The organism is Xenorhabdus hominickii, assembly GCF_002632725.1.
Lineage (GTDB): Bacteria > Pseudomonadota > Gammaproteobacteria > Enterobacterales > Enterobacteriaceae > Xenorhabdus > Xenorhabdus hominickii.
Genome location: NZ_NJAI01000010.1, coordinates 1 through 56,335 on the forward strand (window position 1 = coordinate 1; position 56,335 = coordinate 56,335).

64 protein-coding genes and 1 pseudogene (1 of these 65 cut by a window edge) are annotated in these 56,335 nt (G+C 46.1%); 16 read left to right on the forward strand and 49 right to left on the reverse strand.

The window, feature by feature from the left end; all coding sequences use genetic code 11:
• Positions 1-464 precede the first annotated feature (464 nt).
• Both Xhom_RS22395 and Xhom_RS22400 read right to left on the reverse strand, forming a co-directional pair.
• Positions 465-770, reverse strand: coding sequence for a type II toxin-antitoxin system RelE/ParE family toxin (locus Xhom_RS22395; RefSeq protein ID WP_069318309.1), 306 nt, complete (start codon positions 768-770; stop codon positions 465-467).
• Positions 770-1,024 carry an antitoxin gene (locus Xhom_RS22400; RefSeq protein ID WP_069318308.1) on the reverse strand — a complete coding sequence of 85 codons (255 nt, stop codon included), beginning with the start codon at positions 1,022-1,024 and terminating at the stop codon, positions 770-772. The genes Xhom_RS22395 and Xhom_RS22400 overlap by 1 nt, the downstream gene beginning before the upstream one ends.
• 815 nt (positions 1,025-1,839) lie before the next feature.
• Here Xhom_RS22400 and Xhom_RS22405 point away from each other — a divergent pair.
• The 10 genes from Xhom_RS22405 to comJ all read left to right on the forward strand — a co-directional run bounded on the left by Xhom_RS22405 (position 1,840) and on the right by comJ (position 12,849).
• On the forward strand, positions 1,840-4,008 hold the full coding sequence (locus tag Xhom_RS22405) for a type VI secretion system Vgr family protein (protein WP_069318307.1): 2,169 nt from the start codon (positions 1,840-1,842) through the stop codon (positions 4,006-4,008).
• Between the two features lie 15 nt (positions 4,009-4,023).
• The gene (locus Xhom_RS22410; protein WP_069318306.1) at positions 4,024-5,241 is read left to right on the forward strand and encodes a DUF2169 family type VI secretion system accessory protein; all 1,218 of its coding nucleotides are present in this window, start codon (positions 4,024-4,026) and stop codon (positions 5,239-5,241) included.
• Positions 5,234-5,590 carry a DUF4150 domain-containing protein gene (locus Xhom_RS22415; RefSeq protein ID WP_069318305.1) on the forward strand — a complete coding sequence of 119 codons (357 nt, stop codon included), beginning with the start codon at positions 5,234-5,236 and terminating at the stop codon, positions 5,588-5,590. Before Xhom_RS22410 ends, Xhom_RS22415 begins: the two co-directional genes overlap by 8 nt.
• 10 nt (positions 5,591-5,600) lie before the next feature.
• Positions 5,601-9,995, forward strand: a complete 4,395-nt coding sequence (locus Xhom_RS22420; protein ID WP_232326201.1) for a toxin C-terminal domain-containing protein — start codon at positions 5,601-5,603, stop codon at positions 9,993-9,995.
• Positions 9,995-10,447, forward strand: a complete 453-nt coding sequence (locus tag Xhom_RS22425; RefSeq protein WP_069318304.1) for a hypothetical protein — start codon at positions 9,995-9,997, stop codon at positions 10,445-10,447. Before Xhom_RS22420 ends, Xhom_RS22425 begins: the two co-directional genes overlap by 1 nt.
• Positions 10,448-10,519: 72 nt before the next feature.
• The gene (locus tag Xhom_RS31545; protein WP_157104635.1) at positions 10,520-10,663 is read left to right on the forward strand and encodes a hypothetical protein; all 144 of its coding nucleotides are present in this window, start codon (positions 10,520-10,522) and stop codon (positions 10,661-10,663) included.
• A 28-nt stretch (positions 10,664-10,691) separates the two neighbouring features.
• The gene (locus Xhom_RS22430; protein ID WP_069318303.1) at positions 10,692-11,072 is read left to right on the forward strand and encodes a type II toxin-antitoxin system RelE family toxin; all 381 of its coding nucleotides are present in this window, start codon (positions 10,692-10,694) and stop codon (positions 11,070-11,072) included.
• Positions 11,073-11,289: 217 nt separating this feature from the next.
• On the forward strand, positions 11,290-11,601 hold the full coding sequence (locus Xhom_RS22440; RefSeq protein WP_069318301.1) for a hypothetical protein: 312 nt from the start codon (positions 11,290-11,292) through the stop codon (positions 11,599-11,601).
• A gap of 230 nt (positions 11,602-11,831) precedes the next feature.
• Positions 11,832-12,248 carry a hypothetical protein gene (locus Xhom_RS38070; protein ID WP_069318300.1) on the forward strand — a complete coding sequence of 139 codons (417 nt, stop codon included), beginning with the start codon at positions 11,832-11,834 and terminating at the stop codon, positions 12,246-12,248.
• 121 nt (positions 12,249-12,369) lie between these two features.
• On the forward strand, positions 12,370-12,849 hold the full coding sequence (comJ, locus tag Xhom_RS22450) for a competence protein ComJ (RefSeq protein ID WP_069318299.1): 480 nt from the start codon (positions 12,370-12,372) through the stop codon (positions 12,847-12,849).
• Between the two features lie 228 nt (positions 12,850-13,077).
• On the opposite strand, the gene Xhom_RS22455 is transcribed toward comJ, so the two are convergent.
• The 4 genes from Xhom_RS22455 to Xhom_RS22470 form a co-directional block, all read right to left on the reverse strand.
• A complete protein-coding gene (locus Xhom_RS22455) occupies positions 13,078-13,362 on the reverse strand; it encodes an addiction module antidote protein (RefSeq protein WP_069318298.1) in 285 nt (94 codons plus the stop codon).
• Between the two features lies 1 nt (position 13,363).
• A complete protein-coding gene (locus Xhom_RS22460; protein ID WP_069318297.1) occupies positions 13,364-13,660 on the reverse strand; it encodes a type II toxin-antitoxin system RelE/ParE family toxin in 297 nt (98 codons plus the stop codon).
• An 84-nt stretch (positions 13,661-13,744) separates the two neighbouring features.
• Entirely contained in the window at positions 13,745-14,101 is a 357-nt protein-coding gene (locus tag Xhom_RS22465) for a SymE family type I addiction module toxin (RefSeq protein WP_069318296.1), read from the reverse strand.
• A 139-nt stretch (positions 14,102-14,240) separates the two neighbouring features.
• Positions 14,241-14,570 (reverse strand): SymE family type I addiction module toxin, encoded by a 330-nt coding sequence (locus Xhom_RS22470; RefSeq protein ID WP_069318295.1) that lies wholly within the window; start codon positions 14,568-14,570, stop codon positions 14,241-14,243.
• A 334-nt stretch (positions 14,571-14,904) separates the two neighbouring features.
• Here Xhom_RS22470 and Xhom_RS22475 point away from each other — a divergent pair, with 334 nt between their 5' ends.
• Positions 14,905-15,159: a type II toxin-antitoxin system Phd/YefM family antitoxin gene (locus Xhom_RS22475; protein ID WP_069318294.1), complete on the forward strand. Its 255-nt coding sequence runs from the start codon at positions 14,905-14,907 to the stop codon at positions 15,157-15,159.
• The gene (locus Xhom_RS22480; protein ID WP_069318594.1) at positions 15,159-15,584 is read left to right on the forward strand and encodes a type II toxin-antitoxin system VapC family toxin; all 426 of its coding nucleotides are present in this window, start codon (positions 15,159-15,161) and stop codon (positions 15,582-15,584) included. The genes Xhom_RS22475 and Xhom_RS22480 overlap by 1 nt, the downstream gene beginning before the upstream one ends.
• Positions 15,585-15,611: 27 nt before the next feature.
• Here the strand turns inward: Xhom_RS22480 and Xhom_RS22485 are convergent, their stop codons facing one another.
• The 15 genes from Xhom_RS22485 to Xhom_RS22560 form a co-directional block, all read right to left on the reverse strand.
• On the reverse strand, positions 15,612-18,245 hold the full coding sequence (locus Xhom_RS22485) for a TipJ family phage tail tip protein (RefSeq protein WP_099139839.1): 2,634 nt from the start codon (positions 18,243-18,245) through the stop codon (positions 15,612-15,614).
• Positions 18,246-18,262: 17 nt separating this feature from the next.
• Complete coding sequence (locus Xhom_RS22490) at positions 18,263-18,838, reverse strand: tail assembly protein (RefSeq protein ID WP_069318292.1); 576 nt, start codon at positions 18,836-18,838, stop codon at positions 18,263-18,265.
• A complete protein-coding gene (locus Xhom_RS22495; RefSeq protein ID WP_099139840.1) occupies positions 18,835-19,581 on the reverse strand; it encodes a C40 family peptidase in 747 nt (248 codons plus the stop codon). The genes Xhom_RS22490 and Xhom_RS22495 overlap by 4 nt, the downstream gene beginning before the upstream one ends.
• 2 nt (positions 19,582-19,583) lie before the next feature.
• Positions 19,584-20,321 carry a phage minor tail protein L gene (locus Xhom_RS22500; protein WP_069318291.1) on the reverse strand — a complete coding sequence of 246 codons (738 nt, stop codon included), beginning with the start codon at positions 20,319-20,321 and terminating at the stop codon, positions 19,584-19,586.
• Between the two features lie 11 nt (positions 20,322-20,332).
• Complete coding sequence (locus Xhom_RS22505) at positions 20,333-20,665, reverse strand: phage tail protein (RefSeq protein WP_069318290.1); 333 nt, start codon at positions 20,663-20,665, stop codon at positions 20,333-20,335.
• Positions 20,665-24,000 carry a phage tail tape measure protein gene (locus tag Xhom_RS22510; protein ID WP_069318289.1) on the reverse strand — a complete coding sequence of 1,112 codons (3,336 nt, stop codon included), beginning with the start codon at positions 23,998-24,000 and terminating at the stop codon, positions 20,665-20,667. Before Xhom_RS22510 ends, Xhom_RS22505 begins: the two co-directional genes overlap by 1 nt.
• Positions 24,001-24,203: 203 nt before the next feature.
• On the reverse strand, positions 24,204-24,551 hold the full coding sequence (locus tag Xhom_RS22520) for a phage tail protein (RefSeq protein WP_069318288.1): 348 nt from the start codon (positions 24,549-24,551) through the stop codon (positions 24,204-24,206).
• The gene (locus Xhom_RS22525; protein WP_069318287.1) at positions 24,548-25,009 is read right to left on the reverse strand and encodes a phage tail protein; all 462 of its coding nucleotides are present in this window, start codon (positions 25,007-25,009) and stop codon (positions 24,548-24,550) included. Before Xhom_RS22525 ends, Xhom_RS22520 begins: the two co-directional genes overlap by 4 nt.
• Positions 25,010-25,028: 19 nt before the next feature.
• The gene (locus Xhom_RS22530) at positions 25,029-25,433 is read right to left on the reverse strand and encodes an HK97-gp10 family putative phage morphogenesis protein (protein WP_069318286.1); all 405 of its coding nucleotides are present in this window, start codon (positions 25,431-25,433) and stop codon (positions 25,029-25,031) included.
• Positions 25,426-25,818, reverse strand: a complete 393-nt coding sequence (locus tag Xhom_RS22535) for a hypothetical protein (protein WP_069318285.1) — start codon at positions 25,816-25,818, stop codon at positions 25,426-25,428. Before Xhom_RS22535 ends, Xhom_RS22530 begins: the two co-directional genes overlap by 8 nt.
• Positions 25,811-26,218, reverse strand: coding sequence for a phage head closure protein (locus Xhom_RS22540; RefSeq protein ID WP_232326199.1), 408 nt, complete (start codon positions 26,216-26,218; stop codon positions 25,811-25,813). Before Xhom_RS22540 ends, Xhom_RS22535 begins: the two co-directional genes overlap by 8 nt.
• Complete coding sequence (locus Xhom_RS22545; RefSeq protein WP_069318283.1) at positions 26,142-26,444, reverse strand: head-tail connector protein; 303 nt, start codon at positions 26,442-26,444, stop codon at positions 26,142-26,144. The genes Xhom_RS22540 and Xhom_RS22545 overlap by 77 nt, the downstream gene beginning before the upstream one ends.
• 15 nt (positions 26,445-26,459) lie before the next feature.
• Complete coding sequence (locus tag Xhom_RS22550; RefSeq protein WP_069318282.1) at positions 26,460-27,671, reverse strand: phage major capsid protein; 1,212 nt, start codon at positions 27,669-27,671, stop codon at positions 26,460-26,462.
• A gap of 12 nt (positions 27,672-27,683) precedes the next feature.
• On the reverse strand, positions 27,684-28,334 hold the full coding sequence (locus tag Xhom_RS22555; protein ID WP_069318592.1) for an HK97 family phage prohead protease: 651 nt from the start codon (positions 28,332-28,334) through the stop codon (positions 27,684-27,686).
• Positions 28,312-29,544 carry a phage portal protein gene (locus Xhom_RS22560; protein ID WP_069318281.1) on the reverse strand — a complete coding sequence of 411 codons (1,233 nt, stop codon included), beginning with the start codon at positions 29,542-29,544 and terminating at the stop codon, positions 28,312-28,314. Before Xhom_RS22560 ends, Xhom_RS22555 begins: the two co-directional genes overlap by 23 nt.
• Between Xhom_RS22560 and Xhom_RS47140 the strand changes: the two genes are divergently transcribed.
• Positions 29,504-29,722, forward strand: coding sequence for a hypothetical protein (locus tag Xhom_RS47140; RefSeq protein ID WP_169928497.1), 219 nt, complete (start codon positions 29,504-29,506; stop codon positions 29,720-29,722). The two genes, Xhom_RS22560 and Xhom_RS47140, sit on opposite strands and share 41 nt — an antisense overlap.
• A gap of 7 nt (positions 29,723-29,729) precedes the next feature.
• Here Xhom_RS47140 and Xhom_RS22565 read toward each other — a convergent pair whose 3' ends face one another.
• From Xhom_RS22565 to Xhom_RS22635, 14 genes and pseudogenes are all read right to left on the reverse strand, one after another.
• Positions 29,730-31,460: a terminase large subunit gene (locus Xhom_RS22565; RefSeq protein WP_069318280.1), complete on the reverse strand. Its 1,731-nt coding sequence runs from the start codon at positions 31,458-31,460 to the stop codon at positions 29,730-29,732.
• Positions 31,457-31,951 (reverse strand): annotated as a pseudogene (locus tag Xhom_RS22570) (phage terminase small subunit P27 family). The gene Xhom_RS22565 and the pseudogene Xhom_RS22570 overlap by 4 nt, the downstream one beginning before the upstream one ends.
• 168 nt (positions 31,952-32,119) lie before the next feature.
• Positions 32,120-32,476, reverse strand: a complete 357-nt coding sequence (locus tag Xhom_RS22575) for an HNH endonuclease (protein WP_069318279.1) — start codon at positions 32,474-32,476, stop codon at positions 32,120-32,122.
• Positions 32,477-33,057: 581 nt separating this feature from the next.
• Positions 33,058-33,507 (reverse strand): lysis protein, encoded by a 450-nt coding sequence (locus tag Xhom_RS22585; RefSeq protein ID WP_069318277.1) that lies wholly within the window; start codon positions 33,505-33,507, stop codon positions 33,058-33,060.
• Between the two features lie 11 nt (positions 33,508-33,518).
• Complete coding sequence (locus Xhom_RS22590) at positions 33,519-33,938, reverse strand: lysozyme (RefSeq protein WP_046335925.1); 420 nt, start codon at positions 33,936-33,938, stop codon at positions 33,519-33,521.
• Positions 33,922-34,254 carry a phage holin, lambda family gene (locus Xhom_RS22595; RefSeq protein ID WP_099139842.1) on the reverse strand — a complete coding sequence of 111 codons (333 nt, stop codon included), beginning with the start codon at positions 34,252-34,254 and terminating at the stop codon, positions 33,922-33,924. The genes Xhom_RS22590 and Xhom_RS22595 overlap by 17 nt, the downstream gene beginning before the upstream one ends.
• A gap of 225 nt (positions 34,255-34,479) precedes the next feature.
• Positions 34,480-35,313, reverse strand: a complete 834-nt coding sequence (locus tag Xhom_RS22600) for a DUF2829 domain-containing protein (RefSeq protein WP_069318276.1) — start codon at positions 35,311-35,313, stop codon at positions 34,480-34,482.
• Between the two features lie 151 nt (positions 35,314-35,464).
• On the reverse strand, positions 35,465-36,502 hold the full coding sequence (locus tag Xhom_RS22605) for a DNA-methyltransferase (protein WP_069318275.1): 1,038 nt from the start codon (positions 36,500-36,502) through the stop codon (positions 35,465-35,467).
• 99 nt (positions 36,503-36,601) lie between these two features.
• Positions 36,602-36,802, reverse strand: coding sequence for a hypothetical protein (locus Xhom_RS22610; RefSeq protein ID WP_069318274.1), 201 nt, complete (start codon positions 36,800-36,802; stop codon positions 36,602-36,604).
• A gap of 220 nt (positions 36,803-37,022) precedes the next feature.
• Positions 37,023-37,412, reverse strand: a complete 390-nt coding sequence (locus tag Xhom_RS22615) for an antiterminator Q family protein (protein WP_069318273.1) — start codon at positions 37,410-37,412, stop codon at positions 37,023-37,025.
• Between the two features lie 18 nt (positions 37,413-37,430).
• Positions 37,431-38,792: a replicative DNA helicase gene (locus Xhom_RS22620; protein WP_069318272.1), complete on the reverse strand. Its 1,362-nt coding sequence runs from the start codon at positions 38,790-38,792 to the stop codon at positions 37,431-37,433.
• A complete protein-coding gene (locus Xhom_RS22625; protein ID WP_244590803.1) occupies positions 38,789-39,214 on the reverse strand; it encodes an ATP-binding protein in 426 nt (141 codons plus the stop codon). The genes Xhom_RS22620 and Xhom_RS22625 overlap by 4 nt, the downstream gene beginning before the upstream one ends.
• 174 nt (positions 39,215-39,388) lie before the next feature.
• On the reverse strand, positions 39,389-40,171 hold the full coding sequence (locus tag Xhom_RS22630) for a helix-turn-helix domain-containing protein (RefSeq protein ID WP_069318270.1): 783 nt from the start codon (positions 40,169-40,171) through the stop codon (positions 39,389-39,391).
• A 78-nt stretch (positions 40,172-40,249) separates the two neighbouring features.
• On the reverse strand, positions 40,250-40,486 hold the full coding sequence (locus tag Xhom_RS22635) for a transcriptional regulator (protein ID WP_069318269.1): 237 nt from the start codon (positions 40,484-40,486) through the stop codon (positions 40,250-40,252).
• 153 nt (positions 40,487-40,639) lie between these two features.
• Here Xhom_RS22635 and Xhom_RS22640 point away from each other — a divergent pair, with 153 nt between their 5' ends.
• From Xhom_RS22640 to Xhom_RS22650, 3 genes are all read left to right on the forward strand, one after another.
• The gene (locus Xhom_RS22640) at positions 40,640-41,251 is read left to right on the forward strand and encodes a helix-turn-helix domain-containing protein (protein ID WP_069318268.1); all 612 of its coding nucleotides are present in this window, start codon (positions 40,640-40,642) and stop codon (positions 41,249-41,251) included.
• A 276-nt stretch (positions 41,252-41,527) separates the two neighbouring features.
• Positions 41,528-41,923, forward strand: coding sequence for a hypothetical protein (locus Xhom_RS22645; protein WP_069318267.1), 396 nt, complete (start codon positions 41,528-41,530; stop codon positions 41,921-41,923).
• A gap of 394 nt (positions 41,924-42,317) precedes the next feature.
• On the forward strand, positions 42,318-43,475 hold the full coding sequence (locus Xhom_RS22650) for a tyrosine-type recombinase/integrase (protein ID WP_069318266.1): 1,158 nt from the start codon (positions 42,318-42,320) through the stop codon (positions 43,473-43,475).
• Positions 43,476-43,976: 501 nt separating this feature from the next.
• Here Xhom_RS22650 and Xhom_RS38080 read toward each other — a convergent pair.
• From Xhom_RS38080 to Xhom_RS22705, 14 genes are all read right to left on the reverse strand, one after another.
• Positions 43,977-44,456 (reverse strand): DUF2326 domain-containing protein, encoded by a 480-nt coding sequence (locus Xhom_RS38080; protein WP_232326195.1) that lies wholly within the window; start codon positions 44,454-44,456, stop codon positions 43,977-43,979.
• On the reverse strand, positions 44,389-44,856 hold the full coding sequence (locus Xhom_RS38085) for a hypothetical protein (RefSeq protein WP_232326193.1): 468 nt from the start codon (positions 44,854-44,856) through the stop codon (positions 44,389-44,391). Before Xhom_RS38085 ends, Xhom_RS38080 begins: the two co-directional genes overlap by 68 nt.
• Before the next feature lie 175 nt (positions 44,857-45,031).
• On the reverse strand, positions 45,032-45,520 hold the full coding sequence (locus Xhom_RS38090) for a hypothetical protein (RefSeq protein WP_232326191.1): 489 nt from the start codon (positions 45,518-45,520) through the stop codon (positions 45,032-45,034).
• A 52-nt stretch (positions 45,521-45,572) separates the two neighbouring features.
• Entirely contained in the window at positions 45,573-45,794 is a 222-nt protein-coding gene (locus Xhom_RS34675) for an ABC-three component system middle component 7 (RefSeq protein WP_069318265.1), read from the reverse strand.
• Entirely contained in the window at positions 45,791-46,549 is a 759-nt protein-coding gene (locus Xhom_RS22665) for an ABC-three component system protein (protein ID WP_069318264.1), read from the reverse strand. Before Xhom_RS22665 ends, Xhom_RS34675 begins: the two co-directional genes overlap by 4 nt.
• A 498-nt stretch (positions 46,550-47,047) precedes the next feature.
• Positions 47,048-47,308, reverse strand: coding sequence for a helix-turn-helix domain-containing protein (locus Xhom_RS22670; protein WP_069318263.1), 261 nt, complete (start codon positions 47,306-47,308; stop codon positions 47,048-47,050).
• A 21-nt stretch (positions 47,309-47,329) separates the two neighbouring features.
• A complete protein-coding gene (locus tag Xhom_RS28360) occupies positions 47,330-47,572 on the reverse strand; it encodes a hypothetical protein (RefSeq protein WP_145957489.1) in 243 nt (80 codons plus the stop codon).
• On the reverse strand, positions 47,566-48,435 hold the full coding sequence (locus Xhom_RS22675; protein ID WP_069318262.1) for an integrase domain-containing protein: 870 nt from the start codon (positions 48,433-48,435) through the stop codon (positions 47,566-47,568). The genes Xhom_RS28360 and Xhom_RS22675 overlap by 7 nt, the downstream gene beginning before the upstream one ends.
• Before the next feature lie 1,384 nt (positions 48,436-49,819).
• On the reverse strand, positions 49,820-50,665 hold the full coding sequence (locus tag Xhom_RS22680; RefSeq protein WP_069318261.1) for a hypothetical protein: 846 nt from the start codon (positions 50,663-50,665) through the stop codon (positions 49,820-49,822).
• 55 nt (positions 50,666-50,720) lie between these two features.
• Positions 50,721-52,343 carry a hypothetical protein gene (locus tag Xhom_RS38095; RefSeq protein WP_232326189.1) on the reverse strand — a complete coding sequence of 541 codons (1,623 nt, stop codon included), beginning with the start codon at positions 52,341-52,343 and terminating at the stop codon, positions 50,721-50,723.
• Positions 52,344-52,354: 11 nt separating this feature from the next.
• Positions 52,355-52,624, reverse strand: a complete 270-nt coding sequence (locus Xhom_RS22690; protein ID WP_069318260.1) for a type VI secretion system PAAR protein — start codon at positions 52,622-52,624, stop codon at positions 52,355-52,357.
• A 20-nt stretch (positions 52,625-52,644) separates the two neighbouring features.
• Positions 52,645-53,475 (reverse strand): DUF4123 domain-containing protein, encoded by an 831-nt coding sequence (locus Xhom_RS22695; RefSeq protein WP_069318259.1) that lies wholly within the window; start codon positions 53,473-53,475, stop codon positions 52,645-52,647.
• The gene (locus Xhom_RS22700; protein WP_069318258.1) at positions 53,472-55,484 is read right to left on the reverse strand and encodes a type VI secretion system Vgr family protein; all 2,013 of its coding nucleotides are present in this window, start codon (positions 55,482-55,484) and stop codon (positions 53,472-53,474) included. The genes Xhom_RS22695 and Xhom_RS22700 overlap by 4 nt, the downstream gene beginning before the upstream one ends.
• Positions 55,485-56,128: 644 nt before the next feature.
• Positions 56,129-56,335: the final stretch of a DUF5906 domain-containing protein gene (locus tag Xhom_RS22705; RefSeq protein WP_084023376.1), read on the reverse strand. The gene runs 2,232 nt beyond the window's last position; only the last 207 of its 2,439 coding nucleotides appear in the window; its start codon lies off the right edge, out of view — the gene reads right to left on this strand; its stop codon occupies positions 56,129-56,131.

Consider the following 56,335-nt stretch of genomic DNA (forward strand, 5'->3'; position numbering starts at 1 on the left):
GATTTGTGACAATAACGGCAATAGACGTCAGCTTTGGCCATGCTTTACCCTTAAAAGGCGGGAAGCATATCACAACAACTAACTATTTAATACATGACCGCCTGAAGAGGTCTATGAGGCTTGGGTGAGAGAGAAGAAGTAGAGATAACTTGACCCGTTACCTGACCCGTTGTTATGGCGGGCTTTCAATTTTTTATTGTAAGATATTGATTTTGGCCATACAGGATTCGAACCTGTGACCTACGGCTTAGAAGAGAGTAAGCCCATCTTTTAAATCAACGAATTACCGCATTTATCAGTGCTCACACGTCCCACCTTACCGAAAGTTACCCGTAGTTACGTGCGGTTGCCTTTCGATACCTGTCCCAAATCCGTCCCACTTAATTTGATAACGGTGTCTAGCCCTGATATACGTTGACACTGATTAACGCCTGATAATGATCGTAGCTTAAAAAACAACAAAATTACAAAAGCCTATCAGCAAGGCGTGTCAATAAATCCATCTTTTCATGAAAAATTGCCACGATTAATGCCGGAGCACTTTCTCGTGGCAAACAAAACACATAATGATATTCACAACGTGCCATGCGCAATGCCGGGTAAAGTTCGCTCATGTCCTTGAAAGATCCTTTTCCGCAAGCGAGACGCTCAATACCTTGCTTAAGGGTAGTGATGTAGCGGTGCGTCTGTGCATTACCCCATTGTTTACGTGTGTAACGAATAATTGCGCGTAAATCAGCTTCTGCAGCTTCCGTCAGTATATAATCCATTAATCGCGTCCGTTCTCAGCAAGTTCTTCATTAAGGATTTCATCAATGCTTTTCCCAGATAACTTGCCTTCTGTCCCCTCATTGATCCGTGTCTTCAACAAGGCTTTTAACTCTTGCCATGCTTGATCTTCATTAGTCATGTCAGGGAACAAACGTTCAAGCGTATATTGCTTGATTGTCTTGCCTTGCAACGCTGCCAATGCTTTCAAACTCTTGTGTTGCTGATCGGTTATATCAATAGTTAAGCGACTCATAGGTCATTCCTCATTGGTTTCCCACAAACCCACATTAGCACATATGATGTCTTATGGCTATTTATTAGACACTTGATCAATACCGTCTTGTCCGACAGCTTAAGTTTTCAGGTGCCAATATAACGAGCAGGGGCGGGGAATTCCCACAAAGAGATGCCGCTATCCATGCTAAATTAACATCGTGTTAAATGTAGAAAATATTAATCAGTTTATTTTCGTTTAGATATTATTTCACTTTCTGTTTATTTGAATGACTGGTATTTATATATTTAATGTCAATCCTTTTTGATTGCTGCCTTTTAAAAAAACAGCAAATAAAAACTCATTTATCAAGGAGTTTTTTTGATCTATTTCACGAAATAGAAATGATCATGGCCTTGTCAAATATATTATTAATTTTTTTATTTTTATTTCATAATATTAAGAAAATCCTTTCTTTTACGGATAAATAACCAATAGCCTGATGCGCTAACTATATACGTTAATTGAGAATGTTATTCTAAAACGGCAATTATTTTAACTTTTTACACTGTCATTGCTGGATGCCGTTTTTTATTTCACTTGATTTGATTTGGACTTTACCCATTCGTTATTTATTATTGTTCCTATTTTATTTATCACGGTTCAACCGATATATTCGGACAACAACGTCTCTTCAAATTATCGTAAAACCGCATATTGCGTCCTTAATTAACCCATTTGCGGAGACAATCTGAGTTAAATTTAACTCTTGTGCCCGAATGTTATGGCCTGCGTTGTTATCAGGCGGGATAGCCTATTGCATAACATTCCATCATCTCAGGGAGACAGAATAGATGTCAGTGAAAAAACACGCCACAACATTGAAGAAAGGAAAATCGCTGTTAGGACAAGGACAGCAAACTGCACAGATGGCAAAGCAGGCCAAAAACCTGTTGACGGGTGCAGGCGGGAGTCCTGCTGTCGGTGCCGGTAGCCTCATCAGTGGTGGCGGCTTTGCCGGTGGTGCGGGACAAAAAGCCGGAATGACAGCTCAGGCTGCCGCGGGTAACTCATCGGCCGGCAAGCTGTTACAGCAAGCCGGTCAGGTATTGGGATTACTGGGTGGTGCTGACCCCAGCGGATTGCTATTCACCCTGACCGCAGGCGGATTGCCGGCACAGACCTTTGTCGTCACCGACTTTAGCCTGAACGAACATTTCTCGCATCCCTTTGCACTGGAAGTGGGGCTGGCAAGCGCCATTCCCGCCATTAGTTTCCCGCTGGTGCTTGACCGCACTGCAACACTGACTATTCTGCAAAACGGCATCGAACAGCGCAGCATCACCGGCATCGTCACCCGCTTTGAGCAGGGCAATACCGGCCTGCACCAGACCACCTACCGGATGAGCATCCGCCCTGACCTGTGGCGCACCACCTTACGGCAGAACTCGCGCATCTTCCAACAGCTCAACATTGCCAACATCATCACCACTATCCTCAAAGAGCACAGCATCCGCGATGTCGTGTTCAACCTGCGCCACCCGCACCCGGAGCGCGAATTCTGCGTGCAGTATCAGGAAAGTGACTTCGATTTCCTGCAACGGCTGACGGCGGAAGAAGGTATTTTCTACTTCTTCGAATGCAGTAACGGACGCAACACGCTGGTGTTTGCCGACGACTGCGGCTCTGTACCACCGGGCATCCGCCTGCCCTATCAGCCGGGTGAAGTCAGTACACTGGGTGAACCCGCGGTCAGCAGCCTGACCAGCAGCGCTCAGGTCCGCCCAGCTCAGGTACAGCTTAAGGATTACACCTTCAAGAACCCGGCATGGCCAGCGGAATTTCAGCAACAGATGCGGGATGAAAACCTGCAGCAACTGTATTACGAGCACTACGACTATCCGGGTCGCTTCAAAGATGAGGCCCATGGCAAGGATTTCACCCGCTACCGACTGGAAGCTCTGCGCAGCGACGCGGAGACCGGGCAAGGCAGCGGCAATGCCATTGCCCTGCAACCGGGCAAACTATTCATTCTTGATAACCATCCCCGGTTAGACCTGAATCAATCATGGCAGACCGTTTCCGCCAGCCACAACGGCAGCCAGCCGCAGGCACTGGAAAGCGCCAGCTCAGGCTCCGGCACAACACTGAACAGTCACTTCACCTTCATCCGCCAGAACCAGAACTGGCGTCCGGCACCGCGCCCCAAACCGGTGATTGATGGCCCACAAATCGCCAAAGTGGTCGGTCCGGCAGGAGAAGAAATTTTCTGTGACCAGTACGGGCGTGTGCGTCTGCAATTCCCGTGGGACCGTTACGGCAAGAGCGATGACCAAAGCTCTTGCTGGATACGGGTCAGCCAGCCGTGGGCGGGTCAGGGCTGGGGTATGCTGGCTATTCCACGTATCGGACAGGAAGTCGTGGTGGATTTCCTGCACGGCGACCCGGACCAGCCTATCGTCACCGGGCGTACTTACCATGCCAGCAATATCCCGCCGGGCAGCTTACCGGGCAGCAAAACTCAGATGGCATTCCGCTCCAAAACCCACAAAGGGCAAGGCTATAACGAGCTGCTGTTTGAAGATGCCAAGGGCAGTGAACGGCTGGATTTGCACGCACAAAAAGACATGAACACCAAAGTGCTCAATAACCGCGATACCCATGTGCTGGCCAACCACAGCGAAACCGTGGAGAAAAACCAGACCATCAAGGTGAATGAGCACAAAAACGAAATGGTGAAAATGACCAGCACGGAAACCATCGGCATGGTCTACGCATTGACTGTCGGCACCAGCATGAATACCACCGTCGGCGCCAGCCAGACTGAGCAGGTCGGCAGCCATAAATCCATTGCAGTTGGTAATACCCTGTCCATCAATGCCGGTGATGTGATTGAACTGAAATGCGGTGCCAGCGTCCTGCGGATGGACAGCTCAGGCAAAATCACCATACAGGGCAGTGAATTCAAATTTGAGGCCAGTGGCCCGGTACAAATCACCGGTAAAGACATCGACCTGAACTAACAAGGACAGACTGAGATGGAATTTCGTAACCTCACCCCTTTTGCGGTGATGAACTATTCAATGCTCGATGTCGACGATACCGAACATCATGTGGCGGTCATGAAAATTGGCTACCAGCTGATGCCTGCCGGACAGGGGGAATGCGTCGCTGAACTGCTACCCGCGCCGCCTTTGTGTTTACAGGATGAATATCGCGGGCAAATGAATGCCTCGCAGGTATTGCAGGAGAGTGATATTGCTCCCTTCAAGCCGCGCTGCGATGTGATTGTTAATGGCACCGCCTACGCACCGGATAACCGTCCCTGTACCGAATTTCCCGTACGGTTGCAGGTCAACACCCAACAGGGACAGCCCCTGCTCGACAAAACCCTGACCATCACCGGCGAGCGGGAATTTATCCGTGATGCCAGCGGCCACTGGCAACTGACGGAGCCAAAACCCTTTACCACTCTGCCGTTGGATTATCGCTACGCTTTCGGGGGCGAATGCAAAATTCAGGCTGACGATAAAGCAAGCAAACACCTCAAAGAGCGTGACCGCCTGACTCCGGAACAGCGCCAACAACATCCGGACGGGGAAAATGCCCCAGTGGCCCATGCGGTTTGTGAAACCAACCCGCTGGGAACGGGATTTATCACCCCGTGGTACGCCAACGCCAAACAACTCACTCGCTACCCTGCCCCGCGCATCATCCGGTCAGAGGCACCTTTTACTGCCGAGCATTTTACAGCGCAACTGGCGGGAGCGTTGCCACCCGATACGCCCGCCTGCCAGCCACAAGGCATGGGATTTATCGGTCGCCCGTGGTTGCCCCGCCGCCAATTGGCCGGTACTTACGATGCCGACTGGTTAGAGCATCGCCACCCTTACCTGCCGAAAGATTTTGACTTCGGTTACTGGAACGGCGCACCGGCTGACCAGCAGATTGACTGGCCAGACACGGATATCGCCATTACGCTAAGTGGCCTGACACCCCACAGTGACCTGCATGTCAAACTGCCCGGACATCGTCCGTTCATTTTGTTGCGCATGCAAAACGGCATTCTGTTACCTGTGCCGATGCGCCTCGATACGCTCATTGTCGACAGCGAGGCCAGAACACTGCATCTGACCTGCCGCCTGAATTTCAAAGCCGCCCTGCCCGTGCGGGTCGCCGAAGCCCGGTTTGAAATTAACCCAGATGCGCCGTTACTCAAACTAGCACCACTGGAAGAGGAGAAAACGCATGGCTGATAACTACATCGCCCGTACCGCCGGCACATGGATGATTATCGGTATGTTGCCGGACGTGTGCAAAACCCCGATAGGGCCTGCCACACCGCCCATCCCCTATCCGGTGGTCGCGAAACTGGCAGACAGTTCGGCACCGGAAAAAACCGTGCGGGCTAATGGTCAACCCGTGGTGGTGTTTGCCCGCAGTTTTGTACCCACGACACTGGGTGACCAACCGGGTGTGGCAAATGGTGTCAAAAGCGGGACTGTGGGGGGTAAATGCCATCCAAAAGCACATACCCAAACTGTCCGAGCAGGTAACAAGCTGGTACTGCGCCATGGAGATGAATTCTGGATGAATGGAGCATAAGGAAAACGCAATGACAGTCAGAATTGAAATTACAGGATATGGTGCCAAACAATTTTGTGAAAACTTTACCATCCACACGCAAGAAAGAGCCGAAATGGCTCTCAAATATGCGGAAGACCTGTTCCCTCACAGCGAAGTCGGAGGGGAAAATTCAGTATGGACCCCTGATGGATTCAAGCAGGTTGTGCAGGATGCTGTTGATAAATTCAAAAGTGGTGAATTTCCGTTGGAAGAATGGAAGTTACCTCCTCCTGAACCTAACGAATCTTTGCCAACCAAAGTCCGCGATGACAGCCCGAGCGGTACGGGTAACACGGTAGGTAAAATCGTCGGGCAGGCACCACAGGGGGCAAATCCGCCACATGAAGCGAATCCGGCCGTCACACCGGAAACTGAGCAAGAAAAAGGATTTTTTGACAAGGTGGGAGAATGGTGGGATGAGACCAAGGAAGACGTGCAAAAGTGGGGAGAGGAAGCCAAAGAAGAGTTGAATGCCGCCTGGGATAATCCGGGAGCAGCCGCTATCGGGGCAGGAAAAGCGCTCTGGAATACCGTTCCTGAAATTGGCGAATTGTTCGGGAAAGGTGCGATTATAGTCGCAACGACTCCCGCCGTTGCAGTCGAACAAGCATTAGGATATATGGGCGTCGCTCCCGTCGGAATTTCTGACCTTCAGCAAAAGGCCGTTGATATGGTCAATGCTGATGCGATTAAGATGGAAATGAAAAGTGATGCCGAGAAAGGTGGGGCCTTAATCTTCACTGGAGCTTCTTCTGCTACAGGCATTGGTGGACTCCTCAGAGGAGCGGCTAAAATAGGAGCCAAGGTGGGGCCAAAACTCAAAAAAGCACAACAAAAAGGTGCTAGTCCGAAAAAGGAAACTCAGCAACATAATGATGACGCGACCTCATCAACCAACAAAGAGGGAAGTTGTAACGGAACCTGCATAAAAAAAGGAGAACCCGTTGATGTTGCGACTGGTGATTTTCTACAAATCTGGCCGGTTATTGCTATTCCCGGATTATTGCCGATTACCCTGACTCGCACTTATCGCTCCACCGCTAATTTCAACGGCCTGTTTGGCCCTAAATGGGCGGATGACTGGTCACGTCAGTTGGAACTGGTCAATGGTAAGGTAAATTTCACCGATGCCGACGGCGTGATCTACGATTTCAGCACACCGGGTAACACGGTGCTCGCCCGTAACCAGCATATCCCCCATTACCTGCTGACCGGCGAATTGAACAATGAATTGAAGCTGATTGATCGTCAATCCCAGCTTACCTACCACTTCAATCATGCCGTTGGATCTATCCGTAAATTATCCGCGATCACCGATCGACGTCAGAACGCGATTCGGTTTATCTACGATAAACACTCACAATTGATCGAAGTCACTCGCACCGACGGTTTCCGGCTGATCCTGGGTTATCAGGATCAGCAACTCCAAACACTAGATTATCTTGAACAGAAAAAACAGCAGCGATTAGTCACTTGTCACTATGACTCACAAGACTATCTAAGCGAATGCGAAGCGTTCCAGCATAACCACCTGTGGCATGAATATGATGCACAGGGGCAGATGATCCGCTGGCACGATACCGATCAGACCGATGTTACCCTTACTTACGATGATCGTGGACGAGTACTCACAACCTCCACCACCAGTGGCTACTGGTTCGATAGTTTCCACTATGACGATAATGCTCGTATCACCACGTATATTGATGCGGAAGGCGGTGAAACCCAGTATCACTACGATAACAACTGTCTGGTGATCCGCGAAGTTGACCCGCTGGGGCGCATCACCCGCCGCCAGTGGCACCACAGCCAAATTGTCTGGGAAGCTGATGCAGAGGGTGGAATAACCTCATTCGATTACAATCCTGACGGTGCATTGACCGAAGTAAAACTACCGACTGGCGACACCTTTTATTACGGTTATGACGAACACGGGCAACTGATTGAAAGTGTCCTGCCAACGGGCGATCGCTGGCAATTTCACTATGATGAGCAGGGCAACCTGACCGCACTGACTAATCCGTTGGGGCACAAAGAAGAATACCAATACGGTCTCCACGGTGAATTACGCCAACGCCTGCTGCCAGATGGTCGCCAATGGCATTACGCCTACGACGAGCAGCAACGGCTGGCTGCAGTGATGACACCGGACGGTCAGACCACTGGGCTGCAACTGGATGAACTGGGTCGTTTGCGCCAACTCACCGATGCCCTCAAACAACGAACCTACTATCGCTATAGCGATGACCATGCCAGCCTTAACGGCAGCCTGACCGATGTTGAACTACCGGATGGCACTACGCAGCAACTGGCCTATGACAGTGAACGGCGTGTGGTGGCAGTAACTGACGGCGAAGGCCGTACCACACGCTACACTTACGGCGCATTTGACTTGCTAACCCAAGTCACACGACCCGACGGTACTATTTTGTGCTTTGGTTATGACCGTCTGACCCGATTGAATTCGGTTACCGCCTCCACGGGTGAAACCTATCGCTATGAGCGGGATGCCGCCGGGCAAATTATCCGAGAAACTGATTTTACCGGGCGTACCATTACTTATCAGTACGATAAGCTGGGCCGCCGTATTCAGTCACAATATCCGGATGGTCAACAATTACGTTGGCACTACTCTGCTGCCGGTTCACTGATAAAACAGGAAAACTGGCAACCGGAAGAGGGCAAGTTAGAGCTTAAAGCCACCACCTCTTACGAATACAATAAACGGTATCAATTGGTGAAAGCCACTAACGCCGATGCTACCGTCGAGTATGAGTATGATAAAACCACCGGTTTGCCAATCTGCGAGCGCACCAACGGAAGGGAAATTACCCGTGAGTGGGATAGCCTGACCGGGCATCCGGTCAGCGAAAGCGTAGATGGCAATACCCTGCACTTCGGCTATAACCTGTCGGGAAGTCTGAATCACTTTCAGCTTAACCAGCATGCACCACTGACCTTCCAACATGATGCACTGGGGCGGGAAACGGTGCGCGAAAGTGCCAACGGTTTTATCCTTGCCAGCCGCTACACAGCTACCGGTCTGCTGGCACATCAATCGGCGGGACAAGCCACGCAATTTTTCAGGGAAACACTGGCTCAAAACGACCCGCACTTCCCGCCACAAGCCACCGCCGTCAACCGGAACTGGCAATATGACCGTGCCCATAATGTGCGGGTAATTGACGACAGTCGCTGGGGGCAAACCCGCTACCGTTACAATACCAACGACCAGATACTGCATACGCTGTTCGAGGGCGCACGTCCGCATGAAGAGCAGTTCAGTTATGACACCAACGGCAACCTGAGCCAACATCTCCCGACCGATGCGCAGGGAGCGGTGGCACAAATCAACCAACGTCAGCAAGCCGGGCGCGTCGTGCAGCACGGAAATAATCGTTATCGCTATGATGACAATGGGCGTTTGATCGAAAAAACCGAACACCATGATGGCTTCCGCCCGCAAATCTGGCGCTATCGCTGGGATACCCAAAACCAGCTCACCCACTGTGAAACCCCGGATGGCTCGCGTTGGCAGTATAAATATGATCCTTTTGGCAGACGTCTCCAAAAACTCAAAATTCACGATGGAAAACTGGCCGCAACTAATTTACAGTTGTGGTTGGCTGGTAGACCAGATGTAGAGCCGAGAAGCGATGCAATTATGGGGCAGGATTACCTGTGGAGCGGCGATCAACTTATCGAGGAAACGCCAATTTACGCTGACGGCACGCCGGCGGAAGGTCAACGTATCCGTTGGTTATATGAACCCTACTCATTAACGCCGTCAGCCCGTTTTGAGAAATACAAGCTACACTATATCGTGAGCGACCATCAGGGCACACCGCGCGAGATGCTAGACGAACAAGGAGTACTAGTCTGGGCACAGCGGCTAAAAACGTGGGGACAGGCAGATAGTTTTCAGGTGGTTAGCTCCGGTCATGCCGATTATCATGTTAACTGCAATTTCCGATTCTTAGGGCAATTTGAGGACGACGAAAGCGGGCTTTACTACAATCGCTATCGGTATTACTTACCGGAAACCGCGCAGTACATATCGCCTGACCCCATTGGGTTATTGGGTGGGCTGAATCCGTATGGGTATGTCGATAATCCGGTTAATTTTGTTGATCCATTTGGATTAGCAAAATGTAACTTTGCCGAAATGGCTAAAAAGCTCGGATATACAAAAATTAACGAGCGTTCTCATGGACAACCTATTTATATGAATAAGAAAGCATCGAACAAAATGAAATATATTACTCCTGATGTTGATCAACATAATGGAGGTGTATGGAAGGCTGCTGATAGTGTGAAAAATTTAGGTAGCAAGAAAACAAGATCGGGAACATATGATGCTGATCTGAATAGGATAGGTGACTAATGAAATATTCATATAGAATAACAAAATATACTAATATCAATGAAAATGGCGATATTTATTCTGATCCTGATGAATGGACTAGCTTTTTTGATATTGGTCAAAAAGTAAAAAAAGATGAATACGAACGGATTGAAAATCAATATATAGATTATATTATTAATTTATGTAACTGTTTAGGTATCAAGTCTCTTAAAATCCAAGCACTAGAAGTAAGTGTTGATGAAATTTCATATATTGAAGGTGAGTCTATAGATATCAATCAATTAAAAAACGGAATTAAATCAATTTTGAGAGAAGATATGTGGTGTAAACTCATATCAGATACATGCGAATTTCATTTTGGATATGATTTTTATATGTATTTTGTATCAAAAATAGATCCAAAAGAATGTATAGATAAAATAAATACTTTACTTACAGTACAAAAATATAGATCACCATATTTAGATTAATAATATCTAACATAATGAATTAGCCGGAAAGATCACTGTGATCTTCCGGCTTTGTTCTTTTAAGAGTCTATCATGGTGACCAAAATCATTGAACTACATCAATTTGAGCTGGCTAAAAACCTCAAAATCCCGGAAGATCTTAGCCAGCTATTCCATGATTTGAACAGCCCAGTATGGGTACTCAATATAAATTTTCTGGTAAAATTGAACAATTAGTAACAGATGGCGCTCTTAAGAGGTTGTCATGAGCTTAAAAATGAAAAATTTGAAGAAAAAAGAGATGATTTATGATGGGTTCGAAGACGAATTTTATAAACTAAATCATACCATTAAGTCCTCATGCTGTGATGAAAAAATAACTATCAGCGTTTCAAGTCTAAAGAACTTAAATAAATTAGATGAACATTTGCGAGTAGCAATAAAAGATAGAATTAAAGGTATCAAAGAGTTTCCGTTATCAACAATCATGACTCACAACTATGATGATTTATCAGTCATGTATGACATATATGACTGCAAGATGAAAAACGTAAAATTATTAGCCATTCTTGCAGTTGGCGAACGGCAACCAGCAAGATATCAGGTAATTTTATTAGGCATTTTTAAATATTCTGAAATGAATTGAAATTAACACTATAAAACTGGGAAGATTCCATGATATTCCAAGTTGTTCAAATCCATGTACCAGACCACGTAGCAAATTCTGCCTATTCACGTGAAAACCTGTATAATGCAGGTAATGCTCGATATATTGAAGAGTCTGTTCTGAATAAAACCAAAATCAAACCCAAATGGAATAAATTTATATCTCTCTCATCATGTAAAAATTTGAAAATACTTTTATGGAAAGATTAATCATTAATGTCCAAATTAATTGGATTTCTGAAAACCAAGGTGGTAAAAATAATTTACCAATCAATACATTATATTATGTCATTACTGAGCCAATAAAAAGTAAGATTGGTGAAACAACATATTGGAGCTTAGTATTAGACATAAAAAGCAACTCTTATGATGAAGAAAGAAATGAGAGAATAGGTTTAGGAAAAGCTTATTTTCTAGCTGATAATGCTCCTGATTTTTTACTTACTCAAGGATTTAATTTAAATGTATATGAAGGCCCTAAATTTGTTGCCGTAGTTGAAGTTCTTTGAACTTGTTAATAAATAGTAACTGGCTAATTTTTATTTAAACTCAAACTGCACTGGTACTTTTTTTGATAATTGAAGAAAGAGTAACATCTCTAATAGAAGTGGATCTAATAATATTTAGATTGACTCTGGTATGCTTGGGGAGTAAATCTAAAAAGATTAAGTGCAATACCAGTTAGCGCCAGTGATAATATGGGTAACTATAATAGTTTAGATCTGAAAAGGTATGAAAAATGATATGCGTCAATGAAAGAAAAATAAAAATAATAATAAATGGTGAAATGGAAGAAGCTAAATTGCATTTGATTGATTCTCCTGATAGGCATTGTTGCTTAAGAATATTTCATAATAACAATCAGTTGGCAGAATCAAACGGCATTGATTATTTTTCATGCTTTATAGATTTAAGAAACCAATTAAAAGATATCGTTTTTCTTTGCAAAGGAGCAAAAATAAATGTATTCCCATCGGCAATGCAGAGGGATATGGGTTTAGGTATAACAGCTTATGAAACTAAATTAGGTCAGTATGGCTTACCTGAAAATCAGGTTCATATATTTGATTTTGAGGATAAAGATGTTGATGTCACCCCAGAAGAGCAAGCAAAATTTCATTATCAATGGTTTGAATCATTAGGGAAAAGTAACTGATTTATTAGCTTAGATTAAGCCAGAAAAATCCCGTAATTTTCCGGCTTTGTTCATTCTTACCTTGATGAATACTCAATGATTGATAACATGGTTTATATTATAATTAAAAATAGGTAACAGAATGAAAAGTAATGAACAAGTAGTAGATTTATTGATATCACATAGCCAAATTCAGGTTCGCTCAAGACCATTTGATGAAATACTATGTCAATGGGGAAATGAGAATATCAAACAAGGAGCTATTCTTCACAAAGATTATGTTGTATTCGATCCTTTACCAGATGACGCTTTTGGCGCGAATATACACTTAACTTTTGAAGTAAATTTTAATATGGACCCTCTAGTTCAGCGGTGTATGGTTGTTCCTTTTTATGTCACAGATAAAAATAAACTGGAGATAGCGTCAGCGACTGAAAAATTTAAGATTGATTTAGACCTTAAAGAAACGCTTTATAGCTTATACTATGAAATATGTGAAGGTGATGAAGTTTTTTATAAATTAACTTTTGTCCCATCTGAAATTAAGGTTGATGCTAAATATATGTTAGATGACCCGTGGGGAGGAGAAAAAAACAAACCTCTTCAAGAAGGAAAAGTCTAAGTAATATCACGTTAATTTTAAAATTGATAAGCTTATTTAGCATAGGTTACAAGTCGTGTTAAAAGTAGTTTCTGTTTTTTTACTTTATCACGACTTGGTTTATTATTAGACAATTGATTACTCTAAACAATCTTAAACATAACACTCCGTATTTATATATTTAATTTTAACAAATTATATAATGTTACATGGATAATTCACAGTTTTTAGTGTGAAAAAGAGAATTGATTAAGTCCCAGTGAAATGCAGTTTCAAACCCAATGCTTTTGATATTTTATATACGGTATTAAACGACGGGTTGCCTTCACCGGATAACGCCTTATATATCCCCTCTCGGCTTATTCCTGATTCTTTAGAAAGTTGGCTGATATTTTTTATTCTGGCAATGTTGCCTAACGCTTTAAATAAATATTTTGTGTCGTTCTCTTCGATAGCGGCATTTAAGTATGCCTGAATATCTTCTTCGGTTTCTAAAAACTCCACAACATCGAATTTTTTTGGTTCTGTTTTCATTTTAAAATCCCCATTCTTTCGCAAGTTGTTTGGCTTTCTTTATATCTGCCTGCTGGCTGCTTTTATCTCCACCACAGAGCAATAATATGATTTTATTATTTTTATTAGCAAAGTAGACACGATAGCCTTGCCCGTAATGTATTCTGAGTTCCGAAACTCCACCTCCCACAGGTTCAACATCACCAAAATTGCCCTCTTCCATTCTTTCAACTCTGATTAAGATCTTGGCTTTGGCTATCCTGTCTTTTAAGGATTTTAACCATTTTTCAAAATCTTGAGTCCTTTCAATGGTTATCATGCTCACCTCTAAAGCGAATATCATTATTGTATATAAACAATACGATGTGTCAACCATAGTTAACACATCAATACAATCAGCAAATTAAAATGTCTTACACGATTCAGGCAGGTCAGACTCTGTCATCAACATAATTTTGCCGTAACCGAAAGCAACTTGAACAGGTTTATCCAACAAACCGGTTTCCGTTAACCAATCGCCCGCCAGATACAGTTCGCCATTATCACGTACCCAATCGATGCCCTGCTTCGGATCATTTTCCACAGCGCGGAACAGGGCTGCTGGATCATCGTCAGGCTTCGCCAATGTCAACATCAGCCCGTTGTGATATTGTTGGATATGAAACAGGCTATTGGGCGTAAATCCCATCTGCTGCATATCATCACCACGTAATACACATTCCGGTTTTTCAGCGTTTTCAGTAGAAAATCTAAGCTCCATAGATTCCTTCTTTGTTGATTCATAAAATAAAATGCGAGCGGCTTCGCAAAAGAAAAATTTTGCCATTTAAGTGCAAAGCACAGCTTACGCAATCGCGTTCAATATTATGTTTTAATTGATAAAACATAGCATTATGCGTTTATTTCGGCAGCTTTTTATTTAATTTTCCGGGAAATTGCCGCAGCCACTGTGCCACGGCGATATCATCCCATTCACCTTCATTCAGGCTTTTTAAGCAGTGCCACAATTCATGAAAATTTTGGGCTGTGATGATCAGGCAACCGGGCATCACTCTGATTTTTAACGGATCATTGATGGAAAACCCGGCTTCCAGTAGCCATTTTCCACTTAAATTGATGGCAGGAGTCGTGCGGTTCACCCCATTGGGGCGATAAACCACTTTCTGATAACGTTCCGGTTGGGAAATTTTGTAAATGCGAGTGCCTGCAGTAGAATGCGTGTCAGCCATAATAACTAATCCTGTAGTTATTGTGGTTAGCGGTTTTAGCGTGTTTCCAGCACGTTAAAGCCGCGTTTAAATTTTCACCGCCACTCTATCCCCCGCCCAAATAACATGCCACTGACAAAAATGACCTTTGCAAAGCGGCTCGCAAAATAACGACAGCGAATGTATTCCATTTCTATTGACTATCGCTGCCTTATACCGGACACCAAAGAGTGGTAAAACTAACAGCCGTATTACCCGCCGCCATTTGGGAAAATGGCAAAGTGAACAAACTTTGCACTATTATTCATAATGTAGTAATGTACCTATATAGCTAATTTAAGCAGGAGGTACAACCATGACTATCACCACTCTCTCCAGCCGGGAGCTGAACCAGGATGTGACCCGCGCGAAGAAAGCAACCAAAAACGGCCCGGTATTCATCACTGATCGTGGCAAGCCTGCACATGTGCTGTTGAGCATTGAGGAGTACCGGCTGCTGACAAAGCAGCATCGCAACATTGCCGATTCGCTGGCGATGCCGGGCGTTGCAGACATTGAGTTTGAACCCCAGTCCGTGACTATCGACACTCGTCCGGCTGATTTCTCATGATGTATGTACTCGATACCAATGTCGTGTCCGAGCTACGAAAAATTCGCGCTGGGAAGGCTGATCCTAACGTGGCGGCATGGGCTGAAAATGTTGATGCCGCTGCTCTCTTTGTGTCCGCCATCACCATCATGGAATTAGAACTTGGCATTTTATTGATTGAGCGTAAGGACGCCACACAGGGGGCTATACTGCGGGCGTGGCTGGAGCAACATGTCTTACCGGAGTTCTCTGAACGAACATTGCCTGTTGATACAGCCGTAGCACAACGCTGCGCTCGGTTGCACGTACCAGACAGATGCAGCGAGCGTGATGCGCTGATTGCGGCGACAGCGCTCGTGCATGGTATGACGGTAGTCACGCGTAACGTAGCCGATTTTCAGTCCTCAGGGGTGACGATCCTCAACCCGTGGGAATCGAATCTATAATGATGGCCGGAAACTCTTGTTAGCGGATTATCGTGTGCGTTGCTGAAGATCTTTCAGCATGTCATGCAGTTTCTCAATGGCCTGCGCATTTTCCGCAGCGGATTGCTTGTAACGCGCATCGTCTCTGGCCTGTTCAGCAAGTTGTTCCTGCAAGCGCCGCCCGGTTTCGGCATCCAGAAAATGATCCCGACTGGCTTCCACTATCCAGCCGGTATCATTGGATGCGTGGCCACTGACCAGCGACGTCCACGCTGAAGCATGACCTGATTTGTCCACCAGCCGTGCCCGAAAGTAGAGTTTCTCCTTCGCGGCCAATCCCTGCAACGTGTGGGTGCGTTGTGGATAGGCAATATCAGCGAACTTCAGCGTGCCATCATCTTCTCCGCTTTTGTTGTAGCCAATTTCCGTTTTCAGCAGAATATTCGTCGGATTAGCAAAATCCCAGTCCAGTCGGATGCCAAAAAGTAGCGGCGTGGTTTGGAAGGACTGCGGTTCTGATGGCGGCCTTGTGTATCTTTCCAGCAGGGTATCCCGTGTGATCGTCCAAATACTGGAGATTGCCGCGGCATTCATCGCCCTGACTCGCGCCTGATAGCGTCCTTCATCGACGTTCGGTACCTCAAGACGCCGGGCGGTTGTCTGGGGTGCCGTTATCCAGTTGCCATTGTCTTTACGCCATTCAACGTCATAGGCCACGGCACTGCTGGCGGCATCCCATGTGATCTGCAACGTGGTGGTGATAATGCCCTGATTGATTGCCGTATCACTGTCGATACGGACATGCTTCGGTGCCGGCTGAACACTGGGTGGGAGGGTGGCCACGGGGCGTTCATCAATACGAATATCCGTGTCAATAAGGGCATATTTGTCAGGATTGTGTTCAACTGCCGTGATGTCAAACAAGATACCGTCTTCCCCTGCTTTGATACCCATCACCCGGAAAGGGTGTTCCACGCTATAGCTGGATTCAATGGACCAGACGGCCCCCGCCTCCGGGAGATCTGAATAAGCATAGCCACCGCTACTCACGGAAACGTCCTGTCCGTTGATCGCGGTAATGAGATCCTTTCCTGTTTTACCGGAAGGCAGGTTGACGACCAACCAGTCCCCCGATTTTGCTGATGGCACCCGATCCAACGTGAGCATATATCGCCTCGGCACAGCCTGAATACGCCCACTTCTGCCGGCTCCTGACAGCAGATTATCCGATATGCCGATAAGGTAACCCGGCAGAGGAATACGCCCCTCCAGTCCAACAGTGAAGGTGACGGTCCGGTCGTGTTCATTGGTATACAGTACCCATTTTCCACGCCGGATAGCTTCACTCTGGCGGGTACAACCAATAGCGGTAATATCGGCCTGCCGGATACCATAGCGACGTATCAGGCGATGCTCAAACACCGGTTCGATCGCATCCTGATAGCCGTTCTGCGGATCAGACCAACTCACCATCGCCGTAGAATAATGGGTTTTCTCACTGGCACTGGCATAGGTGAATTTACCGTCACGTACATTGGCCCCCGTAAAGAGATAATCCCTGTCACGGGGCATATCCGCCAGCACGTTCATGTTGTTATTGGCCCAGAACGTCATCCCCCGGAAAATCCCCGCAATATCACGCAACACCGCCCAGGCATCTTCCTGTGACTGAATATACACATTGCAGGTAAAACGGGGCTCTTCGCCCCCTTCACCATCCGACACCATCTGATCACAATATTGCGCGATGGTGTACAGATCCCATTTTGCCAGAGTCAGGTTTTCCGTTTTCACCCGGGTACCGATGCTGAACCGGTCATTGATCATCAGGTCATACAGCACCCAAGCCGGATTGTCGCTCCATGCCCATTTGAAGGTGCCTGACCACACCCCCGAATAGGTGCGACTGTCCGGATCATAATTATCGGGCACTCGGATAATGCGCATCTTCGGTTCACAGGTGATTTGCGGGATATTGCGGAACTGTTTGGCATCAAACTGAACAAATAACAGGGCTGTTTCCGGGTAGCTTAATTTGGCATCGATCACCTCAGTAATGGCTTCCACTACCATGGCATCCGCGATCCGGTTGCTGTTTTCTTTTGGCGTCAACCGCCGAAGGCGCACCTGCCAACCCGAATGGGCGGTGGGTAAATCCAGACGATGGGAGCGTTCATATTGGGTGGTGGTTTTGCCATCAACAGCGGTTTTCAGGATTTCCTTGAAAGCGCCGCCATCAGTGGCAAGGTCAATGGCATAGTCAATGCGATAACCCACCGTGTCTCCGTTCTCTTTTTGCTGCTGCAACTGGGGCCACGATAACCGCAGGCGAACCGCTGACAGTTGGGTATTGGTGACCGTCGTGACCCACGAGCTGACCAGTTCAGCACTCACCGTTCGGGCATTTTCAATCGCCGGCATACCGGGGATATACGCCTGATGGGGCGTACCGGGACGAAATTCCCATTTGACGCCTTCAAAATTAGGCGAGCCATCGGCACCGATAAGCGGCGTGTTATCCAGAAAGATACGCCGACCATCCAGCTCGCCGGCAAATTCACCTTCACCGAGGGCAAGGAGGATCTTGGTATAGGCAGTCGATTGCAGCGAGTCCGGCGCTTCCACCGGCGTGCGCGGCTGCTGTCTGCCGCCTTTATTACCCAAAATGGGTTGCTTTTCCATACTTCATCCTCAGCGCGTTATTGTTGGTCTTCCGCATAGATACCCGCTGAAATGATAGCGCCACCAATGCGGCGTCTGCCGTAACCAATGGGCACAGGATTGCCCTGCGCAACGGTGTTCACCGGTCCCCCGAACGCATAGGAGGGCTTGTTATCGGGATCTTCGCACCGGGCCAGACCGCCCGGCATCGGTGAGAGCATCTGTGCCACGCCACCCAACATCATGCCCACCCCGGACATGACCATCGGCGCACCAAACGGGGTTGCCCACAAGAACGCGCCGGCCACCACCATGACCGCGCCCAGAATAGTCTGAAAGACACCGGCATTTTTGCTGCCGATAATCATTGGCGCAATGCGGATATCGTCCTGCCCGGAAAACACCAGCTCTTCCCGGCTGATATTGCGTTTTCCGTTAAACACGGCAAAGGTCAGCCCCTGCTCTTTGGCAGTCAGCAGGAAGCGTTCAAACCCTTTCATCCGCACGGATAATGCCCGGATTGCTTCCTGCGGGGTAGAGACAGCCAGTGTATGCACTCGGCCGAACTGAGTCCCCAGTACACCGTAAAGCCGCACGGTGCGTAATGTGTTCATGATGTCATTCTCCTAAACAAAAAATCCGCCGAAGCGGATGCATGACGCAAGGTGATGGTGGTGCGTTCCTGCCAATAGCCATGATAGGGCTCTCGCTTACTGAGCTGCCCGTACAGGTGGTGCAACATCAGGCCATCACCCAGATAAACACCGGCGTGGTTGGGTTCATTCGCCTGTACCTGCATAATGATCACATCCCCTGCCTGCAATTCACCGCGACAGGCGACAAATCCAGCGGCGGCATACTGTTTCATATACAGATTTTCGCCCCGAGTCCACCAGCCATCAGTACGGTCAAAATCAGGGAGTTCAAGTGTGCGTTCCAGTTTGTACCAATCACGCACGATGGCATAACAATCCCAAATACCGTGCACGAACGGACGCCCTATCAATGGCTTAATGCCGGCCAGAGGCATCAGGGTACGGATATCCCCTTCCGGCCACGAAACAATCACCCATGGCGTTTGTGACAGATCACACTGGGCGATATCCAACGGGCTCGGCTGTGTCGTCGCATCGGGGTGACTGTGAACAATGGCAATAATCTCGCCCTGATCTTCGGCAGCCGCGTAATCCGCCGGGTGAATACAGAACTGTTCAGTGGGTGACGATGCGGTATTGCGACAAGGAAGATAATGCTGTCGGCGGTGCTGTTGAATAATTACCCCGCAGCACTCATCCGGGTAGGCCGTTTGGGCATGTGCCATCATGGCACGGGTGGTCGATTTTCTCAGTATCGTCATGCTTATCGCCTCAGCAATGCCGAGCCGGGAAATCCCCCAAAGGGCAATTGCGCTGTGTCACCAAAACGTTTTTTACAGTCGCGCATTAACCCTCCACAGGCATCCAAGGCCGGATCATTGGTCGGTTTGCCTCTTTCCGTAAAATAACGGGTGCCGGTATAGCCACACGGTGACTGGCGATACAGTCCACGGATGCACCATGTACACAGGCTGTGAATTTGCCGGGTCGGAATTTTAATCCCCTGCAAATCGGCGGGAGAAGAGAGCGAAAACTGGATGCTTTCGTTATCTTCCTGAGTTTTGCTGTCAATGTAGAAAACATCGATTTTTTCCTGCGTCGGATCGGCTTGCGGGTTGCCATCGGGAAAATTACGCGCATCCAGATAATGGGCAAAGGTCATGCGGATCGTGACACGCGCCTGCACCATGTTTTGATACGCCAGACACAACGCACTCAGTGTGCCGTCCAGATTGGTCACATTGAGAGTAGGCGTTACCGCCCTTCCATCACTGGTCACTTCCAGCCCTTCAATGCTGACGGGCCACGGTTTGTATTCTACACCCTGCCACCAGAGCGATTTCACCGGTAAGTTCCCGCTATTTTCCAGCTCAGCCTCGGTATACGGGATAGGATGATTGTGAAAGTACAAGACAGGCCCGCCAAATACCGAGCCATCGACAGCCAATAAGACAATTTTACTTCCCGGCTCAAGCCGCTGAAGTGTTGCATTCATGGTCATGATGAGATCTCTTACGGATGATAGATACGGGTGAAGGTCACGGAGAGCGTGAAATAAACGCCATGGGCCTGAACAGTGAATTTTCCTGCCTGATACAATCCCGGTTCAGAGAGCGGATTACGCCATTTAAATGCGCGCCAGCCCTGATGCTCACGTAGAAAAGCGATAATCGGCTGGATATCAGACAGCGTCCCGACAAAAGACACCGGCCAATTTTCGCGCTGCGCGTTGATCCCACTGCCGGAGGTCTGCTTATAACCATCACCGAACTGGACAGTACGTACCATCGGCTCAAACTCGCCACTCGCGCCTACCCTGACAGGAAAATCAAAGGTTTTTATCATTATCGGCCTCCTTTAATCGCCGCACTGAGTTCACCACCCTGACTCAGACTTTTATGCAGTAAAAATTTGAAGCGCTGATCGACAAATTTCGCGATGTCCTGCCCCGCAGACTCGGCACCCCGGGATGTTTTCGTGTCATGCGTCCCCTCGGCATGGATCACAATATGAACGGAATTAAAGGTCTGGTGGCCCGTACTGCCAGTGGCCTGAACCCCCAGCTTGCCGTCAGCACCGCGTTTTAAGGGTAAGATCGCTTCCGGGCCAGCTTCCCCCATCACCCCGCCCCCTTTGGCAAACGCAAAAAGCGTCGGTTGACTGACCATCTGCCCGCTGTACTGACTTAAATCCGTCGATTGATAAACGCCGCCTTTCGCATTCATGATGGGACTCTTCCAGACATCCGGCGTTATTGTGGTGCCAGAGCCCACCGAAGACAGGCTACCTCCCGCCGAAGACAATGCGCTGGCACCCATGCTACCCATCCCACCCCCAAAGAAACCGGAGAGGGCTTTGGTGATCAATGCCTGCACTGCAATACGGATCAAATCCTGAATAATGGATTGCGCCAGTGAGGCCGACAGCTCCCGCATGGATGCTGAAAAGGATTTTGTGCCCGTCAACATGCCGGTTAACGCACTCCCTGTACGTTGCTCGACCACATCCAGCAGATCCATCTGCATTTTCTGGAAATCACCCTGCGAGGCATATAAATCCTTAGCAGCAGCCAATTGCACGCCGTTGGAACGATGAGCCGCGGCGGTCATTAACTGTTCATGACGTTCCTTGCTGATAAGTCCGTTCCGGTAGTAAGTGTCGTAAAGCGCAGTTTGTTCTGTGAGCTGATTTTGCAATTGCACAACGGGATCGACCTCCCCCTCCCTATCCAGATGCGGGGCGGCAATTTGCTTTGCCTGTTCCGCTAATTTGTCTTTCACCGACGTTTGATACAGCGTTTTACTGGCGGACAGGTATTCCTGTTCGGTTAATAACCGTTCGTTATACAGCGCTTTCAGTTCTTCGCTGGCGTCTTTTTCCTGCCGGATCAATGCGGCTACCGGGGAATATTTTTCTGCCAGTTCGAGGCGTTGTTTTTGGTGATTTTCGGCATTGAGGAGGTTTAAGCGTTGCAGCTCACTGTCCGAAGCGATACCCGATTTGCCAACTTCATGGATTTTACCCCGCATTTCTTTCTCGCTGAATCGGATGCGATCCAGGCTGGTGGCATGGGTCTGCTCAATGTCCTTGCGTAACTGCTGATAAAGGTGAAGTGATTGTCTGCCTTGTTTCTCTGCTTTGATGAGATCCTGACCTGTCCACGGATTACCCGTGCCGTTCTCTTCGGGTTTTGGCGGCTCAGGCAATGGCTGGTCAAAAATCCCCGCGACCGAGGTTGTCTGTAGGTTTTTCTTTCTGGCGGTTTTCTTTTCTATCCCTTTGAGGATATCTTCTCGCCGACTGAGTAAGACCCGGCCTTGCTTTTCAACTGCTTTCGGATCTTCATAAAAAAAACTTAAGACCCCTTTTTGACGATTTTCTAAGTGCTTGATTCGGGTTTGAGAATACCGTTCCAGTTGGCTATCAATCTGCCTGAGTTCTGCTTTCAGATTGTTAAGATCATCGTCAGTCTTATCCAGCTCGACCGCCACCTTAATTTTGGAAAGCCGTTGCAGTTCAGCCACCGTTTCAACGGTTTCCTCCTTTAAGTGCCGCAACCCCTCTTTGGCTTGGACGCTAGAGTTATATAACCCGTACAGAGCAGAACCTGCCAACATTGCGGCACCAAATGGTCCCCCCATCAGGGAAAGTGCGCCACGGGCAGCGCCCCCCGCGACAGATAATGCCCGATAGGCATAAGACAGCCGGCGGTTAGCCGCTTCAAGTTGTCCGGTGGCCTGTGTTTGTAGTTTGAGGGCTTCCGTTTCCTGTCGGATCAGGGTGCTTTTTTCTTTCGCATAATTGACGGAGAGTCTATGCAAACGGTTGGTTCTTTCCAGATACTGAATGTGCCTGCCCTGCGCTTCCGTTGAACGTAGCGTGGCATTGGCCTGTTCAAGAGTACGTTTTGCCGTTTCTGCCTGCTGTTTGGCCATATCACGAGCCGCTTTTTCGGTGGCCCGCCATGCCGTCATATTTTCACGTAATCCCGCGGTCAGCTTTGTTGCTATCACGGGGATTAGCGTATGCAATGCCACGCTGGCCACCAGATTAACATTCTCGGACAGCGCATTAATCGCATGGGTTGCCCCCTGTACTCCGGTACGCAATGGGCCATCGGTACTCTGCCCGATTTTCAACGCCATGCCTTCAAAAGCACTCGTCAGCACCTCCAGATCAGCACTCAGGTTATTCGCACGCGCACTGGCCTGTTCATAGGCGACCTGTGTTCCGGTCAGGGCTTGGGTCAATACTTCCAGTTTTTCCCGCCCGGTGACCAAGTTCGACGCGGCACTGACATTGGCCCGTCCGAATAACTTTACCGCTTGCGCTGTAGAGAGGTTCTTGCCCGTTAAAGATTCCAGTGCCGACGACAAACCCACCACGGAAGGTTTCAGTTTCTTGTCGGTGGAACGCTCCAGCGCCAGTATCACGTTACGAATCGCCGTGCCTGCCTCGCCGCCTTTGATACCCCGCTCTGCCAGTATCTGAATAGCCGCCCCCAGTTCTTCAATACTGATCCCAGCCTGAGCGGCTAGGGTGCCACCCTGTTTAATGGCCTGCGCGGTTTCGTTGATTTCAGAAGAGCCATATTTCGCCCCGGCTGCCAGTACGTTAATAAAACGGTCAGCCTGGGCGGCACTGGCACCAAACTGATTCAGCGATAACGCCAGTGCTCGAGTCGCATCCGGGAGATCAATCCCGGACGCCTGTGCCAGTATCACCGCTTTCTCAGTGGCTAGCGTCAGCGCCCCGGTGCTTTTCAGCAGTTCTGGCTTGGCAGAAGCCATCAGTTTAAACGCCTCAGCAATGCGGGTAGCACCGAATTCCGTGGTACGCCCGATCCGTTGGGCGTTTTCATCCAGTTTCTTTAACTGTTCACCCGTTGTACCGGTAATGGCAGACAAGTCAGACAATGTCTGCCCGTATTGACGAGTATGGGAAATCATCGTGTTCAGTGAAAAGCCCGTACCCGCCAGTAACGCCAGTTGCCCGGACACCGATTTGATGTGCGATGCCAGTGAACGGTAGGTCTTTTTCAGTTTGTGAGCATCCGAACCCGCCTGATCCGTAAAGCGTTCAGACTCCCGCCCGGCATAACGATAGGCATCCCTCATCTGGGATTTGAACGAAGTCGCATTGACCAGCAAGCCCACCGTCAATGTCGATAAATTAGCCATAACTTAACCCAATAATTTCATGACAGCCTCACACTGTGCCCGGACCACAGCGGGCGAACTGTCTGCCGGTTGGCGGTGTTTCAGTCGGTAATAGGCTTGCCATTCGTTGAGCGTGGACGCCGGCAAGGACAGGATACGATAGGGATCGATTTCGCCGAGCTGTTCCGCTAACGTGAAGGCAAAATGCAGCCACGACGAGTCAGTTAGTTTTTTTCGGCCTCCTCCAGCGTGCCGATGGAATGGCGCTTCACGGTCTGGATGGCTTCAATTAGGATGGCGTTATCATGGACGATCATCAATTCCTCTGCGGTGGGCAGATCATCGGCGGGAATGGGTTTACCCTTATCATCCACCAGACAATCCAGTACCATCTGTATATTCAGGCGGGAAGCCCCGCGCCCGTCTCCCGCTTCACTCAGCTTTTCCGCTTTTTCTTCCAGCTCCAGCAGTTCCAGTGCCGTCATCCGACGCAGATTGATTTGCGTACCAAACAATTCCACCGCTTTAATCTGCGGACGCGGAGTCAGTAAAGCCGCTTTCAGTGCTTTCATGGGTTAACTCCTATTTTGCTGTCTGCGATACCCCAAACGAGGTTGTTTTGTTTGCCTTTGACGGTGATCTGGATCACTTCACTCGCCGGCGCGTTAATGTCATTCATTTCCCAGCCGGAAAGCGCCAGTACCATCGTGGCAGTCCGTTTATTCGGCAGGGCGATGTAAAACTGCACGGTTTCGCGCTTTTCAGCCGCGTTTAGGAAAGAGACAAAATCGTCGTTCGCCGGATCATCGATAAAGCCGAGGGATTTTTCCGGGCCTTCCGGTATATCGGAGATAAACTGCTTATTGGTATCCATCAGGGTGGTGCAGTCGACAAAGCTGCCGGTCAGCCCGGTTGCACCCAAGGCTTTACAGTTGATGAGGGGTTTCATCTGTGCCACGCTATCGCCGGGTTTGCCGAACTTAACGACCGTACCTACCGGCAGAACAGCGTATTCGGGGGACGTTGTCATGATGATGACTCCTGTCAGGTTATTTGCTATAAGACGATAAAGCGGCGCTGATTTCCCGCGCCAGCGCGGTTAAAACGGCCTGTTTGTTGTAATCCAGCGCCGGACGGATAAAGGGACTCGGCACCTGTTTGATCGTGCCCATTTCCTGTGCTAAGGCTTTCATCCGGTGAGCTTTGGTGGGGCCGACGGTAATCATCACCCCGCCCGGGTATTTCTTCGATTTCGTGGAGCGGGTTTTGATATTGTCCCGCAGATGTGGCTCTTTACTCTTGGAGTCATACCCCGCATGAGCCTGCATGTCTTCCTGCACGATTTCCATCGCCGTTTTACCGGCTTGACGCAGAACTTTAGTCTGAAGATCAACCTCCAGTTCCTGCAATTTGCGCCCTAATGCCTCGAGGCCGGACACGCTGGCACTAATCATCTGTGACCTCCGTATAGGCAATGATAAAATCACGGGTGATACGGTAACGCTTGCGATTTTCGGTCAGCTCTTCCGCCTCCTGCTGCAAAATCCCGCGTGAAATGGTTTGTACCGGATAACCACCGAGCAAGCCATGCTGGACGGATTCCCATGCTGAACGGATTTTCGCTTCCAGTCGCAGGGCCTGGGTGTAATCGTTCAGCACCATAATACTGATTTGGAAACGTGCTTCGATTAACGGTGAGGCCACCAACCCGAGAGTGAATCGGGGATCGCTGATGCGCTGATAGGTCACGCCTTCTAATACTGTCGAGGGCAACATCAGCGGATAAACCGGCAGGCCCGTTATCCGTTCTAAATCGGCTTTCAGTTCAGGTTCAATCATGGCGCACATCGGCCTCCGTGGTCATTATCGTGCGGTCGGCACGATTACGGTCAATGGTGCGTACCGTGAACCGCCGATCCTGATGTTCAATCAGCCAACCCGGCCCGATATCACGCCGGGATCTGACGGTAAATTGCTGTACCTCGATCACCTGTTGCTGCTCGGCAGTACGGAGCTTTCGGTTGGACACGGCCTCGGCTTTTGCCCAGACAGTGGCGACAGTGCTGTGGCTGAACGTTTCTGCACCCAGTTCGTCCCGATGAATAACCGGACGAAGTAACCGGATACGATGATGCAGTTCTCCTGCTTTCATCGTGATTCTCCTATAATGGAATAAAACGATAGGGTTCCAGTAAGGCCTGAAAGCCCAGCGGCAATGACTGGCCGTCCCGACTGTCATACCAGAATCCCACGGTCAACATAATCGCCAGTGCCACATCATCGGTCACGAGCAAGCCATCGGGATCATCCTCCGGTACCACGCTCTCATACAGGCGACGGTTCAGGTAGCTTTCCGCCCGTTTGATGGCAGCGCGGGAATAGGTGTTTAATAAATCATCTTCGGCGGGATTATCACTGTCGAGTCGGCACTGCTGCCTGAGCAGATCCAAAGAGGGGAATGGCATGTGAACTCCTGATAATTACGCCTTACCTTCTGCCGCTTTCAGCAATTTCACGGCGTTGCTGTCCACCAGCAGCGCACCCACCCGTTTGGTGGTATAGAAGTGAATAAACGGCTTGTGCGTGTAGGGATCGCGCAGCATACGTACCCCAAGACGATCCAAAATGGTATAGCAGCGTTTGAAGCTCCCGAACGCCATCGGCACCGTACCTGCCCCCAAATCGGCGAACTGCTCATTCTCGGCAATACCGTAACCGAGCAAGGCGGAAGGTTGCCCCACTTGCAGGCCCGGCTGCCACAGGTAGTTGCCCTGACTGTCTTTCAGGGTGCGCACCTGAAACAGCATGTTGTTGTTCATCATGAACTTTGCGCCGGTGCGATACGGTTTACGCAGTGTGTAGATCAGCTGCAGTATGTCGTCGGCGGTGATCTCGGTCGGCTTTTTCAGCAACCGATGCTGCAACGTGCCCCATTTGCGATCTTTGTCTTCCTGCGCATCACTGCCGTAGGCCAGCAAACCTTTCGGTTTGTTTTTGCCGTCACCGTGGGTAAACGCACTCTCCTCCTGCTCAGCAAACTCTTGTGTGAGTTCAGACGAAATAAAGGCGTCCACATCGAAAAAGGCATCATCCAGCATGGTCTGGGTCGCGGCTGGATTACCGTAAATCTCGCCCCATGTCGGTTCGATGGGCATCAGCTTCGGTGTTTGCGTTTCCGGTCGTTCATCGGTTTCTCCCACCCAGCCACTGTTAGCACCGCCCTGATTCACCAACCGCTTAAAGTTCGGGCTGCCTACGGACACCACGTGACACTCAGCACGCATCACCACTTCGTCTTTCAGGGCATTGATGATATTGCGATCCAGCTCTTCCGGCACGGCATAGCCACCTTCAGGATCGACCGTGGTTTGCATCGCTTTTTGTTCCAGCGCTGCCAGCCCCTCTTCCTTGCCCTTGCGGAGAAACTGAGCAAACGCCGCTTTGTGTTCACTCACTGCGGGCGTATTGCTGCCGCCTGCCGGACGTTTCAGCCCCGCCAGCTCCTCTTCCAGCGCGGTTTTCAGGGTATCCAGCTCAGACAGTTTGCCATTCAGCGTATCCACCTGCTCGGACAACTTCCCTTTCTGGGCTTCGATGGCCTCAATACGCTGATCGTTCTTCTGCCTGAATTCATCGAAACGCTGCTGAATTTCTTGCGCAACCTGTTGTACATCTTTGACTTCAATCGCCATCAAACACTCCGGTTAGTTAAAATGTAATGATTTCAGGGCCGTTAATGCCGAGGTAGTCTCAGCATCAGGCAAAGACAACGCGCCGTATCCCTCCGCCATAAAGGCCTTAGCCTGAGCGCGGGAGAGTCCAACATCGCGCAGAACCCGTTCAATACAACTGGGATTGGGGATATCACCCCGGGCCAAGGCGGATTTCACATTGCTCACCCGCGCATCCTCGTTAGCGGGAAAAGTCACCAGACTGACTTCCCATAAATCGAGATCTTTCAATAAAAAAGCCTGCTTTGTTCGGTCATACTCTCCGTCTTTCAGGGTGTAACCGATCGACAAACCAGAAAGTGATCCAGCTTTCATATGGGCATGAGCCCGTTTTGCCAGCGGATCAGCTTCGATCAACAATCGCCCTTTGAGATACAGTCCGGTCTCGTCTTCTTTCATGTCGGTATAAATCCCGATGGGTTCATCCATCCGGTGCTGCCAGAGCAACGCAGGCAGACTGCCTTTTTCACCCCATTGTTTCAGCGTATTGGCAAACGCACCGGGTAAGACAATATCATCAACGCTGTCTTTGAGGCCGAACACAGAGCCGTATCCCTCAAATTCGCCGGCATCGTTGACCGATTTGATTTTCAGCGGCATATCAAGTCGTTGTTGGGTGATCATCGGCATGATTTTCTTCCTCTTTTTTCGGCGCTGGTTCAGGTTGCGTGGTCATGTTCATCGGTGTGAGATAAATATCGCCGCCCTCACGGGGATTGAGTTCTTCCAGCTCCCGGCATTCATTCGGCGCGTAAATACCCCAGTTAATACCGGTGGCGTAGGCTTCAAAGCGGGATTTCATATCGCCACGCAGTAAAGCTCCCGTGTTAAACTTGGCATAGAACCGCCCCTGTTTAGCAGTTTTGACCAGCCCAGCATTAATACGTTGTTCAATGCGGGTGAGGTACGGCACCAGCGAGTAATTAATAAACCCGATCCCCAGATTTTCAATGTTGTTAAAGGTCGCGCGATCAGTGTTCTGCACCATATGCAACGGCACCCGGAAAATGCGGCAGATTTCCTCCAACTGAAACTTACGGGTTTCCAGAAACTGTGCATCTTCTGCCGATAAACTGATTTGATGCCATTTCAGCCCCATCTCCAGGATCATCGGCTTATGGGCGTTGACCAGCCCCTGATGACGGGCTTCAAAATCCATTTTCAGACGCTGATAGGCTTCCTCTTTCAAGGCTTGATCCGTTTGCAGGACACCGCTGGTCACGGCCCCGTTGCCAAACAATCGAGAACCGTGTTCTTCGGTGGCCAGCCCCAGCCCTATCGCTTGCCGGGCGTAAGTAATCGGGCTTAACCCGGTCAGACCATCCAGTGTAAAAATGCGCACATGCCAGAGTTCATCCTGTGTCAGCGTCCGGTTTTCACCGCTCGGGAAGGTCACCTGATAGTCCGGCTGCCAATCTTTGTTGAGTTTTGCCGTGACGCTGCCCGGATCGAGGGGCAGTAACTCCACCACTTCCCCGAGCGCCTTCACTTTGTAAGCATAGAAATTACCACGCAGGCACAGGCAGGCAATGAGCAACTCCCAGAACTCCTGCGGTGTCATATAGTGATTGGGTTTGACCGACAACAGTTGATGCAGCCGCTCTTTAATGGCACGTCGGTTGCCGCGTTCTAATTGCTCATACAGCGAACAGGGCAACATACCGACCGATTCCGCCAACACCCGCACACAACTGAACACGGCGGTGAGCTGCATGGCTAACTGCGGGCTGACCCGCCGCCCGCTGTAGGTATCATAGGACAGGCCAATCAGTTCACTTAAGTCACGGACGGTCATGGCGTCGGCGGATTTGCGAAATAAGCCGGGGAAAAACATCAGGTCTCCTTATCGGGTTTCTGACTCAATATACGTGAGACCCCATACGACCAGCCGAGGCACAGGCAGCCTGCCACCATCAATCCCGCAGCCGGCAACAGCCGCCATGCGCCGTAAGACAGCAGAGCGCAGCCTGCCAGCCCAACCAGCGGGGCAGCCATCATTAATAATTTCATAAAAAAATCTCAGAGTGAGCGAACACCGTGGGAGATCAGATGATCGGAAAGACTGGGGGCTGCGTGCAAAATCGCCCGCCCCATCGCCATCATCAGCGCCACTGCGCCATCAATTTTGCTGTCTTTCTGCTCTTTAATCGGGCGCACAATATCATCGTTGCCGCCCATCGTTTTCCCGACCACATTACCGATACACCATGACATAATCGGGTGACCGTCATGATGGAAACGCCCGGATTGAATCGCCGCTTCCAGCGCTTTCATCGGATCACTCATATGCGTGAAATTCTGAGTAATGATGATAGGGTTAATGCCCTCGTCTGCCAGTGCGTGAGATAAGCCGGTGGCCCCGAAGGGATCAATCGGTGCCTCATTAACCGGATTCAGGTGACAAGCGAGCTTGGCTTCTTCAAGAATGTAGCGGTAATCCACTTCGGCGCCTTCTGTGACAGTCAGCAGATCCATTTCCACCCATTTCTGAAAACGCTCAGCACTGCGCCGATTTTCGTTCTGTTCCACACAGTAAACCGTGTCATACGGCACCCAGAACCGTGGCGCAATACTGTAGAAATGCTGTTTGCCGTCAATCTCACGCGAAAAAAGCCGCGCCATGCTGTTCATGTCCAGCTTGCGGGCGAGGTCAAAGGCCAGAAAGCAGGGCTGACCCTCGAATTGCGCCAGTGTCAGTGAGGTGTCTTCGCACTGTTTCCAGCTCACACTATTAAAATAAGCCTCACGGGCCGATACCCAGATATTCAGGTGTTTGGTCTTGAATACGCTGGCTAAACGCGGGTTATTCAGGGCGCGTTGTTGCTGGCTCAGCAGGAAATCAGCATAGACTGAGACCCCCATATTCGGGTTGGCCTTGCGTAATACGTCCGGTGAGGTCCAGTCATCCCCCTCGTCCACGGTATAGATCACCCCGAACAGCTCTTCATTGGGCACATTGCCGGACAGCATCTCGATCACCTCGCGCCGCTTGTCATAACACGGGCCTTCAATGTTGTAACCTGCCGTGGTGATCGCCCACATCAGTGGCTGACGCCGTGCCCCCATGCCCGTCAGCATAGTGGTGTAGAGATCATCGGTATCATGCTCGTGGTACTCATCCACAATCGCACAACTGGGTGACTGCCCATCCCCGGGATTGCCGATCAGCGGCTCAAACCGGGCTCCGTCTGCCGGACGATTCATATTGGAAGCATTTACTTCAATACCAAATGCCTCAATCAGTAATGGCGTGCGATTGCACATCAAGCGGGCTGGCCGGAACACTTCCCACGCCTGTTTCTCCGTGGTCGCACCGGAATAGACTTCCGCGTCAAATTCGTCATCAAAGGTAAAGCAATAGAGTGCCACACCCGCTGAAATGGCGGATTTGCCATTTTTACGCGGAATTTCGGTATACACTTCCCGAAAACGGCGTAACCGGCTGCCTTTATGCACCCAGCCAAAGGCCGAGCAGACAATAAGCAGTTGCCACGGCTCCAGTGTGATCGGCATCCGTTTAAACGCCCATTCCCCTTTGGTGTGCGGCAGGAGCTGGATAAATTTCGCGGCACGTTCGGCCAGCGCTTTATCGAACCGATATTTGAATAGCGTGCTCTTTTCCTGATTCAGATTATCCAGATGCCGCTGACAGGCCTCTCTGACGTAGCGACTAACGTCAATTTTGCCGCGCACCACATCACGGGCATATTGGTTCGCCGCATTGATATTCAGGTAAGATTTACGGCTCACGATGCAATCATCCTCATAAACGGATTATCCGTTTTAGCCTGACCTGCCGCCCCAATCAAACGCTGACGGCTGCTCGGATCGAGTCCCAACATCGAGCCGGTCGTATCCATTTCAGCCTGTTGCTCTTTTTTAGCGGTCAGTTCCGGGTTTTTAATCGGACCGCCGGTTGCACCGGTCACGGTATTACCCTGCCGGGCGATATTCATCACGGCATTGCGCCAGAACTGGTAAGCCACACACCAGCGTTCGAGCACAGCGAGATCGGTGACACACAGTAATCCTTGTGCACATAATTCCTTACTGGTCAGCGCCCACATCACCTCGGCCAGCGACATTTCACTTTCAGCAAACTAATCCGGCGGTGAAACGCTCGTCAACGGGGTAAAAGTCGGTTCATCCCGATTCAGCCTGCGTTTGCCCGGATTGCCTGCCAGTGCCTTACGTGCCGTCGGCTTGGGGCGACGACCTGACTTGCCCGCCGTTCCGGTCATACACAGCATCTCCCGTGCTTAAAAACAGTGAAAAACGCGTGATTTAAATTTCATTTTTCGCGGGGATAAAAAAAGCCCCACGGTGGCGGTCCTTCGGAGCGAGAGGGGCAGCGATTTGAGCCGCCCTCCCCCTATAACGATGACATGAGCAATAGTTACAATCAGAAATTAATCTCTTCGTAATCGCTCGGTCGCGGTTTTCTGCCGATGGCAGGCTTCACATAATAATTGCAGGTTGCTTAACGCCTCAGTGCCACCGTGGGCTTTGGGTTGGATATGGTCAACCGTGGAGCCGGTGACCACTCGCCCCTGCCGCAAGCAGTGCTGGCACAGAGAATTATCTCGTTGTTTGACCCGCGTCTTTAGCTTATCCCATTGACTGCCATAGCCACGTTGGTGTCGGCTCTTGCTTTGCTGATGAGACTGCCAGCCCATGTGCAGGTGGTCAGTGCAGTAGCCGCTGCGGTCGGTGGTGGTCTTGGGGCAACCTGACTTGCGACAGGATCGGGGAATACGAGGTGGCATGTTCTGGTCTCCATATGGCAAAAAACCACCCGAAGGTGGTTATCATAAGGCGGTTGGTTATATAATACGAAGTCGTACCTCAATCATTACATTTGAACGCGTGACCTATAAGTAGGCTTCCCCATTAATTCGATAAATGCTGGAAATTGAGACCAAAGAAAACAAGCCAAACAGAATAATAAGACAACTACCACGCCTAATATCGCAAAACCTTTCCAGTCATTAAGTGAGTAGTTTTTTATTTTGTAATCGCTAATACCTGTTATCAATACATACAACAGCACTATCGTCATAAGAGTAACGATGGGTAAGAAAGACATGCAAAGCATCACGAATATCCCTTTGAGCATAACCCAAACTCCCTTTATTGATTAATATCATTGGATTTTCAGTCTACTTTACGTGCATATTGTTGTCAGCTGCTTTACCTCATTATGTACCGCTACCCTAACTTTAGATGCAGACTACATTAGTCACAACTGTATCCTGGTAGAGGAGGGCTTGAAATAATGCTCTCCTCATGCGTGAAATCACTGGATGTGATTGATCGCTAATACCCACGATGCCTGATTATTCACATCTCACAAACACAGTGTTCTCACATATTCCTGCAAATAGCTTAATTTTGCCCGATCGTTGATAATGCCCTCTCGGATATCAAGAACAGTTGATCCAGCTTCTCCAGTGAGTTCGACGGTGATTGCATCGACCACGCTGCTGGAGGAAGTGATTTCAGACACGGGGCAGGTGGCTTGGATGCGCAGCTTGAGACGACCAGCGGCAACATCAGCCCGAAGAGTGTCGATTTCAGTCTTGGCATTGGCGAGTTCCTGCGTGTGTTTGCTATCCAGTTCATGCAGCATGTCAATATGCATGCTCTGATAGTCGATAGTGTCAGTCAGTTGCTGGATTTCAGTTACCTGGTCGCTATTAATGCCGAGCTGTTTCTTATAGCCAGCGCGGTATAAGAAGGCAGCGGCTGAAGCAATAATCAATGCAATAACAACGCCAGAGGTGAAATTGAGCTTCATGATAAAAACATCTAGCGCTCAGATGTCCTGCGATTATCCAGCCCACGCATAACCTTGCCTGCTGCTTTATTCCATCGGGAAAACTCTGCCGCTGCGCCGGTGTAATCACTTTGATTGAGTTTCTTCAATAAAGTGGAACCCGAAAAGTTCCCGCTGCCACAATTGAAGATAAACGAGCACAAGGCATCGAACTGGCTTTGACTCAAAGGAACTTTAACCAATCTTCTTAAGGTGGTGTATATAGGTTGGAGATCATCATGTAGGAATGCTTCGGCTTGCTGCTCTGTAATCACATCCCCTTTTTTAACTCCTTTTGTATGACCATAACCAATGGTCCACGGCATACCGCCGGTTGCGGGATCAGGGTAGGCTTTTCGTTTCAGACCTTCGTACCGTTTGATACACTCAAGACCTTTATTGCTGATTTCCATCAGAAGAAGCTCCTGCTCTTTTCTTTGCCGCCTTACGCAACAATTGGCCGATAAAATCTGTTCCCAGATAACCAATCACCACACTGCCGACGTAAGCTAAGTCAGGATTCAGACCAAACAGATTTAATACATCACGAATGAACCAAGCAAACATGGCACATATAAAGGCATCGATAGACACTTTTAACCAACCTACACCGTTATAGCGACCTCGGAAAAATGCCATTATTCCTGCGAGTACAGCTCCGATGCCTTGTTCTTTTACTGATATAATCCACTCACCGAGGTATACCCAGATATCAGAGTTTTCTTTCATTTTTATACACCCCCTATTCGAGCAATGAGCATCCGTGGGGTGAAATATATTCGCCCCTGTGAGTTGTAGTAAGTAAGGCACCAGCAACAAAAAGTAGTAACGTAATTGCAGTGGCAAAAACAAAAAAACTGCGTCAAGTGAAGTGACTTCATTAAGCTGGACACTTCATAAAACACAGTCTTAACATAATCTAATCCAGTACTATGAATATATTTTTTATATCAATTATTCCTCAAAAAAATTAAATTCAAGTTCTAGTTTTTTTCCAATTGATGAGATAAATAATTCTTCTAATGCTGCTGAACCTTCTGTTCGAGGATATAATAGAGTCGCAGAATAGTATGTCTTAGCGATTCCTAAATCATATTCTTTATCTAAATATTTAATAATTAATTTTTTTGAACCAAGTTGGTCTTTGATTTTACTAGAGTTATTCATCTCATCAAGAACAAAGTCACGATTAGGTTCTGAATTCGAATGAATTACCCTGAATTGACTAATTTTATTTGGAAGCAATGTATCATTACTAATGACTTCCCATGCTCCTGTACTGTAGTCAGTAGTGGTACCATGTAGATCTCCATAACCAACATAGTGAGTTTTGTTAGAGGAAATATATTCACCAACAGTTAACCGTACTTTCAATTGATGCGCAGGCTTAACAAATGGTTTAGGTTTAATGAGCTCTTCTTTCTGTTCTACAAAATGCCAATCACACGCCATCATATCTTCCTGCGTTGGCTGCCACGGCACAAAATTACCGTGCTCATTGCGCAGATCAATATGAGTCAAATAATCGTATTTAGTCTCAACAGCAACGCCATCAACGGCATAAGCGCTATCTTTCTCTACGGCTAAATTATTTACACGTGGAGTGATAGCCAGATACATCTCATTATTCCCTTGGCAATTCACCCAAACAGAACGGGTAACGCGCTTGCGTAGTTTTAATTGAATCAAAGCCCAAGAAAAAGAGCCCGCTGGTGCAATAAAACAATCACACTGATATTGTTTTGGTTCAAAGGGGCATTCATGTTCAGGCTTAATAAATTCAGACATACTATTTCCTTATATTTATAAATAATGGGAAGTTAAATTTAATATTTAATTTCCGCCTGCTGTTAAACAGGATGAATATATTAATAAATTCTTATGTTTTAATATATCGATTCGCCTTGTGTGGTCATTTTTACAATCCACTGGACCCAATTCATTTATTTGTAAATAATTTGATTTCCTGCTCCGTTTGCTTAAACCGTTCCTCTTCCAGCTCCACACCTAATACACGACGATTGAGTTTCAACGCCGCTTTCAGTGTCGCCCCGGAACCCATAAAGAAATCGGCTACCAAATCCCCTTCCCGGCTGCTGGACTGGATAATATGCGCCATTAAATCAGCCGGTTTTTCACACAGATGTTTGCCCGGATAATACTGCACTGGCGCAAAATGCCAGACATCGGTATAAGGCACGTCTGCCGTCACCGTGAATGAACGGCGCATTAAACCGTATTCCTGCCGCAATTCGTCATACTGACGCGACAGGGTGAAATGAGAGTCCACCAGCTCAGAATACGGGGTGTTCAGTTCACCACGCGGGTGCTTTTCTTTAGCAATACGGTCAAACAGTCCCTGCAACTTTTGATAGCCCGTTTCACTGGGTAACTGCCACTGGCTGTCGCTGAACCAGTGACTGGCCATCTGCTTTCCGGTAGCTTTGTGTATGGCTTTTGCTGTGATGCCTAACGCTTTGCGAGCATCACGAAAATAATCGACCAGCGGTTTAAACACCGACTGTTTCAGTTCCCGGCATTGTTTGAAATAGCCATCGCCTTTCGGGTGATAAGGACCTTGGTAATGTTCGGCAAAAATGATACGTTCAGTGGCCGGAAAATACATGCGCAGGCTTTCTTTATTCTGCCTGCGCCACGGGCCAGACGGTTTCGCCCAGATAATATGGTTCAGCACGTTAAACCGTTCCCGCACCAGCAGTTCCGTATCCGAGGCCAGACGCGAACCACAGAACATATACAGGCTACCGTTCGGTTTCAGTACCCGCCAGAATTCAGCCAACAGTTCATCCAGCCACGCAAGGTAAGCCGTGACGTCCTCCCACTGATTATCCCAGCTACAATCTTTCACGCGAAAGTACGGCGGGTCTGTGGCAATTAAGTCAATGCAGTTATCTGGCAGGGTTTTGATAAATTTTAGGGAGTCATCGTTGACTAAGGTGACAGGGCGTAAATCCATCCGCTTTTTTCCTCTCGACGCTGACTGTTCTCAGGAAAACGACAACACGAAAAACCGGCATTCACCGGCTACACTTTCACGTTCTGGGAAATAACCCCATCAGGGAGAACGTTTGAAAAACGTGTCATCGTCCCGGCTTTCCATTAAACCCGCCAGACGAAATTGTGTTAACAATAGTTGGCAACGGGGTTCAGGCAACCCCATTAATTTAGACACTTCAGAAACAGAAAACCACGTATGCAAAGGCACGGCATCTAAAACACAGGCGGCTGTTATTGTCATATCTTCATGTTTTAGCATGATAAATTTAACCTCATGGTCAGTTTTTATGCTTGAACACACATGTAACTCTGACCCATCACAACAGCAAGTCTTATGTTTTATTTCAGGCGTAAAAAAACCTTGCGCGGGGCAAGGTTTAAGCTGCCGGGTATTAATAAGCCGGGGGACTTTGCTATCACGTTTATCACAATAGCGCCGTTTTTACGATCGTAAAGATTTATTTTTATAGGCAGTCACATCAGGGATATTGTACTAACGGGATATCTTTATCCATGTCCAGTACGATATCCAGCATCATTAACATCCCTTCAATCACGCCTTCAGCCTTTTGTAATCGCTTCCCGATGTGCGTATCCGAACAATGATGATCATGGGCGAGTTGCATAAACGTTTTACCAAAGACGTAATAATCAAAGAGCAGATCGTGCGCATCGTTACACTGCTGATTCAGTTTTGCCATGCAACTGGCGATAATCATGGCATCGTCATCACAACACTGTACGCGGGATTTCACCCGGTTCGGGATTAACCCGTTGAAACCCGCCGCAATGGAAGACCAGTAAACCCCGTCACAATTATCCGCCACCCATGCGCCCCAACGTTCCATGACTAGCTGAATATCACGCATTCACGCACTCCCCTGTGATTAAAGCGCCCTGTTGGCATAATGGCGTTGTTTTTGTTGGGCTTGTTGCGACCTGCGGCAAATTTCGGCTGCCGATATCTGATCGGTCGGCAGGTAATGACCGTGCCTGAATGCCTGATAAACTGTGCCGGTTTGCCCGTGACGATTCTTCTCCAGAATAATTTCCGCGTACTGACTGGCGGAACTGAGTGGGTTATACACCCCATCTCGATACGTAAAAATGATGCGATCCGCATCCTGCTCCAGTGAGCCGGAATCACGCAAGTCAGCCGCTATCGGGCGACGTTGATTCAAAGGGCGCTTATCCACTTCCCTTGAGAGCTGGCTCAAAGCCGTGACCGGGGTATGCAGCCGTTTCGCCAAGCCTTTCAGTGCCTTCGATATTTCTGCCACAGCTAAATCATGGCGGTCAGCCCGGGGTTTTCGAATCAACCCAAGGTAGTCGACGAAAATCCCCTTTAAGTTCGGGTGGCGACGCTGATGAGTTTCACTGATAGCGCAAATTTGTTCGATACTCAGGTCGCTGGCATCCAGCACATGAATATCCCGGTCGATAAGTGAACCCAGTACATTACCAATCCGCCCCCAGTCCTCATCATACAGTTCACAGTTTCGGAGTTTAGACACCGGCATCGCCGCCGAACTCGCCACCATGCGCTCGGCAATTTGTTGCGCTGCCATTTCCATGGAAAACAACAACGCCCCGCCACCATTGCGGGTCATGCCGTCAATCATACACAGGGCCAGTTCCGTTTTTCCCATGCCCGGGCGTCCGCCCAGTAAAATCAGGTCAGTCGGGTTAAATCCGCCGGTCAGTTCGTCCAGCGGCTCAATACCCGTTAGGATCATGCCGGTCTTGCCCTGATTGCGCGCCTCCAGTGTTTCAACGTACCTGTCCAGTAAGGTACCGATGACCACAGGCTGTAAGCTACTCTCGCTCTGGGATATCCCATTAAACCGGGAGGCAAATGCCTCAATCAGTGCTTCCGCTTGGGTGTGATTGCCACAGGCCTGGATCTCTTGCTGGTAGCGGTTAATCAGCTCAGTGACCTGACGTACCCGCCAGTAACGCATGACTTTTTCCGCATAGCCTTTTAAATTGGCCCGCCAGACCGGCGTTTTGGCTAATTCCAGCAAGTTAGCCAGAATACCGCGTTCTTCGCCCATCGCATCCGCAATGAAAAAGGGATCGATAATCGCACTGCTCAGGGCCTGCTTTTTGATTTCGCCGTACACCCGGCGCAGATGAACGGAGCTGAACGCCTCATCCGGTAACACCGCTAATACGTTGTAGGCATCCGGTGTCGCCCCGCCGGATAACAAGCCACTGATGACGGCCATTTCCAAATCATAGACATTCATGCGATTTCCCTCCGGTAGCTTTCCCAGTCAAAGGCCAGTACCGTGCCGCCCTGAAGCACTCGGTCCAGCGTCCGGTCACCCAAAAACTGCGCCAGCTCAGTCACGGGCAAATTACTGATCAGAATGGTGGGCAGCAGATCTTCATAGCGATTATTCAGCACCTCAAACAGAATATGGCGTTCAGACTCCGTGCCGTACTGCACGCCGATTTCGTCAATCACCAGCAAATCCAGCTCGCTGTAAAATTTCAGGGTATCAAATTCACTCATCTCCCCTTCGCTGTTCCATGAGCGACGAAACGCCCGGATGATGCGTGACGCAGTGGTGATAAAAACCGCTTCATCCCCGCCTGCGACAATTTCACGGCAGAGGGCGACGGCAAGGTGAGTTTTGCCTGTGCCCTGACGCCCGCACAGGATCATGCCTTCCCCAGCCCGCTTGCGTTCCGCCCACGTCTGGACGTAGCCCTGACAGGTTTTCAGATTGGTTTCTGCCCTGCGATTCTGTGGCTGGTAGGTGGCAAAGCTGGCCTGCGCAAAGCGGGGGACGATGTTCAATATTCCCGGTTCCGTTGTTTCCATCACGTCTGCTGCTCCTTAAAGATTTTTTGTCCAGCTCGCGCCGTGTGATTCATAACGCTTGTGCTCAAATCCGCTATGGGTGTTGACTTGGGGCTGCCAACCGGATTTCTGCTTGTCAGGAAATAACCCTTGCCAGCTGTTGGCAATGGAGGTGCAAATTACCTCGTCAGGATTGGGACAAGTTGCCAATTGCTTGGCCTGCTGGCGGCAACTGGTTTCGGTCAGGGGTTTCCTGATTTCCTGCCGGAACGTCACCCAATCTGCCCATATTTCGGCACTGACATTCTCGGGTTTGGCCGTCAGGGGATCGAATACTGATTTTTTTGCCTGTTTTTCCTGCCCAGTCCCTTGGGGTTTTATAGGTTCTTTGACTGATTCCTTGACTGATTCAAAAGAGTGACTGATTCTGGTGCCATCTGACGGCATAGGGGGTCTGCCATTGGGCGGCACAGGGGTGTCAGCAGATGGCATAGGGCCGCCAGCCGGTGGCACAGGGGGTATGCTTTTAGGTAACACAGGGCCAGCAGATAAATTCAGGGTGTAGACATTCGAGGCATTCCCTTTCCCGTTGTGATTACCCAGCCGGTTTTCCTTGGTCAGCAAGCCCATCTTAATCAGGGCATCAATGTGACTTCGCACGGCGCTTTTGCTGCATTCACAGTGATCTGCAATATGCTGATACGAGGGCCAGCACTCCCCTTTGTCATTTGCATTATCGGCCAGCTTAATCAGCACCAGTTTTCTCAGGGGATTCCCCACCCGGATAGCCATTGCCTTCGCCATCAGACTCATACTCATGCCATTTCTCCCTGTTACCGTATGTTAAATCTCATTCCTATGTTCAAAACACCCCGCATATTCAGTCCCGGCTAGAATTTATTGAGAAGTTTTAGTTTCAGGCGGCGGTAAAACGGTAGGCAGATCAGGACGCAATTCATGCGCCTGAACCGCTCCGTTTGAAAAAACCACAATATCGGGGACCCGTGATACCGAAACCCGTTTTTTTCCGTACAACCATGCACTGATAAGCGATTGCGCACACCCCAGCACCTGAGCCAATTTGGCCTGACTGCCTGCGATATCTATCACTTTTTTTATCACACTGTTTTTCATTTTTCCCTTCTCCAACACGACCGCAATAACAATATCACTAACAGTCAATATATATCACTATAGGAGTGTTTGTAAAGATATCACTCTAGAGATAGAATAAGCAACCGATAATTCAGGATAGCAATACAAAAATAACCCCCTCATGAGGCACTTATGACTCTTGCTGATAGATTAAAAGAAGCCATGGCAGATAAAGGTCTAACCCAATCCTCTCTAGCCAAAAAAGCCGGCATGGCGCAATCCATGATATGGAAATTACTCTCCGGGAACGCGACCAAAACAGGCCGGCTCGTTGATTTGGCCAAGGCGCTTGACGTTCGCCCGGAGTGGCTGAGTGATGGCAGTGGTCATAAATCGCAGTCCGGTGATACTGATTTTGCTGTCAGGAATGACAACCGTTATGCACCGGTAAAAATTTATGAAGCAGAACAAGAAACCCCGGAGTACTTCATGATGCCGGCCTTTTCTGAACAGCAAACCGCGTTTGAATCCTGTCGGGCTTATCGCATCACCCAAAATACCGGCTGTGCTGAAGCGCCAGAAGGGACGGTGATCGTGGTGGATACACAGGAAGAGATCGCCAATGATGATTTAGTCTATGCCCGCATCGGAGAACATTATTCCGTTTATCGTTATAAACAAGGGGGAACTGTCGGATTTTTATCTGTGGATGACTCACGTATTCCCTTGATAACCCTCACTCCTGACATAGAAATCGTCGGGGTGATTGTGTATTTATTTCGGAATATGAAGCGAAAACGATAACATTCTTCCCTCCCACTCGAACACCACCAAACCCTGCCTGAATTTACGATAAGATACTGTTTTTAATGCAGTATCTTTAACTCCATTGAAATCATCATCCCCTTAAAAACTCCATACCATTCAAATGATATCAAATTAAAATTATTTGATATCAATAAGATAATTAAAAAATTTGATTTATATCACTTTTGGTATGGATCTGATGAAATTTAAGTGATAATGTTAGCGGCATCAAAGTGATAGGAATAATCACTACCCTAATAAACGAGAGGATTTATGCGTACCTTCATTTCTGCCATCATCAAAAAACCGGCAACACAACAAAAAAAAGCTATCAACATTAAAGGGATTGTTGCCAATATCACACAAAAAAACAGCCTGCATGCAGGAACAACACATATCACCTTTTTGGCAGATCAATATCATCAGGACAAAACCCAGCATCACGGCATGGATATAAAGAATAACGATGAATTTAAACATCATATCTTAGCGACGTATCGGGTCAGCCCAAAACATACCGAGCCAGTGCCTTGCTATCATTTAGAACTGATTGTCGATTACGGTTATGCACTCTATCAGCGGCGAGGACGGTATATGAATTTAGTGGATATATTGCCTTTTACTCAATTTTCAGCCCCGGAAATAAAAACTACCATCATTGATAATTAACACATTCATGAATGCAAGGAAAATAACAGCAATGGATTGCCTGAAATAAAAATAAACGACTTAATCATGAAATTAAGCGCTTAATTTGTGCAGGTTTATTGTATGCAAAATGTGTAAATTATTCGGAGAGAAATAAAATGAGGCTCGTTGCTAATCATAAGAATAAGAAAAAAGCCAGTCTTACCAGAAAGCAGGCGGCTGACTTTATCGGCATTAATGTCGATACATTATCCCATTGGTGCGCTATAGGTAAAATAGCCTACAACAAGAAAGATCCCGCCAGACCCCGATCCCCTTATTTATTTACATACGCGGCATGTATTGCAGCCCTTAACAATTCGATCCAAACTGTGCCTGTGAGCACGGTAGATGTGGCAGAAAAAGGAGATAAAAAATGTCAATCTTCCGTAGAGGAAATACATGGTACGGGAACTACACGACACCAAGCGGCAAAAGAATTAAGGAATCGCTTGGAACAACGGACAAGAGGCAAGCTCAGGAATTGCACGATCGAAGAAAGGCCGAATTATGGCGCATAGAACGGCTGGGTGATTTTCCTGATGTGACGTTTGATGAAGCCTGTTTACGTTGGATTGAGGAAAAGGCCGATAAAAAATCACTGGATGATGATAAAGGGCGTATGGCGTTCTGGCTGGAATACTTCAGCGGAGTGAGATTAAAAGATATTACCGAAGCCAGCATTTACACGGCGGTTAGCAAGATGAAAAACCACAAGGCAAAGGAGCGCTGGGAAAGTCAGGTTCAGGCAGCCAAGAAAAAAGGACACGAGATCCCTGCCTATAAAGAAGTCTCAGTATCGGTAGCGACCAAGGCAAAGCACTTAGCTTTGATTAAGGCTCTATTAAGAGCAGCCGAAAGAGATTGGAAATGGTTAGAGAAAGCCCCTGTGATTAAAGTCCCAACCGTCAGGGAAAAACGAGTCAGATGGTTGGAGCCTCATGAAGCGCAGAGATTAGTTGATGAATGTCCCGAACCACTTCAGTCAGTCGTTAAGTTTGCGCTGGCTACAGGGTTGAGACGCTCAAATATTATTAATCTGGAGTGGTCACAAATTGATATGCAAAGACAGGTTGCATGGATACACCCAGATCAAAGCAAATCATCCAGGGCTATAGGGGTAGCCCTAAATGAAACAGCTTGCAGGGTGTTACGGGATCAGATAGGAAGCCATAACAAATGGGTTTTCGTTCATACGAAATCATCAATCAGTCCAAACGGAATGGCTCTGCCTAATGTGAGAAAGATGCGTGTTGATGATAATACAGCATGGAATGCAGCGTTAAGACGAGCAGGAATCGAAGATTTTCGTTTTCATGATTTGAGACACACTTGGGCTAGCTGGTTAGTGCAATCAGGTGTTCCATTATCAATTTTGCAGGAAATGGGCGGCTGGGAGTCAATCGAAATGGTTAGAAGATATGCACACTTAGCACCGAATCATCTGACCGAACATGCGCGACAAATTGACCTGCTTTTTGGCGGAGGTGTCCCAAATTCGTCCCAAGCAGGAAAAATAGCGGTTAAAAAATAGAGGTAACTCATTGATTTTAAATTCCTACAGGGATTCGATAAAATTATTTATAGCATTGTTTTTAAATGATTTTATTTAGTTCAATTTTCTACCATACCCCCTATGATACCCCCATATTATTTTGCTGCTGTTTGCCTAATTTTTGTTTGGCTGGCACTATTGAGAACAAGCCATTTATTGCAAAAATATCATCAATGGAATTAATGATGCAAAAAATGCAATAACAACTCCAAGATAGTCAATATAAAACATAATATTTCATGTATCTATATCAATTATAATTTTCAAGATAGTTTATATATATAAAATATAATAATATCAACTAACAATAGATATAACTATGTTATACCCAAGCCTGTTTTATATTTTTCTTTACTGAGGTTAATATCAGTAGGAAAATGCTTCTGAATTAGGATAGATTTCAATTATTGATGGGAATTTATTCATAATTGAATAATATGGCTATCAAATTTTCAATTGACAGCCATTTTAAAAATATGATTATATTCTATTGGATTCAATATTCCATGAAATCTTAAAGGCTGGATATTTCCGGCTTATCCGAATAAAACCGGCCTTTCGCAATGTTGATCTTGTCTTTTCACTATAAACATTTAACTGATCCAAAGATATAAATACTTGTTTGTCAATGTCTTTTAATGTGCTAATTATTTTTTCAATTGCTGCAACTTCAATGTTTTTGAAAACGATTGAATCTTCAATTACTATAGGCAGTTTGGTTATGTATAAGAAACTTACATCCAATGCCAGCATGTTTGCATAAGATTTACCAGTGCCTGAGTCAGAATGATGTTCAAAGAAATAATTTGTGTCATTAAGAATTAACTGGGGAGGTATTCTATCTGGGCCATAGAATTTTGTGTTAAATAATTTGAGATTATCATTCAAACCCTTAGCAATCTTTGACAGAATCTCTTCTGTTTTTTCTTTCAGTTCTTCTTTTATAGCTTTTGAGATCATCTTGGAGTTCTCTGTAGTTAACAGTATCTTCAACTTCTTTTTTCTTTATAGATAAAGACAAAACTTCATCAATAATCTCATCAGGTTTATCTACTGATGCTGCTATCTCCTTAATTTTAATATCGATTAAACTAATTTCCTTATCAACTTCATTTAACTGGAACATAAGACGTTCCTTTTCCTGTTTTAATTCATCACTCAATATTTTAGATATCGAAGAATGAAAACCTTCTACCTCATTTAGTTTTTCAATATTAACATTTGGAAAGAAATCAACAACTTTTCTAAAATACTTTTTTGGTATTGGTTTAGTATTCGATATATTTTCTTCGATTCTAAATAATTTACTTTCAATAGAATTTTTTTCTTTGAGATATTTGTCTTTATCAAAAGCTAACATTAAACTTTTTTCATCAAGAATAGCTTTTATATTCGTTGCGTAAAGGTCTAAATTTTTTTTATAACATCAATCTTGTTATCAATGTTATTCATATCTTGTTTTGCTTGCTTATATTCTTTTAAATTTACTTTTTTAACGAAGCCTTGCTTGAAAGCCGTATCTATATTTTTTCTTTTCAATTCATTTTCGGATTTTTTTGTTCAATTTCTTCAATTAAACTATAATATCCGAATGATCTTATGAGAAACTCTTTTACAGAAGCATACCCCTCGCTTGGGAAAAGGTGAAGGGGCTTATTTGGATTATAGTTGTCTTTTCCCCAAACTCTTGAAAATCTGGAAATTAAATTTCTTAATGATGGATCGTTTGATGAAAAACCATATTTTTCAGCTAAAAAATTTCTAAATTCTTCAATTTTCCACTCGGAAGTTTCTCCTTTGTTTTTAAATGTTACACTATTATGATTTTCGGTATGTCTTATGAAATTATATGAAATGCCGTTAAATTCGAAAGAGAAGTCAACTTTGAGATGACCAACTTGAGAAATAACATCCTTACATAAAGAGATAAAATCATCACCACCAAAAACAAAATCAATCAACATCAATACCGATGATTTACCTATGGAGTTAGCTCCATTCTTAGGACCTAAGACAGCGTTCAAACCTTCTCTAAAGGAAAGTTCTTTTCTGATTAGTTTTTCACAATATATAGTTTTAGCATTTTATTATTGTCCCATTATCTGGGTTTAATGTGATCTTCTCTAAAATAAACAATAAATCAAGAGAATAAATAAACTCGTCCAGTGAGGAAAATTTGTTTAATATTTTTTTGTGTAAGTCTGTAATCTTTATTTCATCAAATTCAGCTTCCAGAATCGTTGTCATCTTAAATAATATTGAATCCTGAATTGAAATAGATTTACTTGGTGTAATCATGAGTAAACCTCGCAATTTTGAATAAAAAAACACACTAATACTTCAGCAGCTTCACTGTTAGTTTCTTTAGTGTTAGTTTTTATCCAATTAACTAAGTGATCAAATATTTCAGATTGTGATAGATTATCTCTTTTCAAGGTTAGATAATACGTTTTAACTTCATTAAATATAATTTCAGATGTGTTCGGAACTCGTTGATCCAACTGTTGGAATAACTTTTTAATTTCAGTATAAAAATAAGCAACCTGCGACTTTATTTTAATTTTTAAAACTGGACCTGATTCGGGTCGAATTTTCTCATCTACTCTCATCGCATTGTAGGACAATTGTGAATCCTCACTCATTTCAAGAGTTGAAAGTTTTTCAATTATCTCTTTTATGTCTTCCTCAATCTTGAAATTATATTGCCTATTTTTGATTTGAGCTGCCTGTCTCAATTGCTTCTTAATAGAATACATTTCCTGATAGCCTTCAACTGTTCTTGGGTTATCGAACAATTTATGACAATCTCTACACAAGGCAATTAAATTATCTTCACTATCAACATCATCGCTGATAATCTTTTCATTTTTTAAAAGTTCCTTTTCCTCTGGTCGAGGCGAAAAAGGATATATGTGTGCTATTTCATATATCTTGGTTTTTCTTTTGCCATTCTGTGCCATCAAAGGCTTAGAACATTTTGGGCAAAGGCCACTAACCTCATCAAATAAGACAATATGTGTATTATTGTTTATATTCCTACGTTCTTCACCCACTGATGACTCCTTGCGAAGGGGGAGAAAGAAAACTCCATAAAGATTTTATTATTATAACATCAATAGATTTAACTTTAATTGCCTGCAATGTGATGATTATCTCATTTTGATGGTGGTCTCGCATCTTATACCAATGTTGCTATAGAGAACCTGCTTGTGGTTGTATTCATTTCTCTAAAAAATACCCAAGGGTGTGAGCAAGTGCTCATAAGTGGGTCATGGCAACCAATTTAGCCTTCTCTTCGGTTGAATAACGACAACGGCGATGTTCGCCAGTGACAATTTCAATATTTTCCATCGGACATTCCTTAAGACAGGTTTAACCTATCGCTTAATTTAATTATAGAGTGTCCGTTTTAATTAGGGAATATTGCACAACATGATAACTGTTTTGGCACAGTTTATAGAAATAGTAGTTACAAATATTCTCGCTGGAAGAGAAGATATCCATTGCAGTTATCTTCTCATTATCTCAATCAAAATAAACTCTAGCCATTTTTATGATATCTTACGAACCTTACGCTCCATCAATTGACCACGTTGATCAAAATAACGGCTCGGCCAAATTTCAGAAGGATGTATGCCAAGATAATCTGCGATGATCCATTCGCCTTTCGGCCACGGTCTACTAAATGCATTTGCCAGTGTCGATGAACTGAGTCCCGCTTCACGGGAAACCGCCGCTAAGGTTGTACCACGCTTACGTAATGCAGCAATGATATCGGCTTGATGCCAGTCATTTCTAATGTTGTTATTCATTCCTGTTACCCCTTCCATTAATTAATATTGATGGTGGCGATTCAGACAGGGTTCGCGGACCGGGTAACTATGACCGGCAAGGCCGAAGCCTTCCCTGCCTGAACCACCATTGAAAAGGTGATAACAGGCGCACTGGTAGAAACTTCCTACCAGTGTATAGTTACACAAGGCCGCGACGCCTTGACCATTGGATTGTGCCAATGGCAGGAATACTTTAACTGATTGTTTTATCGGACTCAATAACTGAACGACTAAGTTTAACAACTATAAACACGTTCTACATAACGCCCGCGACCATCACCGTGTCCCAAATCCATTGAAACCAGTGCTCTTGCTTCCTGACGGCTAAAACCACTCTGTTGATAAAAACTCAGCGCATCCTGCGCCCACGCATAACGCAAACTATGAGGAGAATGGCGGCCTGTTAAACCAATCCTTGTAGTATGTGTCCGCCAGTAATTCATGGCCTGCCTGAGATCGTGTTTATCAATCAACCTGCCACCTTGTTGTTCTGCAATAGCAATGGCCTGCTCGACAGCCTCTTTTACCGCTGTAACATCCAATACACGGGTTTGTCTTGGTCGGCCGCCTTTTGTACCGAAGACAATATGCAGTTTCGGCTCTGATTGATCCAACTGTTTACTCCAGCTTTTCAATGAAGCACTGCATTGCACTGCTTCCTGAGAGCGTAATCCCAGTAAGCGGGCGAGTTTCAGTGTGGCGGCAAATCCGGCATCGCGTTTAAGTGCTTTCTGATAAACCATCTGAAACGTGGCATCAGGGATCGCTTGTTTTGTTCCAGCACGGCTGGTTCCGCTTAATCCCAATGCTTGATTACTTAAACGGGGCGAAGTTTCCAATTTTTCCCGGCCAGCCATGCGGAAGATATTACGCAATGCGGACATTTCATTTTGCATCGTTCGTTTGGCAATCCTCTGAGATAAGCGCGCATCAACATACTGTTCTACATGTTTGGCTTTCAAATTCTTAAGACTTTTCACCTGAATATTCAAGCTCAATAACAGCGCACCCAAACGCCCGGTGATCCGAATACGGTCGTGGCAGGTCTTATGACTGCCTCCACCTTTCCGGGCAAAAAATTTTAATTCCTTAATCAATCGGCTCATTAGCTTCCCCTTACTAATATCTGACAACCTACGATCTCTGGCGCGCGACAATGCGGCAAAACAAAAAGTATCTGCCTTGCCCTTGACGGATATCTGTGCGCCAGAGTGAACGCAGGTTGAGGTATTGCGGGGTATCGGTTGAGTACGCAGTACTGCCGCCTGTATAAACAGGTCATCCCCACCGGCAAAAAAGCCAGCCTCGATATCGTCAAGTTCTCCTTTTTCAATCTAAAAATGCAGTGTCAGATTCACTGCGGGGTGAAGCAGGCCTATGCCTGTAAGAGTTGTGTGGTTCTTTGGCTGCGGCGTCACTTTCAGCGATAAACCAGCCAAAAGTGACGCCTTAAATTCGGCAAACAGCCAGTAAAAATCGTGCGAGCGTTGAAAAACTCCGCAAGGCTCGATGTCAAACGGTAGCGATGGGTTAATTGTTTGTGTGTAGAAAATTTGTCCGCTGAATCATTCAAGCAGAGACAGTAAAAATATGAACCAAATGCGTGAAATCCACGCGGTGTTTATGACATGAAATAGGATCAAAACATCGCTCATAAGGCCAAAGCCAAACGGAGGCAGAGTCTGATGTTGGTATGAAAAATAAGTGCATGACCCAATGTTCAATACACTTGGGTGACAAGATAAAAACACCTTTCTGAGGTCTTTTTTAGTTTAAGAGACTTTCATCGTCAAACAAGGGGTTTATGTTTGACAATATCTGCTTCCAAAAGTGCGCAGATGTACCGCAATTTTGCTCTCCCTTTCAGGCTACAGGAGTTTTTATAGTCGCTAAAAAGCGCCTTTAACCGATCTAGACTAACTGATTTTTTTAGTTATAGCAATGAAGATTGATTATTTTATCAACTATTATTACTATAGATTTCAGTCACCGAAAGGAAAAATAAAGAAAGGATCACATTTTTTCGAGTTACAACCTAGATAAATAATATCCTTCTTCTTTTCAAGAATGGTTATACCCCACCATTTATATGGAAATTCCATATTTTTCCATTTATGCCAACTCTTCCTTACATATCACATAGTGCATAATCAAATTCACGGTATAGGTTATGCTCATACTTATTACTCATTTTAAACATTTCATTTTTTTACATGCTTCTATAATTTTCATGTCATTGCTTTGGTATAATTTAAACCACAAGTAATTAATTTATTATATTTTTTCGCTTATGGAGTGAAAATGATTAAATATCATAAAGATAAATTTTGTTATATGTATTTTTATTTTTCAATGTATCTTATTATGTTGTTTTTAATATAATGAGCTTGGTGAGAATGTTATTTTAAATATCTCCGTTAAGAAATACATTTACTTAATTATCATTTGGTTAACCAAGTCAAAAAACAACTGGTTAACCCTAAAAATTAATTATCTAGCTATAACAATTTTACCATTTATAATTGACAGGTAAGGACTGTAAGTCGCAGTATTACCGGTAATTTTATTATCAAACAATATAGGTGACCGGCCATGGGCACCAACCTCCAAGCGAAATAGACGACCATTATTATAACTAACTAATTTGAATTTTTTCCATTCAGGCATTGTTCTAACTGTATATTTATCACTATCGATTTTATCTTCAAATCTCATCGAATGGAAAAAAAATTTACCATTATTGTTATCAGCAATAGCCCATTCTTCCCACGCTGGTTTACTTATATTCCAGATTCTATCGAGTTCTTTTTGAGCAAATAAGTTAATTATGTCCTGATAAAAAGATTTTATCATTGGCAAATCTTTTTCTGTGACTGGCCGGGCTTTTGTCCACATCCACTCTGGTAATCCACTAATTGAATAATTTTTTTTAGCAGAAAATAAACCCTCTTCTGCTGGTATTTTAGACATTCCAGTAAAATCAAAGCCAGCTTCTTTATTAGGGATATTTTTGAGTGATTCTTCAGTTACGGGGTTACCATCTTTATCAACCATTAATTTGATACGACTAATAACTTCATCGTTTTTATCATAAGCCGACACTTTTTTTAATGTTACTTCACATCGAGATTCAGGTTTTAGGTCTTCTTCAAACGATCGACTTCCAAATAGTAACTCTATCGAATTGGAGCCATTCTCTAAAAAAGCAGTTGAGTTTATTCCACTGGATTGAGTCCCATTTGGAGAGTCTAAATTATCCATAGCTGTCATGCCGTTAATGCGTACTACACAGAGGCTCTGATGTGTATTTAATGACAGCAAATATTTATATTCCATATTTGATTTTCCTGATGCAGAGTTACTAAGTAACATATAAGAACAAAATAAGAGACTACCCCAAAGAAATCCGATAGGACGATTTATCTTTAGAAAGGGGTTTTTGAAATACCCATTCACGCGCTGTTCCTCCTTTTTTCTCTATATTTGCAGTTGTTTTAATTTTATCATCTTCAATCGACTCTTCTTTTGCTATACCAAAAGCAAAACTCAAATCTACCATTGCTTTAATTCCATCATGATAAAACACCAAATCAAGACTTTTGGGTTTTGACTCCAGTGCAGCTAGTAGTTTTGCCTCTGCTTTAGCGGTCGCATCTACATATCCATAGATAGCATAATAGCTTACACCACCACGAATATTAGTGTCAGCTTTAATAGCAAATCCAGTTTCTAATATATTATCTTTTTTGAATGACCAGTCTCCCTTATCATCAGATTCCCAGCCAAATTTAACATTCAACTCTCCTGTTAAAACGAGATCCAACTGCGCACCGACAAATGCCCCATTTTCACCTTTTTTAACTTTTTCTTCGTAAACTTGTCCTGCTTCACGAAGTGCAGAAAGTGCTCTTTCTGCTTTAAAATAAGCAGCTACTATTTGAAGAACATCAGCGCGTAACTCCAAGCCAATTAAAGGTGCTGCTGCTATATCTGCACCAAATTTGGAATAGAATTGAAAGTCATTATTGTGAGAAAGTTCATATTCACCATGAAGCTTAATTGAAGGATATATAAGATCCACTTTTAAGATCTTGAACTTGTCACTATCATGCCCTACTGATAAAACATTCGTTATTTTACCAATGCCTTGCACACATGCTTCTATTGGTCCTATCTCGTTTTTATTCTTCTTAAATTCTTTTTGCAAGGTATGCGTCCATGTACGACTAGCTGCACCCTTTTGAATTTTTATTGTCCCCTCTACAGATAATGTATTTTTTACTTGATAACGAGTTGTATCTTGAGTCCAGCCACGGTGTCTTCTGTGCTCTAATCCCCGTTCTCTATTAGTTTGAATTTGTTGCCTTCTTCTTTGTTGATCAGTGAATTCTTCAACGTCTTTTTTAGCTTTAAAAACCAGATCGAACTCCTGTTTTTCTTTAGTCACTAAATAAATATTCGAACTGAGGACAGTTTTTTCGCCTAATATCATGAATAGTATTTTTTCTATTCCAGAATATTCTTTTTTTATTAATGGCTTGCCTGAACATTCATCGACTCTGATGGCATAATGCTGTTTTTCGATATTGGTATGAAAATCCTTTTTTAGAAAACGTCCCAAAACAGAAAATGGCTCTTTTTCAATTTCTAAAAAATCTTTACTAGATTTGTGGTAAACCAGTTTTCCTTTATAAGGTTTTTTAGGCGAAAATTGAGCGAAGGGCAGATTTTTTTCATCAAATACGTTACCAATTGGACAATCTTTGTTATGTGAGATACAACCTTTACTGATCGAACTTAACTCAACAGCTACATTTGGTTTTTCTTCCTTAGGTAACTCATTAGCATGCTTGAAGGTTGTCAATGGTGAATCAAGTACATAGAAAAAATGCCTTTGAACCCAAGACTGTTTATAACTAATAGTTTTATCACCCAATTTTATATCAATTTTATGTGTGCAATCGTCGGGGTTATCACAACCACATATTGCTGAACCTGCCTTTGTTGACGTCATTTTTTATCTCCTTAACCAATATTCACACTGCCACCACCAATCACGACACCGCCACAATCCACCGCATCTCCCGTTCTGGCAGCAGGTTTTCCCTCAATAAATACGGAGCAGGAACCTCCGGCTATTGCCCGTGAATGTGACGAATGAGAAGCCAGTGCATCACCTTGCCGTGCGAGATAGACACCATCAACTTTAACGGTACTGGCACCTGCAATAACCGGGGTTGCAGGACAATTACCGTGCTTTGTACCAATATCACCCACTTTAACTGCATTACCCATCTTGTTGTTCCCTGTTTTGGTTAAAGAGGCACCTGACCCATTTCTTGAATTAATACACTTTCCGCTCGCATATGCCCCGGCTGGCTGTATTCGGTTAATTGGGCATATAGAGCTGCGGGCAAATCATCGATGGTGAGATAATGTCGGATGATGAAAAGCTGGAGCAGCCCACGAACATTACGGTCGTCCGTAATACCGTTTTGACCGAACCAGTCAAAAAACTGCCGGGCGCATTCCACCGTGTCGATATGAGGGATAAAATCAAAATCAGCTTTTTCCAGCCATTCAGGAATGAATCCGGCTAATTTTTCAATGTAGCGTTCTATGAAAATGGCTTGTATCTTCTCTAGCTGAATTTCTGTGATAGCGAGCATTTTGCGCTTGCTGGTTGCACCAACAGGAAAAGGCTCTCTGATTTTCACAAAGTTATCCGTGCGCTCTTCTTCGAGGTACAGTGTTGTTATCCATGTGATCGGCCCTAAAAAACAATGCAGCTCCCAGTCACTCAATACACCGAGAAAATCCCAGATATTACGCGGATCATAAAAACGGAAAAAGACCGGTTTTTCCTGTTGTGGAAGCAGAACTTGCAGGTATTTTCGTAAATGCTGGCGCACGGTCTTCATGTCTGCTGCACTGTGGACGAAAATTCCCCACGGGGTTCTGCGACACTCCAGCCAGATTTTAACCTCTTCCGTGACCTGTACCAGATAAGGTGCGATTTCCACCAGTTCTGGCTGGAGAGGCTCACCATAAAGACAGGCGGAAGGCGGGTCATAACGTTCCAGCATCAAAAACAGATCAGATTCCGCCGCACCATCAATAATGGCGTAGAGTTTTTCCTGACTCATTCGGGCTTCTCCTTCTCTTTCATTGGGCAGTGGGCGACAAACATGGAGCCTTCGCTTGCTGCGGCCAGCAGAATGGCGGGGTTAGCTGGTGCCAGTAAATCGCCGGGGCTGCCACCGGAGTTCAGGTTAATCGCCGCGCCTTTAATATCAATCCCGCCCGCGTGAAGCACAACAAAATTTCCACCGACATTTAATGTGATTTTGCTGCCACTTTGCAGGGTAAGATCGCCCTGTGCATCCACACTGACTACCCCCTGGATTTTTTCAGCCAGATCGCCTTTGAGCTGTAATGAGCGGTCACCGTCAATCTGCTCAATATAATTGCCCGTGGTTTTATGATCCTGTTGACCTTCTACGGTCACCTTGCGGTTATTGGCTATCACCAGTTCATCGTCATGACCAATGCTGGTTGTGCGGTCATAGTTAATGCGTTCCCCGCGTGAATTACGTACCTGAATGGCGAGGTTTTTTTGAGCATGAATAAAGACTTCTTCGCGATCTTTTTCATCTTCAAAGCGTAATTCGTTAAATCCTTCACCTTTATGGGTTTTTGAGCGGATCGACATCTGGGTTTTTGCCATTGGCAGGCGGTTTGGCGGGATGTTGTTGGCATGGTAGGCTCGTCCGACAATAATCGGTTGATCGGGGTCGCCGTGGACAAAATCCACCAAAACTTCGTGCCCAATACGTGGAATGGCAATCATACCCATTAATTGCCCTGCCCACGCCTGACTGACCCGTACCCAGCAAGAACTGCGGTCATTAAATTCACCGTACCGATCCCAGTCAAACTGGATACGGACCCGCCCGTGTTCGTCACAGAAAATTTCTTCGCCTTCCGGCCCAACAACCGTGGCAATATGCGGCCCTTCCATTTGGGGTTTCGGATAGGGGGAAGGTCGGTAAGAGTTTTTTCGTGTGGTGAAAGTAAATTGGTTAGACAGCCATGTACCGCTACCGCCTGACTGGGTTTCATCGGCTTGTGGCTGTTGACCCGAATGGGTTATCTGAATTAACTGCCATTGGTCATTAAAAACCTCTCTAGGGTGATCCATCAGGTTAAATAACTGCCCCGGCCACATGGCAAAACAGTCCCCCTGACCGTTACCAAGCTGAGTGTCCCGGCGCAGGTATTCCAGACGATACTGGCTTGCCCGTTGTCCTAACTCATCATCTTTATAGCGGCTGGGAAAATCATAATAATGATAGCTGTTCAGTATTCGCTGATTGTCAAGATTACGCCCTTCATACCAGAATTCCCGGTTCCAGCGTGGGTTTTTAAAAGTCCTGTCTTTGGTCGTGATATTAGCCACACCAACGCGTTCTGACCAGCTAAATTGGCGGACACAGGTTGTTTCTCCCGTCACATCGGTTTCCGGGCGGTAGGGGACGGTAATCACCTGATTAAGAGACAGGCAGGAGTCGTGAAACACAATGCGTTGCTCGTGCTGATCCTGATCGAAAGTGAAATAGTAAAAAATGCCCTCATCAGCCAGTAAGCGCTGGATAAATGCCAGATCGCTTTCATCGTACTGAACACAGAATTCCCGTGGTGGATGTTTGTAACCAAGCGCAAAGAAAAAGTTTCGTACCCCATTTTCTCTGAGCAGGCTTTCCACAATATCCACAACGGACTGATTTTGGAAAATCCGGCTATTGACCCGTAATGATGCACGCCATAAAGGAGGTTGAAGGGTGATATGGTAGTGGCTTTGATGGCGCCCGGTTGATTGCAGTGAAAAATGTGTCACCATGCCCGTGACTTGCCGTTCAATTCGCCCGTTACGGTGTACAGCAAAAGCGGCGCTGCTATCCAAAACATCGGCGAAGTTAATGTCAGCAGTCTGACAAGTCAGTGTCACTTCCAGCCGAAAAGGGGTTGATAGCGCTTCATTCAGTGAAAAATCGACAACAGCGAAAGTTTGTTCTGGTAAATTTTCCGTAATCAGTGTGAATATTAAACCTGAGCGATCAAGTAGTTGATTGATTTTATCTATTACCCTGCTCATTTTGGCTCTCCGTAATCTTTTGGTGTATCAATCCTTATTTACTGCCTGAATGGTAAAAATAATTTCACAATAAAACTATTGTTGCATGCTTTTAGTACAATATGGGCAGAATATAATAGAATTGTTTTTACATACAACCATGAATAAAAGTTCAGCAGGGAAATTGTGATTAACTTCTCCTCTTAAATAAAATCAGTTAATTACATCATTCAAATTTCACGTAACACAATAGATTAAAATTACACTGACGCGCTGCGCTTGTCTTCTCTGGTTTGTCCGGCTAATACATTAACCAGACAAATCAGAGATTTTGAAAAACACTATTCCAGCCAGAAAAAACATTTTCCAAAGCCCCTCCCTGTTAAAGAATTAGAGATAAAACTGTTCACCCTATTCACCGTTGAATATTTTCATTTAAATTCATATTGTTAAATGGTGCTAACTTGAAATCAGACTCATCACCACTCTTCACCCACCGTTCACCTTCAAATCAGGAAAAGGTGAATAGTGGTGAAGACTTGTGAATAGTTTAAAAATAACTATTCACCCTATAATATATTGATATAACTGGTTTAAATTACAAGGTGAACCGTAGTGAACACTTTTTTATATTTCTTAGAAAAATATCTGTAATAAAGAAAAAATTATTCTTCTGGCAGGTCATTCCTTGTCAGTTTTGGCATCCACTCAATGGCAGTGTCAATATTCAGGCTCAGATTACTGCGAATGCCATATTTGCTTTTCTTACGCAGGTAATGCTGCCCATACTCTGCCAGTGCGCCCGGCATATCCATACCAAAACGGGTCACGGAAACGGGTTTATTCAGATTGTTGCCTTTCATATAAGCAAG

Excerpts from the sequence above, each read along its gene's own strand:
- Xhom_RS22395 (WP_069318309.1), bottom strand. The coding sequence starts at position 770 with ATGGATTATATACTGACGGAAGCTGCAGAAGCTGATTTACGCGCAATT.
- Xhom_RS22400 (WP_069318308.1), bottom strand. The coding sequence starts at position 1,024 with ATGAGTCGCTTAACTATTGATATAACCGATCAGCAACACAAGAGTTTG.
- Xhom_RS22405 (WP_069318307.1), top strand. The coding sequence starts at position 1,840 with ATGTCAGTGAAAAAACACGCCACAACATTGAAGAAAGGAAAATCGCTG.
- Xhom_RS22410 (WP_069318306.1), top strand. The coding sequence starts at position 4,024 with ATGGAATTTCGTAACCTCACCCCTTTTGCGGTGATGAACTATTCAATG.
- Xhom_RS22415 (WP_069318305.1), top strand. The coding sequence starts at position 5,234 with ATGGCTGATAACTACATCGCCCGTACCGCCGGCACATGGATGATTATC.
- Xhom_RS22420 (WP_232326201.1), top strand. The coding sequence starts at position 5,601 with ATGACAGTCAGAATTGAAATTACAGGATATGGTGCCAAACAATTTTGT.
- Xhom_RS22425 (WP_069318304.1), top strand. The coding sequence starts at position 9,995 with ATGAAATATTCATATAGAATAACAAAATATACTAATATCAATGAAAAT.
- Xhom_RS31545 (WP_157104635.1), top strand. The coding sequence starts at position 10,520 with ATGGTGACCAAAATCATTGAACTACATCAATTTGAGCTGGCTAAAAAC.
- Xhom_RS22430 (WP_069318303.1), top strand. The coding sequence starts at position 10,692 with ATGAGCTTAAAAATGAAAAATTTGAAGAAAAAAGAGATGATTTATGAT.
- Xhom_RS22440 (WP_069318301.1), top strand. The coding sequence starts at position 11,290 with ATGGAAAGATTAATCATTAATGTCCAAATTAATTGGATTTCTGAAAAC.
- Xhom_RS38070 (WP_069318300.1), top strand. The coding sequence starts at position 11,832 with ATGATATGCGTCAATGAAAGAAAAATAAAAATAATAATAAATGGTGAA.
- comJ (WP_069318299.1), top strand. The coding sequence starts at position 12,370 with ATGAAAAGTAATGAACAAGTAGTAGATTTATTGATATCACATAGCCAA.
- Xhom_RS22455 (WP_069318298.1), bottom strand. The coding sequence starts at position 13,362 with ATGAAAACAGAACCAAAAAAATTCGATGTTGTGGAGTTTTTAGAAACC.
- Xhom_RS22460 (WP_069318297.1), bottom strand. The coding sequence starts at position 13,660 with ATGATAACCATTGAAAGGACTCAAGATTTTGAAAAATGGTTAAAATCC.
- Xhom_RS22465 (WP_069318296.1), bottom strand. The coding sequence starts at position 14,101 with ATGGAGCTTAGATTTTCTACTGAAAACGCTGAAAAACCGGAATGTGTA.
- Xhom_RS22470 (WP_069318295.1), bottom strand. The coding sequence starts at position 14,570 with ATGGCTGACACGCATTCTACTGCAGGCACTCGCATTTACAAAATTTCC.
- Xhom_RS22475 (WP_069318294.1), top strand. The coding sequence starts at position 14,905 with ATGACTATCACCACTCTCTCCAGCCGGGAGCTGAACCAGGATGTGACC.
- Xhom_RS22480 (WP_069318594.1), top strand. The coding sequence starts at position 15,159 with ATGTATGTACTCGATACCAATGTCGTGTCCGAGCTACGAAAAATTCGC.
- Xhom_RS22485 (WP_099139839.1), bottom strand. The coding sequence starts at position 18,245 with ATGGAAAAGCAACCCATTTTGGGTAATAAAGGCGGCAGACAGCAGCCG.
- Xhom_RS22490 (WP_069318292.1), bottom strand. The coding sequence starts at position 18,838 with ATGAACACATTACGCACCGTGCGGCTTTACGGTGTACTGGGGACTCAG.
- Xhom_RS22495 (WP_099139840.1), bottom strand. The coding sequence starts at position 19,581 with ATGACGATACTGAGAAAATCGACCACCCGTGCCATGATGGCACATGCC.
- Xhom_RS22500 (WP_069318291.1), bottom strand. The coding sequence starts at position 20,321 with ATGACCATGAATGCAACACTTCAGCGGCTTGAGCCGGGAAGTAAAATT.
- Xhom_RS22505 (WP_069318290.1), bottom strand. The coding sequence starts at position 20,665 with ATGATAAAAACCTTTGATTTTCCTGTCAGGGTAGGCGCGAGTGGCGAG.
- Xhom_RS22510 (WP_069318289.1), bottom strand. The coding sequence starts at position 24,000 with ATGGCTAATTTATCGACATTGACGGTGGGCTTGCTGGTCAATGCGACT.
- Xhom_RS22520 (WP_069318288.1), bottom strand. The coding sequence starts at position 24,551 with ATGAAAGCACTGAAAGCGGCTTTACTGACTCCGCGTCCGCAGATTAAA.
- Xhom_RS22525 (WP_069318287.1), bottom strand. The coding sequence starts at position 25,009 with ATGACAACGTCCCCCGAATACGCTGTTCTGCCGGTAGGTACGGTCGTT.
- Xhom_RS22530 (WP_069318286.1), bottom strand. The coding sequence starts at position 25,433 with ATGATTAGTGCCAGCGTGTCCGGCCTCGAGGCATTAGGGCGCAAATTG.
- Xhom_RS22535 (WP_069318285.1), bottom strand. The coding sequence starts at position 25,818 with ATGATTGAACCTGAACTGAAAGCCGATTTAGAACGGATAACGGGCCTG.
- Xhom_RS22540 (WP_232326199.1), bottom strand. The coding sequence starts at position 26,218 with ATGACAGTCGGGACGGCCAGTCATTGCCGCTGGGCTTTCAGGCCTTAC.
- Xhom_RS22545 (WP_069318283.1), bottom strand. The coding sequence starts at position 26,444 with ATGCCATTCCCCTCTTTGGATCTGCTCAGGCAGCAGTGCCGACTCGAC.
- Xhom_RS22550 (WP_069318282.1), bottom strand. The coding sequence starts at position 27,671 with ATGGCGATTGAAGTCAAAGATGTACAACAGGTTGCGCAAGAAATTCAG.
- Xhom_RS22555 (WP_069318592.1), bottom strand. The coding sequence starts at position 28,334 with ATGATCACCCAACAACGACTTGATATGCCGCTGAAAATCAAATCGGTC.
- Xhom_RS47140 (WP_169928497.1), top strand. The coding sequence starts at position 29,504 with ATGGCGTCGGCGGATTTGCGAAATAAGCCGGGGAAAAACATCAGGTCT.
- Xhom_RS22560 (WP_069318281.1), bottom strand. The coding sequence starts at position 29,544 with ATGTTTTTCCCCGGCTTATTTCGCAAATCCGCCGACGCCATGACCGTC.
- Xhom_RS22575 (WP_069318279.1), bottom strand. The coding sequence starts at position 32,476 with ATGCCACCTCGTATTCCCCGATCCTGTCGCAAGTCAGGTTGCCCCAAG.
- Xhom_RS22585 (WP_069318277.1), bottom strand. The coding sequence starts at position 33,507 with ATGAAGCTCAATTTCACCTCTGGCGTTGTTATTGCATTGATTATTGCT.
- Xhom_RS22590 (WP_046335925.1), bottom strand. The coding sequence starts at position 33,938 with ATGGAAATCAGCAATAAAGGTCTTGAGTGTATCAAACGGTACGAAGGT.
- Xhom_RS22595 (WP_099139842.1), bottom strand. The coding sequence starts at position 34,254 with ATGAAAGAAAACTCTGATATCTGGGTATACCTCGGTGAGTGGATTATA.
- Xhom_RS22600 (WP_069318276.1), bottom strand. The coding sequence starts at position 35,313 with ATGTCTGAATTTATTAAGCCTGAACATGAATGCCCCTTTGAACCAAAA.
- Xhom_RS22605 (WP_069318275.1), bottom strand. The coding sequence starts at position 36,502 with ATGGATTTACGCCCTGTCACCTTAGTCAACGATGACTCCCTAAAATTT.
- Xhom_RS22610 (WP_069318274.1), bottom strand. The coding sequence starts at position 36,802 with ATGCTAAAACATGAAGATATGACAATAACAGCCGCCTGTGTTTTAGAT.
- Xhom_RS22615 (WP_069318273.1), bottom strand. The coding sequence starts at position 37,412 with ATGCGTGATATTCAGCTAGTCATGGAACGTTGGGGCGCATGGGTGGCG.
- Xhom_RS22620 (WP_069318272.1), bottom strand. The coding sequence starts at position 38,792 with ATGAATGTCTATGATTTGGAAATGGCCGTCATCAGTGGCTTGTTATCC.
- Xhom_RS22625 (WP_244590803.1), bottom strand. The coding sequence starts at position 39,214 with ATGATCCTGTGCGGGCGTCAGGGCACAGGCAAAACTCACCTTGCCGTC.
- Xhom_RS22630 (WP_069318270.1), bottom strand. The coding sequence starts at position 40,171 with ATGAGTATGAGTCTGATGGCGAAGGCAATGGCTATCCGGGTGGGGAAT.
- Xhom_RS22635 (WP_069318269.1), bottom strand. The coding sequence starts at position 40,486 with ATGAAAAACAGTGTGATAAAAAAAGTGATAGATATCGCAGGCAGTCAG.
- Xhom_RS22640 (WP_069318268.1), top strand. The coding sequence starts at position 40,640 with ATGACTCTTGCTGATAGATTAAAAGAAGCCATGGCAGATAAAGGTCTA.
- Xhom_RS22645 (WP_069318267.1), top strand. The coding sequence starts at position 41,528 with ATGCGTACCTTCATTTCTGCCATCATCAAAAAACCGGCAACACAACAA.
- Xhom_RS22650 (WP_069318266.1), top strand. The coding sequence starts at position 42,318 with ATGTCAATCTTCCGTAGAGGAAATACATGGTACGGGAACTACACGACA.
- Xhom_RS38080 (WP_232326195.1), bottom strand. The coding sequence starts at position 44,456 with ATGATCTCAAAAGCTATAAAAGAAGAACTGAAAGAAAAAACAGAAGAG.
- Xhom_RS38085 (WP_232326193.1), bottom strand. The coding sequence starts at position 44,856 with ATGTTAGCTTTTGATAAAGACAAATATCTCAAAGAAAAAAATTCTATT.
- Xhom_RS34675 (WP_069318265.1), bottom strand. The coding sequence starts at position 45,794 with ATGATTACACCAAGTAAATCTATTTCAATTCAGGATTCAATATTATTT.
- Xhom_RS22670 (WP_069318263.1), bottom strand. The coding sequence starts at position 47,308 with ATGAATAACAACATTAGAAATGACTGGCATCAAGCCGATATCATTGCT.
- Xhom_RS22675 (WP_069318262.1), bottom strand. The coding sequence starts at position 48,435 with ATGAGCCGATTGATTAAGGAATTAAAATTTTTTGCCCGGAAAGGTGGA.
- Xhom_RS22680 (WP_069318261.1), bottom strand. The coding sequence starts at position 50,665 with ATGGAATATAAATATTTGCTGTCATTAAATACACATCAGAGCCTCTGT.
- Xhom_RS38095 (WP_232326189.1), bottom strand. The coding sequence starts at position 52,343 with ATGACGTCAACAAAGGCAGGTTCAGCAATATGTGGTTGTGATAACCCC.
- Xhom_RS22690 (WP_069318260.1), bottom strand. The coding sequence starts at position 52,624 with ATGGGTAATGCAGTTAAAGTGGGTGATATTGGTACAAAGCACGGTAAT.
- Xhom_RS22695 (WP_069318259.1), bottom strand. The coding sequence starts at position 53,475 with ATGAGTCAGGAAAAACTCTACGCCATTATTGATGGTGCGGCGGAATCT.
- Xhom_RS22700 (WP_069318258.1), bottom strand. The coding sequence starts at position 55,484 with ATGAGCAGGGTAATAGATAAAATCAATCAACTACTTGATCGCTCAGGT.